The 57,671-nt window shown below is 43.3% G+C and carries 58 protein-coding genes and 2 pseudogenes (1 of these 60 cut by a window edge); 13 read left to right on the top strand and 47 right to left on the bottom strand.

The window, feature by feature from the left end; genetic code table 11:
* Window positions 1-194 precede the first annotated feature (194 nt).
* Together ACED25_RS06100 and ACED25_RS06105 are read right to left on the bottom strand one after the other, a co-directional pair.
* Window positions 195-317, bottom strand: a complete 123-nt coding sequence (locus tag ACED25_RS06100; RefSeq protein WP_258186662.1) for a hypothetical protein — start codon at window positions 315-317, stop codon at window positions 195-197.
* Window positions 271-465 (bottom strand): annotated as a pseudogene (locus tag ACED25_RS06105) (hypothetical protein). Before ACED25_RS06105 ends, ACED25_RS06100 begins: the two are co-directional and overlap by 47 nt.
* Before the next feature lie 501 nt (window positions 466-966).
* Between ACED25_RS06105 and ACED25_RS06110 the strand changes: the two are divergent.
* On the top strand, window positions 967-2,247 hold the full coding sequence (locus ACED25_RS06110) for a GGDEF domain-containing protein (protein WP_032499462.1): 1,281 nt from the start codon (window positions 967-969) through the stop codon (window positions 2,245-2,247).
* Between the two features lie 764 nt (window positions 2,248-3,011).
* Here the strand turns inward: ACED25_RS06110 and ACED25_RS06115 are convergent.
* From ACED25_RS06115 to ACED25_RS06155, 9 genes are all read right to left on the bottom strand, one after another.
* The gene (locus ACED25_RS06115) at window positions 3,012-3,164 is read right to left on the bottom strand and encodes a YoaH family protein (protein ID WP_004731009.1); all 153 of its coding nucleotides are present in this window, start codon (window positions 3,162-3,164) and stop codon (window positions 3,012-3,014) included.
* Window positions 3,165-3,205: 41 nt separating this feature from the next.
* Window positions 3,206-4,363 carry a conjugal transfer protein TraF gene (locus ACED25_RS06120; RefSeq protein ID WP_017101860.1) on the bottom strand — a complete coding sequence of 386 codons (1,158 nt, stop codon included), beginning with the start codon at window positions 4,361-4,363 and terminating at the stop codon, window positions 3,206-3,208.
* Between the two features lie 59 nt (window positions 4,364-4,422).
* Window positions 4,423-5,301, bottom strand: coding sequence for a DUF2861 family protein (locus ACED25_RS06125; protein ID WP_017098137.1), 879 nt, complete (start codon window positions 5,299-5,301; stop codon window positions 4,423-4,425).
* The gene (gene vxrB / locus ACED25_RS06130; RefSeq protein WP_009845363.1) at window positions 5,301-5,960 is read right to left on the bottom strand and encodes a response regulator transcription factor VxrB; all 660 of its coding nucleotides are present in this window, start codon (window positions 5,958-5,960) and stop codon (window positions 5,301-5,303) included. Before vxrB ends, ACED25_RS06125 begins: the two co-directional genes overlap by 1 nt.
* Window positions 5,935-7,407: a sensor histidine kinase VxrA gene (gene vxrA, locus ACED25_RS06135; RefSeq protein ID WP_017101861.1), complete on the bottom strand. Its 1,473-nt coding sequence runs from the start codon at window positions 7,405-7,407 to the stop codon at window positions 5,935-5,937. The genes vxrB and vxrA overlap by 26 nt, the downstream gene beginning before the upstream one ends.
* 346 nt (window positions 7,408-7,753) lie before the next feature.
* Window positions 7,754-9,151, bottom strand: a complete 1,398-nt coding sequence (pntB, locus tag ACED25_RS06140; RefSeq protein ID WP_009845361.1) for a Re/Si-specific NAD(P)(+) transhydrogenase subunit beta — start codon at window positions 9,149-9,151, stop codon at window positions 7,754-7,756.
* Window positions 9,152-9,161: 10 nt separating this feature from the next.
* Window positions 9,162-10,709: a Re/Si-specific NAD(P)(+) transhydrogenase subunit alpha gene (gene pntA, locus ACED25_RS06145; protein WP_009845360.1), complete on the bottom strand. Its 1,548-nt coding sequence runs from the start codon at window positions 10,707-10,709 to the stop codon at window positions 9,162-9,164.
* Between the two features lie 299 nt (window positions 10,710-11,008).
* Window positions 11,009-11,290: an HlyU family transcriptional regulator gene (locus tag ACED25_RS06150; RefSeq protein WP_012600627.1), complete on the bottom strand. Its 282-nt coding sequence runs from the start codon at window positions 11,288-11,290 to the stop codon at window positions 11,009-11,011.
* Between the two features lie 38 nt (window positions 11,291-11,328).
* Window positions 11,329-11,697, bottom strand: a complete 369-nt coding sequence (locus ACED25_RS06155; protein ID WP_009845358.1) for a late competence development ComFB family protein — start codon at window positions 11,695-11,697, stop codon at window positions 11,329-11,331.
* 392 nt (window positions 11,698-12,089) lie between these two features.
* Between ACED25_RS06155 and ACED25_RS06160 the strand changes: the two genes are divergently transcribed.
* Window positions 12,090-13,331, top strand: coding sequence for a GGDEF domain-containing protein (locus tag ACED25_RS06160; protein ID WP_012600626.1), 1,242 nt, complete (start codon window positions 12,090-12,092; stop codon window positions 13,329-13,331).
* 79 nt (window positions 13,332-13,410) lie between these two features.
* On the opposite strand, the gene ACED25_RS06165 is transcribed toward ACED25_RS06160, so the two are convergent.
* Both ACED25_RS06165 and ACED25_RS06170 read right to left on the bottom strand, forming a co-directional pair.
* Window positions 13,411-14,397, bottom strand: a complete 987-nt coding sequence (locus tag ACED25_RS06165; RefSeq protein ID WP_371694879.1) for a Solitary outer membrane autotransporter beta-barrel domain — start codon at window positions 14,395-14,397, stop codon at window positions 13,411-13,413.
* Window positions 14,398-14,498: 101 nt separating this feature from the next.
* Window positions 14,499-15,470 (bottom strand): diguanylate cyclase, encoded by a 972-nt coding sequence (locus tag ACED25_RS06170; protein ID WP_198299351.1) that lies wholly within the window; start codon window positions 15,468-15,470, stop codon window positions 14,499-14,501.
* A gap of 131 nt (window positions 15,471-15,601) precedes the next feature.
* Between ACED25_RS06170 and ACED25_RS06175 the strand changes: the two genes are divergently transcribed.
* Window positions 15,602-16,039 (top strand): DUF3069 domain-containing protein, encoded by a 438-nt coding sequence (locus ACED25_RS06175; RefSeq protein WP_004731036.1) that lies wholly within the window; start codon window positions 15,602-15,604, stop codon window positions 16,037-16,039.
* Window positions 16,040-16,486: 447 nt separating this feature from the next.
* On the opposite strand, the gene modC is transcribed toward ACED25_RS06175, so the two are convergent.
* The 4 genes from modC to ACED25_RS06195 are packed head-to-tail and all read right to left on the bottom strand — an operon-like array spanning window position 16,487 to window position 20,579.
* Entirely contained in the window at window positions 16,487-17,593 is a 1,107-nt protein-coding gene (gene modC, locus ACED25_RS06180) for a molybdenum ABC transporter ATP-binding protein ModC (RefSeq protein ID WP_029225601.1), read from the bottom strand.
* Window positions 17,594-17,598: 5 nt separating this feature from the next.
* Entirely contained in the window at window positions 17,599-18,297 is a 699-nt protein-coding gene (gene modB, locus ACED25_RS06185) for a molybdate ABC transporter permease subunit (RefSeq protein ID WP_017101867.1), read from the bottom strand.
* Window positions 18,298-19,056, bottom strand: coding sequence for a molybdate ABC transporter substrate-binding protein (gene modA / locus ACED25_RS06190; protein WP_017101868.1), 759 nt, complete (start codon window positions 19,054-19,056; stop codon window positions 18,298-18,300). It lies immediately after the preceding gene.
* Window positions 19,057-19,112: 56 nt separating this feature from the next.
* Window positions 19,113-20,579 (bottom strand): cobyric acid synthase, encoded by a 1,467-nt coding sequence (locus tag ACED25_RS06195; RefSeq protein ID WP_017101869.1) that lies wholly within the window; start codon window positions 20,577-20,579, stop codon window positions 19,113-19,115.
* A gap of 262 nt (window positions 20,580-20,841) precedes the next feature.
* On the opposite strand from ACED25_RS06195, the gene ACED25_RS06200 reads away from it, so the two are divergent.
* From ACED25_RS06200 to ACED25_RS06210, 3 genes are all read left to right on the top strand, one after another.
* Window positions 20,842-21,255: a YgiW/YdeI family stress tolerance OB fold protein gene (locus tag ACED25_RS06200; protein WP_012600619.1), complete on the top strand. Its 414-nt coding sequence runs from the start codon at window positions 20,842-20,844 to the stop codon at window positions 21,253-21,255.
* A 112-nt stretch (window positions 21,256-21,367) separates the two neighbouring features.
* Complete coding sequence (locus tag ACED25_RS06205) at window positions 21,368-21,892, top strand: hypothetical protein (protein ID WP_009845348.1); 525 nt, start codon at window positions 21,368-21,370, stop codon at window positions 21,890-21,892.
* Window positions 21,893-22,182: 290 nt separating this feature from the next.
* A complete protein-coding gene (locus ACED25_RS06210; RefSeq protein ID WP_017101870.1) occupies window positions 22,183-24,069 on the top strand; it encodes a methyl-accepting chemotaxis protein in 1,887 nt (628 codons plus the stop codon).
* 240 nt (window positions 24,070-24,309) lie between these two features.
* Here ACED25_RS06210 and ACED25_RS06215 read toward each other — a convergent pair whose 3' ends face one another.
* From ACED25_RS06215 to ACED25_RS06230, 4 genes are all read right to left on the bottom strand, one after another.
* Entirely contained in the window at window positions 24,310-25,917 is a 1,608-nt protein-coding gene (locus ACED25_RS06215; RefSeq protein WP_080518033.1) for an ABC-F family ATPase, read from the bottom strand.
* Between the two features lie 292 nt (window positions 25,918-26,209).
* Window positions 26,210-26,896 (bottom strand): RimK/LysX family protein, encoded by a 687-nt coding sequence (locus tag ACED25_RS06220; protein WP_012600617.1) that lies wholly within the window; start codon window positions 26,894-26,896, stop codon window positions 26,210-26,212.
* An 11-nt stretch (window positions 26,897-26,907) separates the two neighbouring features.
* Entirely contained in the window at window positions 26,908-28,092 is a 1,185-nt protein-coding gene (locus ACED25_RS06225; RefSeq protein WP_029222762.1) for an amino acid aminotransferase, read from the bottom strand.
* 251 nt (window positions 28,093-28,343) lie between these two features.
* Window positions 28,344-29,183: an AraC family transcriptional regulator gene (locus tag ACED25_RS06230; protein ID WP_371694880.1), complete on the bottom strand. Its 840-nt coding sequence runs from the start codon at window positions 29,181-29,183 to the stop codon at window positions 28,344-28,346.
* Between the two features lie 90 nt (window positions 29,184-29,273).
* Between ACED25_RS06230 and ACED25_RS06235 the strand changes: the two genes are divergently transcribed.
* On the top strand, window positions 29,274-30,701 hold the full coding sequence (locus ACED25_RS06235; protein WP_371694881.1) for an MATE family efflux transporter: 1,428 nt from the start codon (window positions 29,274-29,276) through the stop codon (window positions 30,699-30,701).
* Between the two features lie 114 nt (window positions 30,702-30,815).
* On the opposite strand, the gene nrdG is transcribed toward ACED25_RS06235, so the two are convergent.
* A complete protein-coding gene (nrdG, locus tag ACED25_RS06240; RefSeq protein WP_371694882.1) occupies window positions 30,816-31,286 on the bottom strand; it encodes an anaerobic ribonucleoside-triphosphate reductase-activating protein in 471 nt (156 codons plus the stop codon).
* Window positions 31,287-31,441: 155 nt separating this feature from the next.
* A complete protein-coding gene (gene nrdD / locus ACED25_RS06245; protein ID WP_371694883.1) occupies window positions 31,442-33,562 on the bottom strand; it encodes an anaerobic ribonucleoside-triphosphate reductase in 2,121 nt (706 codons plus the stop codon).
* Between the two features lie 303 nt (window positions 33,563-33,865).
* On the opposite strand from nrdD, the gene ACED25_RS06250 reads away from it, so the two are divergent.
* Window positions 33,866-34,744, top strand: coding sequence for an endonuclease/exonuclease/phosphatase family protein (locus ACED25_RS06250; RefSeq protein ID WP_371694884.1), 879 nt, complete (start codon window positions 33,866-33,868; stop codon window positions 34,742-34,744).
* Between the two features lie 157 nt (window positions 34,745-34,901).
* Here the strand turns inward: ACED25_RS06250 and ACED25_RS06255 are convergent, their stop codons facing one another.
* From ACED25_RS06255 to ACED25_RS06270, 4 genes are all read right to left on the bottom strand, one after another.
* A complete protein-coding gene (locus tag ACED25_RS06255; RefSeq protein WP_371694885.1) occupies window positions 34,902-35,333 on the bottom strand; it encodes a DUF6691 family protein in 432 nt (143 codons plus the stop codon).
* Window positions 35,333-35,809, bottom strand: a complete 477-nt coding sequence (locus tag ACED25_RS06260) for a YeeE/YedE family protein (RefSeq protein WP_371694904.1) — start codon at window positions 35,807-35,809, stop codon at window positions 35,333-35,335. The genes ACED25_RS06255 and ACED25_RS06260 overlap by 1 nt, the downstream gene beginning before the upstream one ends.
* Before the next feature lie 250 nt (window positions 35,810-36,059).
* Window positions 36,060-37,292, bottom strand: a complete 1,233-nt coding sequence (locus ACED25_RS06265; RefSeq protein WP_371694886.1) for a glycosyltransferase family 4 protein — start codon at window positions 37,290-37,292, stop codon at window positions 36,060-36,062.
* 120 nt (window positions 37,293-37,412) lie between these two features.
* Window positions 37,413-38,510 (bottom strand): ketoacyl-ACP synthase III, encoded by a 1,098-nt coding sequence (locus ACED25_RS06270; protein WP_102258003.1) that lies wholly within the window; start codon window positions 38,508-38,510, stop codon window positions 37,413-37,415.
* A gap of 122 nt (window positions 38,511-38,632) precedes the next feature.
* Here ACED25_RS06270 and trxC point away from each other — a divergent pair, with 122 nt between their 5' ends.
* Complete coding sequence (gene trxC / locus ACED25_RS06275; RefSeq protein WP_004731082.1) at window positions 38,633-39,067, top strand: thioredoxin TrxC; 435 nt, start codon at window positions 38,633-38,635, stop codon at window positions 39,065-39,067.
* A 129-nt stretch (window positions 39,068-39,196) separates the two neighbouring features.
* On the opposite strand, the gene ACED25_RS06280 is transcribed toward trxC, so the two are convergent.
* Together ACED25_RS06280 and ACED25_RS06285 are read right to left on the bottom strand one after the other, a co-directional pair.
* A complete protein-coding gene (locus ACED25_RS06280) occupies window positions 39,197-40,846 on the bottom strand; it encodes a GMC family oxidoreductase (protein WP_017101880.1) in 1,650 nt (549 codons plus the stop codon).
* Between the two features lie 240 nt (window positions 40,847-41,086).
* A pseudogene (locus ACED25_RS06285) lies at window positions 41,087-41,295 on the bottom strand (hypothetical protein).
* On the opposite strand from ACED25_RS06285, the gene ACED25_RS06290 reads away from it, so the two are divergent.
* Window positions 41,295-42,446 (top strand): MFS transporter, encoded by a 1,152-nt coding sequence (locus ACED25_RS06290; protein WP_012600602.1) that lies wholly within the window; start codon window positions 41,295-41,297, stop codon window positions 42,444-42,446. The pseudogene ACED25_RS06285 and the gene ACED25_RS06290 sit on opposite strands and share 1 nt — an antisense overlap.
* 153 nt (window positions 42,447-42,599) lie before the next feature.
* Here the strand turns inward: ACED25_RS06290 and ACED25_RS06295 are convergent, their stop codons facing one another.
* The 3 genes from ACED25_RS06295 to ACED25_RS06305 form a co-directional block, all read right to left on the bottom strand.
* On the bottom strand, window positions 42,600-42,935 hold the full coding sequence (locus ACED25_RS06295; protein WP_012600601.1) for a winged helix-turn-helix domain-containing protein: 336 nt from the start codon (window positions 42,933-42,935) through the stop codon (window positions 42,600-42,602).
* 171 nt (window positions 42,936-43,106) lie between these two features.
* Entirely contained in the window at window positions 43,107-43,280 is a 174-nt protein-coding gene (locus ACED25_RS06300) for a winged helix-turn-helix domain-containing protein (RefSeq protein WP_240798054.1), read from the bottom strand.
* Window positions 43,281-43,601: 321 nt separating this feature from the next.
* The gene (locus tag ACED25_RS06305) at window positions 43,602-44,495 is read right to left on the bottom strand and encodes a helix-turn-helix domain-containing protein (RefSeq protein ID WP_017097624.1); all 894 of its coding nucleotides are present in this window, start codon (window positions 44,493-44,495) and stop codon (window positions 43,602-43,604) included.
* A gap of 50 nt (window positions 44,496-44,545) precedes the next feature.
* Between ACED25_RS06305 and ACED25_RS06310 the strand changes: the two genes are divergently transcribed.
* Window positions 44,546-45,943 carry an MATE family efflux transporter gene (locus tag ACED25_RS06310; protein ID WP_012600598.1) on the top strand — a complete coding sequence of 466 codons (1,398 nt, stop codon included), beginning with the start codon at window positions 44,546-44,548 and terminating at the stop codon, window positions 45,941-45,943.
* A 119-nt stretch (window positions 45,944-46,062) separates the two neighbouring features.
* On the opposite strand, the gene ACED25_RS06315 is transcribed toward ACED25_RS06310, so the two are convergent.
* Complete coding sequence (locus tag ACED25_RS06315) at window positions 46,063-46,458, bottom strand: nitrous oxide-stimulated promoter family protein (protein ID WP_017101885.1); 396 nt, start codon at window positions 46,456-46,458, stop codon at window positions 46,063-46,065.
* A 93-nt stretch (window positions 46,459-46,551) separates the two neighbouring features.
* Here ACED25_RS06315 and ACED25_RS06320 point away from each other — a divergent pair, with 93 nt between their 5' ends.
* A complete protein-coding gene (locus ACED25_RS06320; RefSeq protein WP_017101886.1) occupies window positions 46,552-46,782 on the top strand; it encodes a DUF2986 domain-containing protein in 231 nt (76 codons plus the stop codon).
* A gap of 129 nt (window positions 46,783-46,911) precedes the next feature.
* Here the strand turns inward: ACED25_RS06320 and ACED25_RS06325 are convergent, their stop codons facing one another.
* From ACED25_RS06325 to ACED25_RS06365, 9 genes are all read right to left on the bottom strand, one after another.
* A complete protein-coding gene (locus tag ACED25_RS06325; protein WP_371694887.1) occupies window positions 46,912-47,835 on the bottom strand; it encodes an ABC transporter substrate-binding protein in 924 nt (307 codons plus the stop codon).
* Between the two features lie 2 nt (window positions 47,836-47,837).
* A complete protein-coding gene (locus ACED25_RS06330; protein WP_012600593.1) occupies window positions 47,838-48,713 on the bottom strand; it encodes a metal ABC transporter permease in 876 nt (291 codons plus the stop codon).
* On the bottom strand, window positions 48,713-49,447 hold the full coding sequence (locus ACED25_RS06335) for a metal ABC transporter ATP-binding protein (protein ID WP_102582291.1): 735 nt from the start codon (window positions 49,445-49,447) through the stop codon (window positions 48,713-48,715). The genes ACED25_RS06330 and ACED25_RS06335 overlap by 1 nt, the downstream gene beginning before the upstream one ends.
* Window positions 49,447-50,382, bottom strand: coding sequence for a metal ABC transporter solute-binding protein, Zn/Mn family (locus tag ACED25_RS06340; protein WP_029222760.1), 936 nt, complete (start codon window positions 50,380-50,382; stop codon window positions 49,447-49,449). Before ACED25_RS06340 ends, ACED25_RS06335 begins: the two co-directional genes overlap by 1 nt.
* Window positions 50,383-50,506: 124 nt before the next feature.
* Window positions 50,507-51,103 carry a DUF6162 family protein gene (locus tag ACED25_RS06345; protein ID WP_371694888.1) on the bottom strand — a complete coding sequence of 199 codons (597 nt, stop codon included), beginning with the start codon at window positions 51,101-51,103 and terminating at the stop codon, window positions 50,507-50,509.
* Window positions 51,100-51,435: a hypothetical protein gene (locus ACED25_RS06350; RefSeq protein WP_017102109.1), complete on the bottom strand. Its 336-nt coding sequence runs from the start codon at window positions 51,433-51,435 to the stop codon at window positions 51,100-51,102. Before ACED25_RS06350 ends, ACED25_RS06345 begins: the two co-directional genes overlap by 4 nt.
* A 115-nt stretch (window positions 51,436-51,550) precedes the next feature.
* Window positions 51,551-52,387, bottom strand: coding sequence for a DUF4198 domain-containing protein (locus ACED25_RS06355; RefSeq protein WP_017102108.1), 837 nt, complete (start codon window positions 52,385-52,387; stop codon window positions 51,551-51,553).
* 85 nt (window positions 52,388-52,472) lie between these two features.
* Window positions 52,473-52,991, bottom strand: a complete 519-nt coding sequence (locus ACED25_RS06360) for a DUF2271 domain-containing protein (RefSeq protein WP_017097634.1) — start codon at window positions 52,989-52,991, stop codon at window positions 52,473-52,475.
* A gap of 71 nt (window positions 52,992-53,062) precedes the next feature.
* The gene (locus ACED25_RS06365) at window positions 53,063-53,692 is read right to left on the bottom strand and encodes a PepSY-associated TM helix domain-containing protein (RefSeq protein WP_371694889.1); all 630 of its coding nucleotides are present in this window, start codon (window positions 53,690-53,692) and stop codon (window positions 53,063-53,065) included.
* A gap of 368 nt (window positions 53,693-54,060) precedes the next feature.
* Between ACED25_RS06365 and ACED25_RS06370 the strand changes: the two genes are divergently transcribed.
* A complete protein-coding gene (locus ACED25_RS06370) occupies window positions 54,061-54,378 on the top strand; it encodes a hypothetical protein (RefSeq protein WP_371694890.1) in 318 nt (105 codons plus the stop codon).
* Window positions 54,379-54,752: 374 nt separating this feature from the next.
* Here the strand turns inward: ACED25_RS06370 and ACED25_RS06375 are convergent, their stop codons facing one another.
* The 5 genes in view from ACED25_RS06375 to ACED25_RS06395 are tightly spaced (at most 19 nt apart) and all read right to left on the bottom strand, a layout consistent with a single transcriptional unit that may run on beyond the window.
* Entirely contained in the window at window positions 54,753-55,931 is a 1,179-nt protein-coding gene (locus tag ACED25_RS06375) for a tetratricopeptide repeat protein (protein WP_371694891.1), read from the bottom strand.
* Window positions 55,928-56,548: an energy transducer TonB gene (locus tag ACED25_RS06380; RefSeq protein ID WP_102249616.1), complete on the bottom strand. Its 621-nt coding sequence runs from the start codon at window positions 56,546-56,548 to the stop codon at window positions 55,928-55,930. The genes ACED25_RS06375 and ACED25_RS06380 overlap by 4 nt, the downstream gene beginning before the upstream one ends.
* Before the next feature lie 19 nt (window positions 56,549-56,567).
* On the bottom strand, window positions 56,568-56,972 hold the full coding sequence (locus tag ACED25_RS06385) for a biopolymer transporter ExbD (RefSeq protein WP_004731145.1): 405 nt from the start codon (window positions 56,970-56,972) through the stop codon (window positions 56,568-56,570).
* A complete protein-coding gene (locus ACED25_RS06390) occupies window positions 56,969-57,529 on the bottom strand; it encodes a MotA/TolQ/ExbB proton channel family protein (protein ID WP_065680030.1) in 561 nt (186 codons plus the stop codon). Before ACED25_RS06390 ends, ACED25_RS06385 begins: the two co-directional genes overlap by 4 nt.
* On the bottom strand, window positions 57,529-57,671 hold the 3' end of the coding sequence (locus ACED25_RS06395) for a MotA/TolQ/ExbB proton channel family protein (protein WP_371694892.1). Its footprint extends 1,234 nt past the window's final position; 143 of the gene's 1,377 nt are visible here — the last part of the coding sequence; the start codon falls outside the window, past its right edge — the gene reads right to left on this strand; it ends in the stop codon at window positions 57,529-57,531. Before ACED25_RS06395 ends, ACED25_RS06390 begins: the two co-directional genes overlap by 1 nt.

Consider the following 57,671-nt stretch of genomic DNA (forward strand, 5'->3'; position numbering starts at 1 on the left):
GAAAATTCTGCATTTAAATACAGAGTTTTTCTGTCTAGTCTGATTTATGGGAAAGGATTATACTCATTAACCCTATTTATAACAGTGATTTAAATCATTAGCTGTAAAACTGGATGCTTAAAGTGTGGATTCTCGTCGTAGAAATGCAGAAAGGGCTACTTTCCTAAAAAAATAGCCCTTTCGATTGCTGTGAATCATCGGCGTTTCTTGTAGCGTTTTCGTGTGGTGTTCGCCCTTACCACACGCCCGTTCTTGAGCGTGTAACCTTTCTTAAGTTGGCCGTTTGGTCGACGACCTTTGCACTTGTGTCCTTTCATTGGGGTTCTCCAGTTTTCGTATCCGTTGCTCTTGGTCTTGTTGCACTCGCTTTATCCAGTTGATGTCTGTTTTCAAAGCCGCAATCGTGCCGAGGCTTGAGACTCAACCTGTAATAAATGCAATGACCAACGCATCAAGAAACGCCATCACTTCGTTTTCCATCGAGATCCGTAATATTCAAGTAGGTATCGCACCATGGCGCGTAATTGGGAATAAAAGACAAAATGAATGAAACGAACGCTCTAATAAACAACAAAGTGTTTTGATAAAATTGAGCTTAAAAAGTGACACTGCAACATAACTACCCTCCACTTTAATTGACGAACAGTAACAGTGGCCTCGTGACTCGTTGTCACAGCAAGCCATAAAACTCGCACACATAACTCTGATTACGACAAACCGAACCACAGTAAATTTAACTGTATAAATATGCAGTTAAATTGATACCCCCGCAAAAACCACACTTATCGAGTGAATAGCATTCAAAACCAACGCCATGCGTACAGAATTTGTTCTAAAAATCAGTTTAATCATTAACTTTTCTGTATAATCTTCAATTCAATTTTAACTATTGGGTTCGAATGTGAATACTCGATAGAATCTCTGTTTGCGGTGACATCACGCATAACCACAAAGTTACATGTATGGATGATTAACATTTTGAGCGACAACGTATTCAGGCAAATCAATATATTCCTTTCGGTTTTTTGCCTCGCTGCCACTCTACTGTCGTTTATCTCTTACCATATGATCATGGATCAAAACTACGTTATCACTCCAGATAGATTCCCTACACTCGTTAACACTGACCAAGAACATAATGGTGGCACCAAAGGGGTGCTGTATAAGTCAGAAGACACCATTGAGTTACAGTGTGACTTTAAGCGTACCTATAGCTCGCCATTCTGTGAGATTGAGTTCGTTATCTCTACGGAAGGTAAAGGTCTGGATCTCTCAGTGTATGACTCAGTGACCATCAATATGGATTACGAAGGCCAAGAACAGCCAAGGTTTCGCTTTTACATTCGAAATTACGACGAGAATTACAGCGTTCAAGGTGACGCTATGTCTAATAAGTTCAATCGTTTAGATTTCTCGTTACCCGATAGAAAACACATCGACTTAGATTATTTCAATGTCCCTTTATGGTGGATCGACTATTACAACCACCCTATTACTAATAGCGCCGTAGACGTTACCAACGCAGTGTCGGTTGAGTTAGGGCTTGGTGCTAGCACACTTGATGGGCACCATAAACTGACAGTACAAAGCATCGTTTTTCACGGCAAGACGATCGACAAGTTTGTACTAGGAAAACTCTTAATTAGTTTATGGGTGCTGTATGCGATTTACTATATATCTTGTGCGTTATATCTAGCCAGAAGAACAAGAACAGATGCCGCACAGCAACAACGTTTGTTGACTCAAGAAATTGAAGAGCTAAAGATAAAGGCTACAACCGATCCGTTAACCGGCTGTAGGAACAGAACTGAAGCTTTAGATGCTTTCTATGATTTTGAATGGTTAGCCCAGCAAGGAAAAACAATTCACATCGCTTTGTTTGATTTAGACCATTTTAAGCAAATCAATGATCAACATGGCCATGAAGTGGGTGACAAAGTACTTATTCAGTTTGTCGCAACGGCGAACGAGAGTCTTGGTGAGCAATATTTACTTTATCGCTGGGGTGGTGAGGAGTTCCTTTTAGTTTGCCTGGAGCAAACTGCGCTACAGTGTAACGAATCTATCAATAATCTATACCTAGCAATCGACCAAAGCGTTTGGCCTAAAGCGCTTAAAGTAACGACTTCGACTGGAGTAACACAGCTTAAGCAACATGAATCGATACGTTCTGCAATTAAACGTGCAGACAAGGCACTCTACCAAGCGAAAGACAACGGACGAAACCAAGTCGCAAAGTTGTACTAAAGCTCGCTTGACTAGACTGCAGTTACACATTCAACTCTCTGCCAATACCCAATCAAGACGCCATTAATACCCTGTCGATATCTACTGTCCATTTAAGCCGCCGTTAGATTTTCAACGCAGACTAAAGAAGCCAAAAGCTTTACTGTCTCATTAGGGTTCTAATCGATATGTACGCCTCTAAGCGCGCTCTCACCATCGGTAATAACACATTCTGTAGTAACGCCATTAATCGCATTCTCAGGTTGAGATGTATCGTTTCTAAGCTTCCTAACTACTTGTTCTAAACCGCACATATCTGGCTAGTAAAAGCTTTCTCTAAGCAGTCGTAAGTCACTCGCGGTATCGGTTTTGAACATTACCGTCGTTACTTATCTCGCGCTGCTCTTCGAGGAAATCCTTATTATTCTGCTCCCGTCACGCTTCTAATCACGCACTCTGACCCACTAAAAATGGAAGTCACAACGTCACTATCCTTAAAAAACGCCATAGATTTAACTACTTAGACATGGTGACATAAATGCTGACACCCAAAATGATAGTTGTATTGTTTTCAGAGCTTGCTGTAATTTAATTGCAAATAGGAGCCAAGAAAAGCCTGATAAGTGGATTACTCCAACGTAACTTACTGAATAAACGGCATTTAATGGTTTTGAATAGTTCGGGGTTTAGGGTAACTAAAGAGTTGGTATGTACGAGATAATATACTAGAGGGTAATATATTTAGTTATAGTGCGCTAAGGTGTTAAAAAAGAAGGGCTAATGCCCTACTCTTCTTTATTACTCATTTCTTCACGAATTTGCTCAGCAACGATTTTGATAGCTTGTGCTGTGCTGATGCCCTGGGTCATCATTTCTTGAATTCGTTCAACAGCTTTCTGTTGTTCTTCGTGAGAAAGGGTTGGTAAGTCGTTTAGCATAGTCTGCTCCTTTATTTAGGAGCAGAACTATATAAGGACTGTTAGTAACTAGCAAGGAAATTGATTGATGCACCCATTGCATTTTCATTTGTGTAGTTAGCACTTAAATCTAACTGGAACAAATTGAGTGGCGACAAACCAATACCTGCAGTGACTGTACCTTCTGAACCAGAGTATGCCAAATTCTTGTAGTACCCTGCCCTTAGCTGAAGCTGACGTAAAACATCAACTTCTGTACCAACGCGAATCATCTGTTCATTATCTTTGAACGAAGTAAACTTTTCGGTTTCATTTAAGTCATAGTCGACACTAAGCGTGAAGTAGTCCGCTACGATACCAGCACCTACGGTATATACTGGCTCTAGTTTGTATGCGTATTGGCCACCGACTTTGTGTGTCACATCGCTGGTCGTCGTACTCGTTAAAGTTTGAGATGTATCTTTGGTATTGATATCTCTAGATATTAAGTTGGTAGCCGAAAAGCCAACTCGAAATGGACCTGTGAACCAAAGCGCGCCAGCATCCATATTAAAAGAAGTTTCACCTTCACCATTGTCTCTTACATCAGACAAATCGTAGCTCTTAACAGAAGCAACGTAGTTGTATGTGTAAATACGTTGAAGTTTAGGCGTGATACCAAATGAAATATGCTGCCCCATAAAGGTTTGATATTTAGCGAGAGTTAATCCAACTTCGGTAACACCAATAGCAACGGCTTCTACCGTCGACAACTCAAGTTTATCGGCATCTGTCGCTGACGCTTCATTGTAAACATTTGGTGTAGCAAACGATTCTGTATAGGCTTTGCCGAATAGGTTAGCCGCTATAAATTGATTTGGGATAGCGAATGCGACAACACCACCAAGTTCAACATTAGCTTGGTTACCATCGAGTTTTTTAAGAGCTGCATCTAAATCTGCAGTGTTTGTCGCAGCCAGAGCGGAATCAATATTTGATTTCATGTCTTGGGGGTCATTATAACTACCACCAAAACTTGGCGTGATCATACCCATATCATCGTTACGACGATAAATAGCAACAAGTGCTGGGTTATAGAATGGAGCTGTTAGGAAGTTTGCTGAAACAACACCAACACCACCCATCGCATCACCACGCGCTTCAATGGCGTAGTTTGCTGCTGAAAGAGGAAGACTGGCGAATGCAATTGATGCTGCGAGTAGTTTAGTTGTATTTTTCATGCCGTTTATCTTTGTTAGATCCCTTACATTATTAACGGCTCAATTCTAAATTACTTTAGCTACTCTTCGCTAGAAATATCATAAGTTTTACTGATAGTTTGTGCTTGCTCTATCGCTATGTCACCTTGCCAGCGCGAATGTACCATTGATACAGCTAAAACATAACGATCATTGGGCAGTTCTTCACCCGTTAAATTGGTCGGATAATCGGATTCATAACTTTTACCCCACACCTGCTTATATCGTTCATCGACATAATCGTACAAACCTACGTCTAGCTTTGGTAATGGGCAGTATGGGTTCAGCAGTGCTTTTTTATCGATCAACCAAGAGTCTTTAGATGCCCAACGAACTTGTTGACGCATAACCACTTCACCAAGAATGACCCAAGTGCTCCAGGAGTTACCGCTATTTCCTTTTACAGTCAGGCGATAAAGTCCGGAATCAAGTTGAGACGCTAAGCTATAACGTTTGCTGTATACACTCACTGAAGTGTTATTGATTACAGGGTTACCTTTGGTGAACTCACTATCAGACGAAACGACCTTGTCGACCCACTTCTCAAAGGTGATGTCTTGGATGTTGCTTTCCGATTCAACGTCAATCGCCACACGGAATGTTTCCCTGCCTGGGCTTTGGATAATGTGTCTTTTCACGACGACCGAGCTTATCCAGTCCGGTAAAGTGTTTTTGGTGAGCGTTTTCCCACAATCTTTGTTCAATGCTTGCTCGAACAGCTGATTGAGATGATCTTCGCGAGATTGCGAAGCGTTGATTTGCCAAACTTCCACTAGTGAATCAAACATCAATGCTAAATCATTATCTAGCAGGTGCTTGTGCACTTGTGTCAGCGCATCACTGTCCTTAAACCAATCGGCTGCGTGTGCAGTATTGATGACGCTTGATAAAATGAGTAGTGGAAGTAAGGCTTTTTTCATTACGCTTTCATCTTGTAGCCAACGCCACGTAAGGTTTCAATTTCTAAACCTGGCAACTTCTGTCTTAGTTGCAGAACGTGCGTGTCTACAGTACGAGTTGTTGGGAAGTGGTTGTAACCCCAAACGTGGTCTAGTAGCTCATCACGAGTAAACACTCGACCAAGATTACTTGCCAAGAATAATAATAGATCAAATTCCGTACGCGTTAACGTGACTTCCAGTTCGTTAAAAAACACTTCACGTGTTGCTTTGTCAATTACAAGGTTTTGAGCCATTACTTTTGATGCATCTTGATCTTCAGCATCAGGTAGGCGTAGTTGTGCACGGATTCGAGCAAACAGTTCAGCTTCTGCAAATGGTTTCGTTAGGTAATCATTCGCACCTGAGTCTAGGCCGGCTACTTTGTCTTTTACTGTTACGAGAGCCGTTAGCAAAATAACTGGGATGTCTTTCTTTTTCTTCCAACCTGGAAGTGAATCTACTGAGTCACCATCAGGAAGTTGACGGTCTAGGATCACAAGATCCGCTTGTTCCCAATAGCCTTCAACTTCAGAGATCAGCTCGGCATGTAAACATTCATATCCAGCTTGCTCAAGGCTAACTAATAAACCGTCAGCTAAATTTTTATCGTCTTCAACGAGAAGCAATGTCTGTTTCACAAGGTATCTCCAAAATAAATGTTGTTGGGGGGCCGATAAGCGTCATGTGACCGCCCATTTTTCCGACCATAGATTCTACTATCGTCAGACCTAAACCGAGTCCACTCTTACTTACGAATGGCTTTCTTAGTTGCCCCCAATCTTTACGAGACAAGTCTCCATTATCTATAACTTTGAATGTCAGCTTCTTGTCAGAAGTATTCAGTTCTAGTATCACTGGGGCAACACCGTATTTCACGGCATTTCTGATCAGGTTATCGATACACGTTCCTAACCAATATACGTTTACTTTTGCAGCAATATCTTTGTTTACGCGGAGTTCAATGCCCGGAGCAAAGTCTTCTTCAACTTTGTATTGAAGCCACTCTTCAACACTTGGCACCCACTCTGTTGCAAGCGGTTGGTTGTCTGATTGCAAATAGTCTTTACTTGCTTCTGCCAACTGCCTTAAACGGCGTGTATCTTCACACAACCTACGAAATTCATCATATACCGATTCTGGCAAGTGTTCGAACTCTCGCCTAAACCCTTCAACCGTCAATGACAAACTCGCAATCGGTGTTCTTAATTCATGCGTTAGAATTTGAAGAACCAGCATGCGGCTCTTCATCTCTTGTTTTTTACTGTTCCAACGGTAAACCGCCCACCCCAACACGAGTAGGATATTGGCAATCACCAAAATAAACATGGCGATCTGCAGAAGCTCTGAATGATCTTCTATTTCCCAACATACATTGCCGCGTTGGACAAAACAGCTGTTGCCTTCTGAGGACAAACTAAAGGCTAAACCCGCGAGCGTAGCGTTTTCGTTCCAAACTGATTCTTTATACAGGTAATATCTATCACCGCGCTTGACCCACATTTCATCAAGCTCAACAAACATACTCGCACCCGCTAGCAAAGCTGTTATGGCTTCATTGTCCATCTTCTGTAGACGAGACAGTAGTTCATCGTGTTCGGTGTTCGGTCGCTCTTGAATGTGCATGTAGCGCTTCAACGAGTCAAATTTCTCTGGGTATAACTCAACGTAGCGTGCGGCATATGAACCGCCACCGGGATGAATCAAACCACTTCGAGTAAACCAACGATCAGAAAGTTTAGTTCCTTTACACATTGCACGAGTAAAGACCAAAGGCTCTGTGATTAGAGGGCTTAAAGGCAACTTTCCGCTGCATGTTTTTGATAACCGGTATAAGCGTTGGATGTCTTTTAGTGGGTATTCAGCAGTTTGCGGCAGCATAGAGGACGGCATGATCAAGCGAGTCGGGTAATCAGCCTGAAGCAGTCGAATATCATAAGATTCAATTGCCATTTCATGATCAAAAAGTTTAGTGAAGTTATCGATACGCTCAGGTAAAGAGTCAGCAAACGCGTTCACTGAAACGGATAATGTAGCGATAAGCAGAGTAAATGTTCTTTTGATGATCACAAACCAACGCAAATTCATATAGATCAATCAAATATATACCATTCGTTATCAAAGATAAATTTATAACCGCATGAAAAACCGTGCTAATGACGAGTTATAGCGACAAATTCGATCATATTAGGGCTATGTTGCACAGCTGTACTCGCTAATCGTTTGAGTCGTTATAACTTCATTCAAATGAGTTTTACGGCCATCTATCGGACTGTGCTTATTGCTTATAGGCCATAGATTGCTGCTTATGGGTCATAGATTGTTGCTTTAGGATACAGCGACTTTCAGATGAACAAAAAAAAGGAGCTCTAATGAGCTCCTTATTTAGTTACGACTTAATGCTTTTGCTTAGAAAATACTTAAAAAGTGTTTCCTATAGATGCTCTAGAATACCGAGACAGCTCTGTTTCGCATCACCAAACAACATCTGCGTATTCTCTTTGAAGAACAGTGGGTTTTGCACACCTGCGTAACCTGTGTTCATCGAACGTTTGAATACGATAACGTTCTGAGCATTCCAAACTTCAAGTACTGGCATGCCAGCGATTGGGCTGTTTGGATCTTCAAGTGCTGCTGGGTTCACAGTGTCGTTTGCACCGATAACCAAAACAGTATCGGTCTCATTGAAGTCATCGTTGAGTTCATCCATTTCAAGAACGATATCGTAAGGTACTTTTGCTTCAGCAAGTAACACATTCATGTGACCCGGTAACCTACCAGCAACTGGGTGGATACCAAATCGAACATTGATGCCCTGCGCTCGTAGCTTCTCAGTGATTTCATGCACTGGATATTGAGCTTGAGCTACTGCCATGCCATATCCAGGAGTGATGATGACTGACTTTGAATTTTTCAGCATGTCAGCCACGTCTTCAGCTGATGTTTCGCGGTGTTCACCTTGCTCTTCATCACCATCAGACACAACCACATCTTGGCCGAATCCACCAGCAATAACGCTGATGAAAGAGCGATTCATCGCCTTACACATGATGTAAGAAAGAATTGCACCTGACGAACCAACCAATGCACCGGTTACGATAAGCAGATCGTTCGCAAGCATGAAACCTGCCGCTGCTGCTGCCCAACCAGAATATGAGTTCAGCATAGAGACAACCACTGGCATATCTGCGCCACCAATCGATGCCACTAGGTGGTAACCGAATGCGAATGCGATAAGAGTCATCACCATTAGCGCGAACATGCTGCCGTCCGCTTTAACGAACATAATCATCAGTAGTGTAGAAACTACGATCGCCGCTAGGTTCCACTTATGCTTATGAGGGATGTTCAATGCAGACGAAGAGATAACGCCGCGAAGCTTACCAAACGCAACAATAGAACCCGTGAACGTCACCGCACCGATAAACACGCCAAGGAACACTTCCACTAGGTGGATCACGTGCTCTGCATGAATATCAGCAGGGTTGATAGAAACGGTAGCAGGTGGGTCAATGTAACTGTTGTAACCTACAAGTACTGCTGCCATACCTACGAAGCTGTGCAGAATTGCCACCAGCTCAGGCATTTCAGTCATTTCTACTTTTCTTGCGTAGTGGATACCAATACCACCACCGATCACCATAGCAATGATGATCCATACAATACCTGCAGAATGTGGGCCAAAGATCGTCGCGATCAACGCGATTGCCATACCCGTGATACCGTAATAGTTACCTGCGCGCGCAGATTCCTGTTTCGACAACCCAGCCAAGCTCATAATAAAGAATACAGCAGCCACAATATAAGCTGCTTGTACTAATCCTTCAGACATCTGTCACTCCTTAGTCTTTACGGAACATTTCAAGCATACGTTTGGTTACGGTAAAGCCACCAAAGATATTGATACTTGCAATTAATACGGCAATAAATGATAAGAACGTGACAACGCCACTTCCTTGTCCTATCTGTAACAGTGCACCGACTACAATGATTCCTGAAATCGCGTTAGTTACGGACATCAAAGGCGTATGCAGAGAATGGCTTACATTCCAAACGACGTAATAACCCACCACACAAGCGAGTACAAAAACGGTAAAGTGAGATAAGAACGCAGCAGGAGCAACCGAAGCTACCCAAGCAAATGCACCTACAGCAACCGCCATGCCTGCCACTTTCTTAATTGGAGAAACCGGCTCTTCAACTTTTGGCTCTGGTTTAACCGCTTTGGGCTTAGCTTGTTGTGGTTGAGCTGAAACTTGAATTGGCGGTGCAGGCCAAGTGACTTCACCCTCTTTAACCACAGTAACACCGCGTAGCACAACATCTTCAAAGTCAATATTGATGTTGCCATCTTTCTCTTTGCAAAGCAGTTTCAGCAAGTTAACGAGGTTCGTTGCATACAGTTGAGATGATTGAGTCGGTAGTCGACCAACCATATCTGTGTAACCTACCACTTTCACGCCGTTAGCCGTTGTAATAACTTGATCCGCAACGGTATATTCACAGTTGCCGCCATTGGCTGCCGCAAGGTCAACAATCACACTACCAGCACTCATGCTGTCTACCATCTCTTTGGTAATCAGCTTAGGTGCCGGACGACCTGGGATCAGTGCCGTTGTAATGATGATATCGACATCTTTAGCTTGAGCTGCATACAGTTCTTCAGCTTTCTTATTGAATGCTTCAGACATCTCTTTTGCGTAGCCGTCGCCCGCGCTGGTATCTTCCTTGAAATCCACTTCCAAGAATTCAGCGCCCATAGACTCAACTTGCTCTTTTACTTCAGGACGAACATCGAACGAACGAACGATCGCACCCAAACTACCCGCAGCGCCAATTGCTGCTAGGCCAGCAACACCCGCTCCAGCAACCAGTACCTTCGCTGGTGGAACTTTGCCTGCCGCCGTAATTTGACCTGTGAAGAATCGACCAAACTCATGCGCCGCCTCAACAACAGCACGGTAACCCGCGATGTTAGCCATAGAACTCAATGCATCTAACGCTTGAGCTCTTGAAATACGAGGTACAGAATCCATCGCCATCACGTTAATATTACGAGTGGACAATTGTTCCATTAATTCTGAGTTCTGAGCTGGCCAAATAAAGCTGACCAATGTTGCGCCATCTTTAAGAAGATCAATTTCATTTGTAGTTTCGTCAACGATCGGAGCGTTAACTTTAAAAATAATATCGGATTTCCAAGCTTCATCTGCGGTGACAATTTTTGCTCCAGCTTGTTCATAAACTGCATCTTCAAAACTTGCTAACGCACCTGCTTGTGATTCAACACAAACTTCAAATCCTAATTTTAGAAGCTGTTCTACCGATTTCGGCGAAGCAGCGACTCGCGTTTCACCTGCGAGTGTTTCTCTTGGTACACCAATTTGCATAGCTATTCCTTGACTATTGGCACAATGACTTATTCGTTTGTATCTAACGACAACTAATACTTCAAGCGTTTTATTCAAAGAACAGGAAAAGTTATTACTTATAACGATTTGGATGGAATTGGAGCACTTCATTTGAAGAAATGACGCCTCTTTTGAGCCAAGAGGTCAAACCACTTGCAAATATTCCTTTAAATAACAACCTACTAGCTGTTCTTTGTTCCTAAAACTAAAAAGAGCTTTCAGCATATACACTGAAAGCTCTCTAAATTATGACCAACATCAATTCTAACCCTATTTGGTTAGCTAAAAATGCTATCGCCCATTTGGTCGATGAACATCTGCGATTTTTTAAGCATCAGTTCATCGGCATCTTGTTTGTTTGAAACAACATCTGAACGAATAAAACGATGGGTTTTGATTTCACCATCAAATTCTTTCTCGATTCGCCCAGCTACACGGTATTGACCAGATTCAGCAATGGCATCTTGATAGATATTGAAGCCTTTGTATTCGACTGGCTCAATTTCTACTTTTTGTTCGGTTTTTTCTTTGCCACTAAATAATCTAGAAAAGAATCCCACGTTTTTACTCCTTAAATGACCGCATTAACCGTAAACTATCATGACTGTTTACCGCTCAACAATGGCTTTTCATACCATTGTAATTCAACGTCGTCATCAAAATTATGTTGACTAAAGATTACGGGTACATTGTCGTCACGCTCTCGCCTTCTGTCGTCAATGATCATACTTTCTGCATTTTTGACCGCGATCTCACTATTTCGTTTATACAGCACCAATTTATCCTCTGGCAATGCCGATAGAAAATCGACATCGAAGCGAATATAGATGGGTTTAAGCTGACCCAAAGCCAAACACGCAAGATCGGCTAACTGCTCGTTGGTATAGCCAGAAACATACTCTTCTGTCGCTAATACATTTCCCACCAAAGTTTCCATATAGTTATGGACATCGACACTGATTTGCATATTACACCTCCATGTTGAGCGGTTGTTTCTAGTTTAATCGTTGTTACAGCTAATCATTGTTGTAACTAATTACCGTTGTTGCTAGCCGCTTCTGCAGTTAGGCGTATAACATCTGTTCATTGCTACTTAGGTAACCACCTAACTCTTAAGCACAAACCATCTTAATTTAGTTAAGTATCAATAACGGCTGTTTCATTTATCATATATACTGTTTAGCTCGTTCTTAGGTTAATAGCAACTGAAACACATATAAATTTAATTGTACAATTAGCGAGCTATGATCATGTTTTTGCTATAATTTAATGAAAAAGCTTGGCAATTGCTTGTTTACCCGTATCCTACGTATAAAATTAAAATATAAGATCATCATTATAGTTAGGCTCACCACATAAATGACATCTTCTTTCGTCACGTCGAGCATATTTCGATTTTGCTTTCCCTTACTTCTATTAGCAATATTACTTGCAGGTATGAACAACGTCATCCTAGTGACGGATTCAAACTTAGGGTTTGCTAGCAACCTCCCATACATTCTATTGAGCGTTGCGGTTTTGCTGTGCCACACATTTAAGCAAGGTCGTATGGCCATGGTGTCCTTAACCATGCTCGTCGCATACCTCATCATTCAAGTTCGTTTACAAACGCCACTCAACACAGGCACCACTCTATTAGAACTGTCTCTGTTAACCGCTTTAGTTCCTGTAACATGCTTACTGGTGTATGCCTTCCCAGATAACGGCGTTAACTCGAAATCCATGTTCCTATATGCTTTGGTTCTCGTTCTGTTTACGGTATGGGCGCAATTAATTGTTTCTCATTTCCAGTCAGGTGGATTTGAGTCATGGAGCGAAGGTATCCTGTTTATCGTTAACGGATTCTCGAGGCTACCTTTCGTTTTAGTGCTGTATAGCCTTTGTTTACTTGGCCTTACGTCGATTTTAGTTCTGGTATACAACCGCGCGATTGATGTTGTCGTATACAGCGCAATTTTACTTTCTACTAGTACATTCATATTTTTTGATGTGCAATACATCTCTAGTACGATGTTCTCGCTGTCTGGTACGCTATTCATTATCTATGTCGTCTCTGCTAGCCACGATATGGCCTTTAATGACCGTTTAACTAACATTCCAGGTAGACACGCACTAGAAGTGGATATGAAGCACTTAGGGCGAAAATACTCAATGGCGATGGTTGATATCGACCACTTCAAGAAATTTAACGATACCTACGGGCATGACATTGGCGACGATGTGTTGAAGTTGGTAGCACGTATATTGAGTGAAACAACCGGTGGTGCAAAAGCTTATCGCTATGGTGGTGAAGAGTTTACGATTATTTTTAAAGGCAAATACTCGGAACAGGTTAAAGAGCACCTTCAAGTTCTCATTTCGGAAGTACAAAACTACGATATGACGATTCGAAATAGCAACGATCGCCCTGACGACCATGAAGTCGGCATTAAAAAACGTGGTCAGAGCAACAAATCAACTGAAGTCGTAAACGTAACGGTGAGCATTGGGCTGTCTGATAGTAGAACCACTAAACAACCCGTAGAAGTCTTGAAACTTGCCGATAACGCACTGTACAAAGCAAAAGAAACTGGCCGAAACAAGCTGTGTGTCGATAGTTAAAGACGTTGAAAGTCTTGGAATGTAAAGCTCTGAACATCGTAATTTAACGGTGTGAACATCGAAAGCGTTGGTGCTTAGACTAATCTTGGTTAAAGAAGATGACTAAGCTCCCTCCTTTCAAACTACTTCCATAATTGATAGTAAACCCTATTCCTACATTATCGACCCAGTCATTAAACAGATTTGGGTTAAGCAACCAACCTACACTACCTTCGTAGTAAGCTGTAGTGCCCATAGACGCGACAGTATCACCACCAATATCTATTCTTCTTATACTGGAATACATGGATGTGATGTTTTTGTCCCAACGAACTAAGTCATAGAAGATCTTAGCTTCATTTGCTATGTACCAACCTTCTGGGTGACCAATGTTACCGTTATTGGCTTCTCCCCAACCTATACCATTAAAGTAATGCCAACTGGTACTGAGTTTATATTTACCCCAGTCATTCTTATCTTCAAACATCAACTTTATCTTAGGCTCTATTATGTATGCCCAAGCATCCGTGTTCAGATAAAGACCATCCAGGCGACCTTGAATTGGTGCAAGCAACGAAGAACGATATTCAAAATCGTTTCGATAATAGGAAATATGGTTACCAATTGCAGAACTAAAACTCCAGTATTCGTTCAACTGGGATACGTTCGCATACTCAACGTAACCAGAAACAACAGACTCTTTTTGAAAGTCGCTTATCGTTGAACTGGCATATTGAACATCCTTCTCTATCCGCAACGCAGATAAACGAAGTGTTACTTCTTGATGGTTGTCTTCAATATAACTTGGCACTTCAAAGGTATAAGGAAGGCTGAGGGACGCGATATTTTGTCGGCGACTTACTGAGTCATTAGAGCCAATATCTTCATTGTCCAAACTAAAGACTTTGTTGGGATCAAAATTATTAATGCCAAAGGTAAACACATCCGTATCATTGAGCAAAACACTCGTTGCGAAGGTTTGTTCAATGTCTTTCCTGACCAGTTCAGAGAGCGAAGCTGCGTTAACAGCAGTTGGAGACACGGAAACAAACAGAGTTAATACAAGACCTTTGTTTGAGTTAGTCATGACGAATGACTTGGAATGCTGCATTTTTTTTATCACTTAAGTCACTTCCTAGCTTATAAGCTACTAGAAGTATAATTCAGGTTACTACCGAAGCTCGTCAACTATTGCTCAAGCTCCATAATATCGCGTTGTATGTAGGTATTTCTTCCACTTTGCTTGGCCTGATACAGTGCTTGGTCAACCTTTTCGTAAATAGAAGCGATAGCTTCACCACCTTCAGGGACGAATGACAACACACCTTGTGACGCTGTCACCCTATCAGACACTGCTGAGTAGTCGTGGACGTAGTTCATTTGATGCAGTGCTTCTTTTACACGATTGGCCTGTAAATTAGCCGCGGAGCTGTCGGTATCACTCAGAATGATGACGAACTCTTCACCGCCGTAACGTCCAACAAACTCTCCAGCTCGAACAAAGAGCTCTTTCAAAGTATTGGCAAGCCCTTGCAGGCACTTATCCCCTTGAATGTGGCCATAGTTATCGTTGTAAGGCTTAAAAAAGTCAACATCGAGTAGTATGACGGTCATGGATATATTACGTCGTCCGTGCCACGCAATGCTCTCTTCAAGCTTAGTATCCATATATCGTCGGTTGTACAATTTGGTTAGGCCGTCTTCGTTGGCTTGTTGTTGCAGTAAAATATTCAGTTCTTCGAGTTTGGCGGTACTCTGTTTTAACTCTCGTCTCATGTGCGCAATACGCTGCATCGCAATCAACTTAGAGTTCAAAACAACTTTGTTTACCGGTTTGATCAAATAGTCATCGCCGCCGGCATCAATCGCTTTTGCGATCATTTCAGGCTCTTCATGACCGCTCAAAAAGATGATCGGAACCCATTCTGGGAATTGCCGACGAACTTCGTTAGCGACCTCAAAACCATCCATGTCTGGCATGCTGATATCCAGTAACACGAGTTCAGGATCAAAATCAGAATAAACATTCAGGGCTTCTTTTCCGCTACCAACAGCTTCTACAACATGACCCAGTTGCTTGAGTCGAATAGCGAGTTGCATCCTATCCAGTTGAACGTCATCAACCAGCAATATGCGCATCGAAGATCCCTTTTCTATCATCACATCACCTTTATCTAGTGTTGAATATTCAAAGTAGCTCAAATTTGGGCTTAAATCATGCCCTAATCTCTATATTATATTGACTTTTTTACAGATCTTTTTAGCATTGTTTCTTTTTAAAGAGAAATACTATGTCAGACGCTACAAACAACGAAGTACAAGAAATCGATTTAACCACTATCTCACCAGAGCTTCGCCAAGTTATCGAATTTGATGAAGTGCCTAAAGAGATGCACAACATGGTTACTTCTATTCACGAAGTGTCTGAAGAAGCAGTGCGTGAAACTTGGAGCAGCCTTCCAGCAAGCGCACAAAATGTTTTAGACAACTTCGAGCAATTCCACGCTCTAATCTCTGTTAGCCAAGCTTTCGCTGGCGTAAACATGATGGAGGAGTTCCCTACTCTTAAACTTCCAGAAGGCATGTCTGATGAAGAAAAAGAAGAGTACCGAGCTCAACTGCTTGACCAAATTTTACATAACTGTGTAAAAGACATGGCTAAGCAAATCAAGAAAGCGCGCCGTGATGCTATCTTGAAGCGTGATTTCAAAGAAGTTTTCATCCGCTAAGCTATTCAGAGCACCTAAATTTAGGTTGAATGCTTAAGGAAAACTTAATGATTAAGCCGTATGTTATTTAAAACATGCGGCTTTTTTGTACCAGCAGCTTTTTCTATACGTTCTTTTTCTGCTCGCTTCTTCTATTATTCGAATGTAACGTCTGGGTTCTTGTTAGTGCAGGGATTCTCGTTGTGGCTCTTAGAATTCTAACTTTTCTCATCGCACGGAAGGTATGCGTTAACACTCATACAGTATGACGCAAAACTGGCAGTTACACCGTATAAAATGACGCATGTAGTCATTTATGGAATCAAGATCGAGTCACAGAATCAAGTTCGAGTTTTACCCGTTCTAAAATGAAACCAGAAACCAAGTACGTCGTTGGGCCTTAATGTATTACCGCTAGATCTGAATATCTTATCGCATGAGCTTGCGGCATGAACTTAGTGCATAAGTTTAGTGCGTTATCGCAATATCTCTTTGCGCAACACTCACGCCTTTAATTTGTGCGTAGACACGTTGTCCAATTTCTAAATTCAGCTCATCCAGCGCCCACAATGTAATAGTCGCCCATAGGTAGCATCCGGCCTCAAGTTCTAACTCGACAGCGACACTCTGCTTATTCGAGCCTTGCTGGTGCGTCTCTACCCTTTTAATAGTGACAGGAAGGATATTACGTATCGAAGTGCCTTGCGGCTGCTGTAGCGTGATAGAGACATCATTTGCCCTCACTTGCAGCCTTACCGTAGTGCCAAGCTCGCTCGACACCTTTTGAACCCAAAGTGACGTTGATTTACCTAACGTTAGACGTGACAACGCATAATCATCATTATGTTCCGCTAATGTCGCTTCAAACAACGAACTTTGCTCTGAAAAAGATTGCCACGGTTGCATGGCTCTCGATGCCCATACCTCTTCCGTCATCCCCGATGAAATAACTTTGCCTTGCTCAATGATCACAAGGTGATTTGCCAAGCGTAATATTTCATTGAGGCTATGAGTGACATAGATAATCGGTATTTGAACGGTTTCAGATAAGTTTTCCAGAAACGGCATTACTTCACGCTTACGAGGTAAGTCCAGAGACGCCAATGGCTCATCCATCAATAGAATGCTGGGCTTAGACAACAGTGCGCGGCCAATCGCAACACGTTGCTTCTCACCGCCAGACAGACGGGCTGGATAGCGATCAAGCAGCGAGCCCAACGATAGCAACGAGACTATTTGCTCAAAGTGCGCTTTGTCAGCACCTTTCATGCCGTACTTAAGATTCGCCGCGACTTTCATGTGTGGGAACAATCGCGATTCTTGGAATACATAGCCGACGTTGCGTTTGTGCGTTGGTAAGTTGATGCCATTTTCACTATCGAACAGAATGGTTCCAGATACGCTGATCAAGCCACTATCTAGTTGTTTGAGACCACTAATGGCATTGATAAGTGAAGTTTTACCTGCACCAGAACGACCGAAAATTGCCGTAATACCAGTACTTGGCAATTCTAAGTCAATATCAAAAAATGTTTCACCAAGCTGTTGCTGATATTGGAGGACTAAAGCGCTCATGCGACTCATGCGTTGCCCCCCAAACGTTTTGCTGACTTTTTGTTGAGCCATTCAGAAAGCATCAGTGAACTCAGTGCGATCACAATAGAAATGACACACAAACGTGCGGCTTCCATTTCTGCTCCTGGGGTTTCAATAAAGGTATACATGGCTAAAGGGATGGTTTGAGTTTCACCGGGAATATTTGAAACGAAGCTGATAGTCGCACCAAATTCACCCAGACTTCTTGCAAATGAAAGCATGGTGCCAGTAATGATCCCTGGGATCATCAGCGGTAATGTAATAGTGAAGAACACACGAAAAGGTGAAGCGCCCAATGTAGCTGCGGCCTCTTCAAGTTTACTGTCTACGGTTTCTAAGCTCAGTCGTATAGAACGTACCATCAGAGGCAACGCTACGACCACACACGCTAGAGCAGCGCCCTTCCAACTAAAGCTGAATATAATACCAAACACGTCATTAAGCCAAGAGCCAATGACGCCTTGTCTGCCCATCATCACTAGCAACAAATAACCAATAACCACGGGTGGAAGCACCAAAGGCAAATGGACAATACTTTCTACAATGCTTTTGCCCACAAATTGTTTCTTAGCAAGCAACCATGCCAAGCCGATGCCGATAGGAATAAGCCACAAGATGGCAAAACCAGCGACTTTCAAGCTCAGCATTAAGGCTTGGTATTCGTATTCCGATAGATACATCATTTAACGCACTTCAAATCCAAAACTGTTCAAGGTGTCCTTCGCTTTTTCGCTCTTTAGGAAAGTATAGAACTGTTCTGCGACGACTTTATCGCTCAATTTAGCTACAGGGTAACGTATTGACGTATGTAAATCTGATGGGAACGTCGACACTAGGTTCACTTCTTTAGAAAGCAACGCATCTGTTTTGTAGACAATGCCAAGCTTAGCTTCACTACGCTCCACCAAAGCCAATGCCATACGTACATTGTTACTTGGTGCCAATCGAGTCTTCACATCATCCCATACACCTAACGTTTCTAGCGCTTCTTTCGCATAGAGACCCGCAGGAACCGACATGGTGTTGCCAACTGCAAGTCTTTCATTCATTAGAAGTTTAGCCCATTGGTCACCGCTTGAGAGGTCCAAAGATATTGGCGTCTCTTTTGGGGAAATTAGCACGAGTTCGTTTTCGCACAAGTTTGTGACATTGTCACTAGAAACCAATTGACGATCGACTAAATGCGTCATCCATTTTTCGTTTGCCGAGATAAAAATGTCTGCTGGCGCACCTCGTTCAATTTGGCGCACCAAAGACGACGTGCTCGCGTACACTGGAATAACATCGACAGAATGATCTTTCTCAAACTCTTCAATCAACAAGTTAACCGCGTTCGTCATAGACGATGCAGCATAAACTCGTAGTTTTTCAGCAGCCAAAAGGTGAGTAGAACTCAGAGCTGAAACTAAGACGATAGTTAAAAGGATGACTCGCTTTTTCATTGTTATCACTTATCTATTGTTCGTTTAAATTCTTGAGCTAACTTCTAAGTTGCGGCCTAAGCTGTCAATTCAGGCCAAAGCAGGTCAAGGTTCAAGTGATCTTCGATCGCATCAGCGATTCGATTGATACCCAACTCTTTCAGCTGCTCATGGTCAATCGCTGTCACATCATTAGCACCTGCCCATTCGCAAATAAGCGACAATGCATCACTGTTATCGAATACACCATGCAGGTAAGTACCAAAAATTGAGTTATCTTGATTCACAGCACCATCAACACTGCCAGATTCTAACTGAACCGGTAATACCGTTTCATTGACATCAGTCCTACCTACGTGGATTTCATACCCTTTTACTTGTGCAGTTTTGCCATCAAGTGTCATGGTTCCACACACATTGGTTAAAGTTTTCTGCTGTGTTAGTGCCGTTTCAGTATCAAGATACCCCAACCCTTCACTGCTTCCAGATTTCCCTTCAACGCCATCTGGGTCGTGGATGATATTCCCTAGCATCTGATAACCGCCACAAATACCCATCACTTTCCCGCCCAAGCGAAGATGACGCTGAATATCTTTATCCCAACCTTGCTGTTTTAGGTATTCCAAATCGGCTCTTACCGATTTTGTTCCCGGCAATACAATCAAATCAGCGTTGTTCAGGCGCTCGCCTTTGCCTACGTAACGTAAATCAATCGACGGGTTAAGTCGCAGAGCGTCAAAGTCTGTATGGTTACTGATTCGAGTTAGTACTGGCACTACAACCTTAAGTTTAGCTTCTCCATCAGACTCTTGGGCTGAGGTTATCGCATCCTCCGCCTCTAAGTTAAAACCATGCAGATAAGGCAAAACCCCTATCACAGGCTTACCTGTTTTCTCTTCTAGCCAATCTAAACCAGATTGAAGTAACGCAATATCGCCTCTAAAACGGTTTATCACAAAGCCTTTTACGCGCGCTTGTTCAGATTCAGATAATAGAGCTAATGTGCCGTAGAGGTGTGCAAAAACGCCGCCACGATCAATATCAGCAACGATGATCACTGGGATGTCTGCCTTTTCAGCAAAGCCCATGTTCGCGATATCGTTTTCTCGAAGATTGATCTCTGCGGGACTGCCCGCACCTTCAATCATCACGCTTTGGTATTCTTCAGAAAGTCGATCAAACGAATCGACAACCGAATTCATCGCAACTTTCTTGTAGTCGTGATATCCGGTCGCTTCCATATTCGTCAGTGCTCTTCCTTGTAGAATCACTTGCGCACCCGTATCTGAATTGGGTTTTAGCAATACAGGATTCATATGGACGGTAGGCTCAATATTACAAGCTTGTGCCTGAACCGCTTGAGCACGACCAATTTCGCCACCATCTTTTGTCACTGCGCTATTTAGCGCCATATTTTGAGGCTTAAAAGGTGCCACTTTGATGCCTTTCCTTGCCAAAACACGGCATAAACCTGCCACCAAAACACTTTTTCCGGCATCTGACGTTGTCCCTTGAACCATAAGGGCGTTTAACGGTGATCGCATCTGTACTTAAATCCTTTATTTCTTAATTTTCAATTTATAGCTGTGGGCAATATTTCTCTGCCTCCATCTTAACGTCATTGTCGTGTAGATGCTCAATAAAATGAATGGAAAATGAATGTGTTACTCACTCTGGATTCAACCCCAGTGTTGTTTAATAGCTCCATCGAAACGAAGCTTACAAACAAAATAAGCGCACTCACGAAAAGAAACGTTTCAAATTAAGAAAAACGTTTCTAATAAAAACAACATTAAGGGATTCACCATGAAAAAAACTGTATTAGCTATCGCATCTACTATTATCCTCGCTCCTACTTTCGCAATGGCTAGTGACCATCACAGCGACAGTAACAGTAATCACAACAATAGCGACAGTAACCACAAGCATCAGAGCGCTATTGCGTACACGGGACCGATTGAAACCGTTTCAGTTGCGACTCTACTAGCAGACACCAGCATGTTCGCAGAGCAAGAAGCAATCGTAGATGGCAAGATTGTTCGTCAACTAAAGAACGATACGTTCGTATTCTCTGATGGTCAGAGTGAAATTCAAATCGAACTGGATGACGATATCCTTCTAGCGCAACCGCTCACCGCAGATACAAAAGTTCGTATATTTGGCGAATACGAAGGTGGTAAAACGCCAGAGATCGAAGTAGATCATATTCAAGTTTTGTAAGATACAAACTCCGTACCGTCGACTTCAAAGACATGATTTATAACAAATGGCCTGCATATTGCAGGCTTTTTTGCATTATAATGCCGAAAAATATAATTAATATGGAGTCACCATGCTAGGTAGCGCAAACAAGACGGTCCTTTTGGGGTTGGTTACACTGTGTTCATTCTCTGCGTATGCAAACAACTTTAACTACAATACATTTGAGCTACGCACAGGTATTAGCCCTAGTACATTTGGTGGCGAAGTCACAACAATGTTCACTCAAAACTCACACTTTGTTGCTCGAATCGATTCTGAATTTGAAGGGGATTGGGATGCGGCTGTAGGTATGGGGTTCAACGGCCCAATTAATCAGTTGGCTGATATTACTGGACAGATGTTACTGCACAACATCGAACGTAATGATGGTAACCACATTAAAACTGAAATCAATATTGGTTTAAGAGCTTGGTTGCTGGCAAACATAGAAGTTAACGCCCGCCTTGGTCAACTCGTCGACAGCGACGACACGAGTTCAATTGTCGGTGTAGGGGCTCGCTTCCACTCAACAGAACAGCTTTCAGTAGGTATTGACCTTCGAAATAACGGTACTTACGGCCACCAATTCTTAATGTCAGCTCGATTTGGCTTTTAAGTCTATTCAACACTTATGATCCATCAGTGAGCAAATGTTAAATTCGATTGTTTAAACGGTAACTTAAAGGCTAATAGTCTCGTGACCTATTGGCCTTAATGTCTGATTTTGCAACTAAAAACTAAACATTTAGTTTAAAATCCTCGAAAATCACCCTTTCTCGTCACTTCCGTTTATAACTCATTTTTATACTATTCATTTATTGATAAAAATCAGTAATAAAATATCTTTACGGTAATACGGCGTACTGCTACTCTCTTCCAAATTTCTAATAGAGTGAAGTACCGTAAATGGGTGTTAGCAATATTTCAATCAAGAACAAATTAACATTGATGTTTGTTGTCATTATTTTCGCAATGACTATGATTCAGACTTATGTAACAGGTAAGCAACTTCTTAACGAAACCTATCGTTCCATTCAGCAATATTCAAATACACTAACTGATACAACGGTATCGGGTATAGAAAAATGGATTGAAGGCCGAATTAACGTTGTAAATGCAGCGAAAAATTCATTTACTTTTACCGATGACCCAACCAGCTATTTAACTCAAAGTACGAGTGCTGGTAAGTTCCAAATTGCCTACGCAGGGCTTTCTGACGGTCGCTTTCTTCTAGGTGGTGATTTGCCAGTACCGCAAGATTACGACCCACGTACTCGAGATTGGTACAAAGCGCCTATGGCGGCAGGTCAAACAGTCGTCACTGAACCCTATGTTGATGTGGCTACGAATGACCTAGTGGTAACAATTGCAAGCCCATTCAATACCAACGGGTTCTCTGGCGTTATTGGTGCAGACCTGAACTTAAACACCCTCATCAATGATATTGTAAGTATTGAGCAACCTGGTGTTTACGCTTTTCTTGTCGATGGTAAAGGTAATATTGTTGCCCATAGAGACCGTGGCCTAACGCTAAAGCCTGTTTCTAATATTTCAAACAACCTTTCTGCTCAGAAAATCAAATCACTTGCGCAAAATCCAGAATTTGAAGAGTTAACCATTAAAGGTACCGACTCCCTTCTTTCTGCTCAGAAAGTTCCTCATACAGACTGGTACTTCACTGTTGTTATAGATAAAGATCACTCTTTTGCTTCTTACTATTCATTAGTTCGTCAGTCGGTAATATTTGGTCTAATACAACTTGCTGTAATCGCATTTGTTGCGATGTTTATCATCAAGAAAGCACTGTCGCCATTAACGACACTAAGCTCGGCAATGGAAGCATTGTCCAAAGGTGACGGCGACTTAACACAGCGTATGACTGTTCATAGTAAAGACGAGATTGGCACCCTAGCGCATCACGTCAACGCGTTCATAGCAAAACTTCAAGAGATAGTGCGTGATATTGCGGGCTCTTCGAACCAGCTTAATCAGCAATCTGAAATTAGTACCAATGTCGCTCGTCAAACAAGTGAAGGTCTATCAGTCCAACTTCACGAAATTTCTCAGATTGCTACAGCCGTACATGAAATGTCGGCAACAGCAGAAGAAGTAGCAAACAACGCGCAAATGACGGCTGATTCAGCGATCAGTTCAACAGAGAATTGTGAACAAGGTAAGCAAGTCATCATTCGTAACCAAGATTCCATCACTAGTCTTGCTCAACAAGTTGAGAACGCTTCAGGAATCATTCAAGAAGTTGAGAAGAATGCGTTAGACATCAACACTATTCTATCAACCATTTCTGATATTGCAGAACAAACTAACCTATTGGCCTTAAACGCAGCGATTGAAGCAGCACGTGCGGGTGAACAAGGTCGCGGCTTTGCGGTTGTGGCAGATGAAGTTCGTGTTCTTTCTCAACGAACTCACAGTTCTACAGACGAGATTCGCGAAATGATCGAGACTCTTCAGAAAAACAGCGTCAGTGCGGTTGAATCAATGCAACGTAGCCAAGACTTGGCGCAATCAAGTGTCGATGATGCAAACAATGCGACTATTGCACTGGAAGAGATCGCGACATCGATTCAACAGATCTCGGAGATGGCTTCACATATCTCGAATGCTGCTTCTGAGCAAAGATCGGTTACCGGTGAAGTCAGTAAGAATATTCAGTTGGTTAATGATGTATCAGAAAACATGTCTACTGAGGCTGATAACTCTCGTCACTTGTCTGAAGAGTTGCGCGGTATTGCTCAACAGTTGAATACTCAAGTTCAATTGTTTAAATACTAGACGTACGGATAATTCGTTCTAGCTCTTGAGCGCGGTTAAACAATGTTGTTTAACCGCGTTTAAAATTAGAACCAACATCAGAACGACAAAAAGCCCCCGACCACTATTGTGTTCGGGGGCTTTCTTATTCTCATTACTTTCTTATTATAGTTAGCAAATAAACAGTTAGCTGCTAGCCGTTTACCTAATTACTAATGCAACTATAGGTCAACAAATACGGTTATAGACCGACTAAGACTGTTATAAGCTAACCATCAGCATCTTTTTCTGATGATCCAAGTACTCTTCATAAGTACCTTGGAAGCTCACTAATTGTTGGTCTTTTACATCAATGATGTGTGTTGCTAGCGAAGAAACGAACTCACGGTCATGGCTTACAAAGATAAGCGTCCCCGTGTAAACCTTCAATGCGTCGTTCAGGGCTTGGATTGCTTCCATGTCCATGTGGTTCGTTGGTTCGTCCATCACAAGCACGTTGATGTCTTGCATCATTAGCTTGCCGAATAACAGACGGTTTTTCTCTCCACCAGAACAGTTACGCGCTTTCTTGTTCGCATCATCAGCAGTAAACAATAGACGACCTAGAATACCACGTACCATAAGGTCATCGTGCTTCACTGTACGCCATTGTGAGATCCAATCGAAGATACTCAGGTCGTTATCAAAGTCAGACGTGCTATCTTGTGGGCAGTAGCCTACTGATGCGTTTTCAGACCATTTAACGATACCTTCGTTTTGTTCTAGCTCTTGAACTAGGCATTTCAATAGTGTTGTTTTACCCACACCGTTCTCACCGATAACGGCAAGACGAGTACCCGCTTCAAGTAGCAAGTTACCACCAGCAAACAGTGTTTCGCCATCGAAGCCGTGACCAAGCTCTTTAAGTTCAAGTGCTTGACGGTGCAGTTTCTTACCTTCACCAAAGTCAATAGATGGGCTCATACGGCTCGATGATTTCACTTCATCAAGCGTGATTTTGTCCATTTTCTTAGCACGTGAACTTGCTTGCTTTGCTTTAGATGCGTTAGCACCAAAACGGTTTACGAAATCTTGAAGCTCGCTGATCTCAGCCGCTTTCTTAGCATTGCTCGCTAGAAGTTGATCTCGAATCAAACCCGACGCTTCTAAGAAGTACTCGTAGTTACCCGGGTAAACACGTAGCTCGCCGTAGTCGATATCTGCCATATGTGTACATACAGAGTTAAGGAAGTGTCTATCGTGCGAAATGATGATCATTGTACATTTACGCTGGTTTAGCTCTTCAGCAAGCCAGTTAATCGTGTGAATGTCCAAGTTGTTGGTTGGTTCATCAAGAAGCAGGATATCTGGGTTTGCAAACAGTGCCTGTGCCAATAGCACACGCAGTTTCCAACCCGGAGCAACTTGTTGCATCAGGCCGAAGTGAAATTCTTCTTCAATACCCGCTTGAATTAGGATATCACCTGCACGGCTTTCTGCTGTGTAGCCATCCATTTCCGCGAATTCACTTTCAAGCTCAGCGACTTTCATACCATCGTCTTCGCTCATTTCTGGCAAAGAGTAAATACGGTCACGTTCTTGTTTTACTTCCCACAATTTTTTGTCACCCATGATCACTACATCGATAACGCTGTACTGTTCAAAAGCGAACTGATCTTGGCTTAGCACACCCAGTTTTTCTCCAGGAGTGATCGAAACGTTGCCCGAGCTTGGCGTCAATGCGCCACTTAGGATTTTCATGAACGTTGATTTTCCGCAACCATTGGCGCCGATCAAACCATAACGGTTTCCGTTACCAAATTTAGCAGAGATGTTTTCAAACAGCGGCTCTGCGCCAAATTGCATTGTGATGTTCGCGGTAGATATCAAAGAACTAATTCCTAAGCGTGTACTGACAGATAATTATTTGGCTATTTCAATTAGCCAAAATAAGAAGTACGAAAGTATGGATTAAACATAAAACGAAGCGCGGATTATATAGAGATCAGGATCACATTGTCGAGGTTAAACAGTGAACGAATGAAGAACAACGCACAATAAAGTGTATTTCGTCGTTTATTACATCATAAAAAGAAAAAATCCCCACTAATTCCATTAGTAGGGATTCCATTTCTCATCAATAAAAGCATCATACTCTAATTCGAATGAATACTGATTGACGCTATTTAGTTACTTTTTTCTGAACGTATTTTTGACCAACATCGACAACGGCAACATCTCTAAAGAAGCTTCTCCCCAACAGAATTGGGAAAGAAAGATGCGTTCGATCTGCTAGCGTAAACTCAGTCTTATCTTTTAGATCGCCGATTTGAATTGAAGCGACAACAACAGCACGTCGTTGTGTACCTTCCGCGCTCGACTGCTTGATCTTAACCCAACGCTCTACCGGCAAGCTGATCTCTTCAGTTGTGATGCCATCATGTTCAATTTTGAACTTAACCCAATCTTTACCGTCACGTTCGAAATCAACAATATCAACGGCACTGATTGATGATGTTGTTGCACCTGTATCAACTCGTGCTTTAAACGCTTCTTTAAGACCAGGAACAAACACCCACTCCTCTTCGCCAAGAATCAGTTTGCCGTCACTTGTCTTGGTTGGTTTTGCAGTCGGTTTTTGTTCAGGCTTTGGTTTCGCTTCTGGTTCCGTTGGTTTTACTTCTTCAGGCTTCTCTGTAGGTTCCGTTACTTTCTCACCTTCCGTTGTGTCAGTCTTAGAAGAGTCATCCACAACAGGTTGTTCTACTTGAGGCTTTTGCTCTGGCTCGACAGGAACTTGAGTCGTCGTCGAACAAGCAAACAGGCCACCACTTAGCATTAAAACTACAATCGCTTTCCAATTATACATTCAGTCACCTTCTATTTTGAAACGTTGGCTATCGCTTTAGCCACATAAGGAATATGGGATTCAGAAAGGCCTGCGATATTGATGCGTCCATCACCAACACCATAGACTCCATATTCTTCACGTAGTTGATTCATTTGAGTTTCTTTAAAGCCTAGTACACTAAACATGCCTTTATGGCTTTCGATGAAGTCAAATTGTGACGTGTTGTAAGTATTTCGCAATTCATCACATAAACTTTGGCGCAGATTTAACAAACGTTGCTGCATTTCACTCAACTCTTGTTTCCAAATCGCCGTTAGTTCTTGATTCTGAAGAATTGTTTTAACCAACGCGGCACCATGGTCTGGCGGCATTGTGTAAGTTGAACGAGCCAGCGTCAGTAGCTTACCTTTAGCATTGCTTACGTGTTCGCTGTTCTTACCGATAACAATCGCTGCCCCCGTTCTTTCACGGTACAAACCGAAGTTTTTCGAACATGACGTCGTAATCAACATCTCTTCTACGTTGTTCGCCATATGTTGAAGACCTTTGGCGTCTTCTTCTAGGCCATCACCAAACCCTTGGTAGGCAATATCAACAAACGGTAAGAAACCATTCTTTTGCGATAACTTAGTAATTTCCTGCCACGCTTCAAAATCAATGTCAGCACCCGTTGGGTTATGACAGCAACCGTGAAGAAGTACCACGTCTGATGGACCTGCTTTTGAAAGGTCATCCAACATTCTTGCAGTATCAACTTGCTTCGTTTCAGGACTGAAGTAATTGTAGTATCGAACTTTTAAGCCTGCCGCTTCCATCACCGGTTTGTGGTTAACGTAGCTTGGGTTTGAAATCCAAACCGTTGTGTCTGGTTGAGAGACTTTCATCAAGTCACCCAACATGCGAAGTGCACCACTTGCACCTGGTGTTTGAATCGCAGCAACGCGACCTATTGCAGCAGTCCCTTTAAGCAACAAATCAACCATGCTTTGGTTAAACTCTTCACAGCCTGCTAGGCCAACATAAGCTTTGGTTTTCTGTGTTTCAACAACGATATCTTGAGCCTTAGAGACGGCTTTCATGATCGGTGTTTCACCTTGGTCGTTTTTGTAAACGCCAATGCCTAAGTCGACTTTATCAGTACGAGTATCGCCGCGGTAAGCGACAGACAGAGATAGAATTGGATCTAAAGTTGGTTTTGGTAGATGTGAAAACATGAAAGTCACAACCCTTTGAAATTCAAGTATGAGTTTCACGTTAACATTATCGTAGACAAATCAGAAACATTTTTTAATAGAAGCGCTTAGTTACCATAAGTAATCAGAAGTAATCAGAGATTGGTCATTTCAAACGGATAAACAGTGCAAATTTCAAACACCTAATAACCAATTGCACCATTCAAAGCGCTGCATTTCTAGATATCTTATGCTTCTATGTGACTTATGTTTCCATGCGCCTATTAAGATCGCTATTGGGCACTTTGTTTGAATTGTCTTGGTGTCATTCCTGACCACGCCTTAAACCGAGTGCTAAAGTTAGCGGCATTTGGATATCCGACTATCTCACCAATGTGTTGAATCGACCAATCACTCGATCTAAGTAGCCGTGCAGCGTATTCCATTCTCATACGCATGATATGAGTCATAGGGCTGTGCGAGTAATAGCGCTGACACAAACGATGGAAGTGTGGTTCTGAGCACGGGAATAAGCTCGCGAGTTCATGAACATTCCACTCTTTGTGCAACTGTTTTTGTACGTTGTCGAATACGCGCCTTAAGCGAATCAAATTTCGTGATTGGTGCTGCGGAACCGGCGCATTAATCATGAATTCAATTTGGGCAACGCTGTGAGTGGCAATAGCTCCACCCAAATCGATGGGCAAGGCAATACTTCTCAACAGAGTATGAATGCACGACGAAACAACTTCTGCTGCTGGTGATAGCGTATAACTCACCTCATCATTGACGACATTTTCCCATAGCTTGTTGGGCGAGAGAAAGATCCATGCGATCTGCCATGTTTCTTCTTCAATACCAAAACCGTTCTCAACGCCTGCAGGAACAGTAATGCAAGAGCCTGGTTCTAGAATGTAGCGACACCCTTCGCTTTCGAGCCATCCCTTACCTCTCACGGTATACAGCAACATGTGTTTTTGTTGGTTTTTCCGATATACCGAAAAAAAATCGCGGCACGACGCCGTACCACACTGAACGATACCGAGCTCTTCAAATGCCAATACGTGGCTTTGATCGACAAACTCTTGATGCGTCTTTTCAGAGATCTCATACCTTTCTTGTTTATCACTCATATCACTGCTAACTCATTCAATTGGCCAACTTATCAAAGTGGATAGTTTGGCAAAAGTTTGTGATGAGTATGAAGAATACAGCGAAAACAAATGCCGATAAACTTCTCGCATAATCACTACCGGGGAAATGCGATGCTCTCGACATATCGTCATTTAGACAAAGAATTTTGGCAAAAATTATTGCACATCGGTTTACCAGTCTCGTTGCAAACCATGTTGTTTTCACTGCTTGGCGTGGTCGATATTTTTATGGTCAATCAGCTTGGTGATTCTGCAACCGCCGCGGTTGGCGTTGGCAACCGTATCTTCTTCTTCAACTTGATCATGGTATCGGGGATTAGTGGAGCTGTGAGCGTGCTAGCTTCGCAATATTTTGGTGCCGGTGATTTCAACGGAATTCGACGTACACTAGCGCAATCATGGGCACTTTCGATCTTTGCCATCATGCCCTTTGTGTTCATTTATACATTGGCTCCTGAATCAGTCGTGTCTGTGGTGGCCTCAGACCCTGATTACGTCCGCTTGGCAACGGATTACCTTTGGATAACAGGAGCCAGCCTTATTGGTACCGCTGTAGTTGTGCCGCTAGAGAGTGCACTTCGTTCTGTGGGCGAAGCCAAGCTGCCCACCAAAATCAGTATCTGGGCAATTATCGTCAATGCAATTCTCAACGCCCTATTGATCTTCGGCTTGTTTGGGTTTCCAGAACTGGGTGTGGTTGGTGCGGCTATTGGCACCACGGTATCTCGATTCTTTCAAACCATTGCATTGCTTGTTATGGCAAAGAGACACTACGCCCACCTATTTCCTACATTAAGCAATTGGCGAGATGCGATATTAGCGAAGCATAGAAAGAAGTACTTCACGATAGCCATACCTCTGTTGGTTCATGACACAGCATGGGCGGGCGGGATTCTTATTTACAACGTTATTGTTGGCCAAATGGGGGTTGGAGAACTTGCGATCATTTCCTTGCTATCGCCTGTCGAAAGCATTTTGATCTCTGCTTTTTTGGGTTTTGCGGTTGCGGCTTCCATCATTCTAGGTAACGTGATCGGTGCGAAGAACTATCAACGTGTCGAGAATACAGCTTGGGGCTATGTGTTAGTGAGTTGTGGGCTTGCTGCTTTACTGGCGTTAATGTGCTTTATCGCCAAACCCGCGATCGTATACATGATCGGTCTTACTCACTTAGAGCTCAAAGATACGGCCGTTAACGTTACCTTAGTAATGGCACTCGGTATGGTACTAAGAGTCTTCAACATGGTTGGGATCGGAGGCGTGTTAAAAAGCGGTGGTGACATCAACTACAGCATCTTCATCGACATATTCGGCCAGTGGGCCATTGGTATTCCCCTCGCCTATTTCACCGCTTTGGTACTGGGTTGGTCTCTAGAATGGGTTTTGATGATTGTGCTGCTGGAAGAGCTAGCGAAGATAGCTTTAACTAGCCAGCGGATTCACTCTAAGAAATGGATCAACAACTTAATAGAAGAGCCAGATCAGGTCGTTGCTTGAATGGTAGTTTAAGCGAATAAACGAAAAGAACTCACACCCAAGGGCCGATTGGTTGCATTGCGCTAACCATGACGCCCTTTTTCGTTTTACGAGTGTGCTAAGCCACGACAACTGTTATATGTCAGTAAATCGATGAATGATTTGGTTTGAGCTACCACGCCAATCCAACATTGGATCCGCTTTATCTTGTTCAAAGCGACCATCAATCAAAGTATCGACGTATTCAAGCACTTGCTTCTGATTTTCATCTAGCTCGTCTAGCTCGTAACCCGTCCACACCCAGATGTCTTTACCTTCACACTCTGCTTTTACACGCTGAACAAGCTGAAGCACTTCAGATACGTTTGCAGGATGCAGAGGATCACCACCAGAAAGCGACAAGCCACGACGCTTGATTCGCGGATCGTTCAGATCAGCGATAATGTGGTCTTGCAGTTCTCGAGTGAACAAGTGCCCTGAGTCCAAACTTTGCGTCGATTGGTTGTAACACCCGCGACACTGGTGCACACAACCCGACACAAACAAAGTGCAGCGTGTTCCCGGGCCGTTTACAACGTCGATTGGGTGATATTGATGGTAGTTCATAAGGCAGTTTTGAAAACTCGTTATTGCTTAATAGTTTGAAGCGAAATGCTGTAAGAGCTGAAATAAAAGAATTGGTATCGACATAGCGCCGATACCAATCTTGTTTCTTGAAACGTAGCTCTTCTTAGTAAGCTAGCTAATGATTTTAGAGCTTACTAAAGGTGCTTCACGCGACGTTTAACTTCTTCTTGCTTACCGAAGTTAAATGGTCGTGCATCTGGGCTACCAAGGTAACCACAAACACGGCGTGTTACCGATACTTTTGTTGAGTCATGGTTGCCACACTTAGGACACGTAAAGCCCTTACTTGTACAATCAAACTCTCCGTTGTAGCCACATTCGTAACACTCATCAATAGGCGTGTTGGTGCCGTAGTAAGGAACACGTGTGTAGCTGTAATCCCATACGTTTTCTAGTGCTTCGATGTTCTTCTGCATGTTCGGGAATTCGCCGTAACAGATAAAACCACCGCTAGAAATTTCTGGATAAGGCATCTCGAAATCGATCTTGTCGTATGGGTTCACTTTCTTCTGTACGTCTAAGTGGAAGCTGTTGGTGTAGTAACCACGGTCTGTTACGCCATCAATCACACCAAACTCTTTGGTATCAATGCTGCAGAAACGGCTACATAGGTTTTCACTTGGTGTGCCGTATAGGCTGAATGCGTAACCTGTCTCTTTCGTCCAAGATTCCACTTCACGCTTCATGTATTCCACTAACTCAAGCGCTTTAGCACGCATTTCGCCGTCGTCATACAAGTGAACGTCTGTGCCGTAAAGCGCAGTCATTGCTTCGTGGATACCAATGTAGCCAAGAGAAACAGAAGCACGGCCGTTCTTGAATATATCGGCAATAGAGTCGTCTGCTTTCAATCGAACGCCACAAGCACCTTCCATGTAAAGGATTGGAGCAACACGTGCTTTCACGTTTTCTAGACGAGAAATACGAGTTTCTAAAGCGCGACGAGCCAGCTTCAGTTTTTCATCAAGTAGTTCGTAGAACTTAACCATATCTTGCTTCGCGTTAATCGCGATACGTGGCAAGTTCAAGCTAACAACACCTAAGTTGTTACGGCCTTCGTGAATCAACTCACCGTTTTCTTCGTAAGTATTCAAGAAGCTACGGCAACCCATAGGCGTTTTAAATGACCCTGTCACTTCTACTACTTTGTCGTAGTTAAGAATGTCTGGGTACATACGCTTAGACGCACACTCAAGCGCCAATTGCTTGATGTCGTAGTTTGGATCTTGCTTCTGGTGGTTCAAACCATCTTTGATTGCAAACACCAGTTTAGGGAATACCGCTGTTTTGCGGTTCTTACCCAAACCTGCGATGCGGTTTTTCAAGATAGATTGCTGGATAAGTTTCGAACCCCAGCTTTTGCCTAGACCAAAACCAAACGTCACGAATGGTGTTTGCCCGTTAGCTGTGTGCAGCGTGTTTACTTCATATTCCAAAGATTGGAACGCGTCGTAACACTCTTTCTCTGTACGAGAGATAGCAAAAGCTTCTGGGCTATGAATGTCCCACTCTTTCGCTAGTGATAAATGCTTCTCGTAGCTCGTCATTACGTAAGGTTCTAGAACCTCATCGATACGGTTAATCGTAGTACCGCCATAGATATGGCTCGCGACTTGCGCGATGATCTGTGCGGTTACTGCTGTTGCCGTAGAAATAGACTTAGGTGTGTCGATTTCCGCGTTACCCATCTTGAAGCCATGCGTTAACATGCCTTTCAAGTCGATAAGCATACAGTTAAACATTGGGAAGAACGGTGCGTAGTCTAGATCGTGGTAATGAATGTCACCACACTCGTGAGCTTGTACGATGTCACGCGGCAAAATGTGAGTTTTTGCATAGTGTTTAGCCACGATACCCGCCAGTAAGTCACGCTGAGTTGGGATAACTTTACCGTCTTTGTTGGCATTCTCATTGATCAGATCAACATTGCTTTCTTCGATCAAGCCTTCGATCTCACGAGTTAAAGCGCTTTGCTTTTCACGTGCGATGTCTCGGTCATGACGATATTCAATGTAGGCACGAGCCAGAGACTTATAAGGTCCCTGCATTAGCTCGTTCTCGACCAAAGTCTGAATTTCAGAAATATGAACTTCATCGTAGTCTTCGAGCTTCAACTCAACTGCTAATGCCACATTCAGAGCATAAATAGCAATTTCCTTATCGGCTTTGTCTGATGCTGCTTCCACTGCAGCTTGGATACGATCTCTACTGAATGGAGCTCTTGAGCCATCACGCTTGATTACGATTGATTTCACCACTTCTCCTTACTCTTGAGGTATTCACAGACTTATCCACAAACACACTATATAGAGCGATTTATCGTTTAACTAACACTAGATATTGTGGCGTATTTAACGAGAACCACCAACTTTGAGTATTGATTTGGATCAATAAAACACGCTCGCTGAACAAGATAAATCCAATATTATTACGTGAGTTCTCAAGTCGAAAAGAAACAATGTAACAATAAAAAAACTGCTAAAAAGAGTTGAATTTTTGGTAAGTGTTGTAGGATAACGGCTCAACTATATTGGACACCAAAATTAGGGATATTTGGGATGAAACGACTTCAAAAGTGGATAATGTTAGCTTGCTTACTCAGTAGCCAGACATTTGCTGAACCTTTGACCATATCCAGTTGGAATATCGAATGGTTATCAACCAACGAGGCTGTGAATAAGTTTTCTGCCCAACGTGATCAAGCTGATTTCGATAAACTCGAACAGTATTTCCAATCCTTAAATGCGGATGTGGTCGCTTTTCAGGAAGTCGATGACGTCAATGCCATTCAGCGCATCGCCGGCGATCAATACAAAATATTGATGTCTGATCGTTCATTGCCCAAAAACAGTAACCGACAATTCAAAGAAGTGAACCAATATACAGGCTTCGCGGTTCGTAAAGGAATCGCTCTCACTGACTACGCTGACTTTCCTCTGGAAACGAGTGCTAACGGCAAGCTCAGATTTGCCAGTTATATGGTTGTGGAAACGGATTCAAATCCAATTCACATGTTGTCAGTGCACTTAAAGGCCGGATGCAGCGGCGCTTACAAGTCGAACCGTGACTGTTCAAGACTTAAAGACCAAGCTAAGCAATTGAATAAGTGGATACAGCAAAGAGAACGTAAAGGCGAAGACTATGCGATTCTGGGCGACTTTAACCATAACCTCTCCTATTCACGAGATTGGATGTGGAAAGATATGACGCAAAATACTGATGCTCAGTTGGTAACAAAAAAAACTCGAGCAGATTGTAAGGTGCGCTCAAACCGCAATAACCATCGCACGCATCAATTTCGTTCGGTGATTGACCATATTGTTGTGAGCAAGTCCTTGGATGCCTCTCCTGCGAAACAAAAGGTATTTGAAACGCAAGATGTTCTGGACTACAAACTCAGTGATCACTGCCCAGTTTCAACAACGATCAAACAGTAAGTTATAGATAACTGCAGATTGTAGATAAGTGCAAATAATAAAAAACAGTAGATATAGAACGAGGCTGACTGGCTTTTTACTTAAAGCGGGTCAGCCTCTCTATTTGGTCAGATAAGAGCGAATCCTATCAGCCATGCAAGAAATGGTAGGCGCACTGCTAGCAGCTTTTATTGGTTCGACCCGCCAGCCACATCCCCACCAGCATACTTAAGACGAATAGCCATACCGTAGGGTTACCGCCACTAAGGCTGGTTACTGCAGGCCCCGGGCAAAAGCCTGCAATCCCCCAACCTAAGCCAAACGCTGTAGAGCCAAGAATCAGCTTTCTGTCGATTAGTGGATTGTTACTGCTATCTAAATGTTCGCCATTGACGGCTTGAGAGCGCTTCTTAATGACCAGATGATAAAACGGAGCGAAGATCAATAGCGCGCCACCCATAACGAATGCCAAGCTAATGTCCCAGTTACCGGTAATGTCTAAGAAGCCGAGTACCTTGTTAGGATCAACCATGCCTGAAATGATCATTCCAGACCCAAACAGAAGACCTGCGAACAAGCCGATAACGATAGTAAATGAAGAGTTTTTCATTATGCCCCCAAGCCAATCAGGTTTTTAACCAGCACTGTTGCCATCGCGACACCCATAAATACACAGGTTGCGACAATTGAACGTTTAGACAAACGAGCCATTCCGACAATGCCATGACCGCTAGTACAACCGTTCGCCATCTTGGTACCGAAGCCCACCAATAGCCCGGCGATGATAACCACTGCGAAGTTGATCTCTTCTAATTGCGGAAGTTGGTAGCCCGTTGGAATCAATAACCAACCGCTCGCGACCATTCCGACAACAAAAGCAAGTCGCCAATGTTTTTCGGTTTTCTCAATGCTGGAGTCCGAGTTCGATTCGGATCCTGATTCTAATCTTTTGTTCTTTCTCGACGGTAACAAGCGGCCAACAATACCGCTAATTCCTGCTACTCGCCCTATTCCTAACATAAGAATAATTGCCGACGCGCCTAACAACATGCCACCGAAAAATGCATCCCAAGGTATTAAACTCATCACTGACCTCTCCCATCCACAAACTTAAATTTAACTCGTCGCACTTTAAATTAGGTCTTACTAATAAATATAAATTAGGTCTTACTAATAAATATAAATTAGAGTTTACTAATAAATATAAATTAGTCAATGCTAATGTAATGGCGTTATGTTTCGATTTGTAAGTTTGGAATTTAGAAGCGTCCCCCATGAAAAAAGCCCCTAGGCGTTAACCTAAGGGCTTATGATTTGATTCGGTTTATTGTGCCAGTTACTTAGTCTTGTTCTTTTCAGCTATCCACTGCGACATGTACTTGGTACTCGCCATGCTGTGGTGCTTGAGCATCGAACCAAAGAAGTTATCCAGTCGATGAGATTCAAGTTCAGACTCTAACGCAGTTAATCGCTCAATCAATTTGTCACCCAGTTGATTTTGCTCGTAGTGCGCTTCAAGGATTGAATGACATTGGCTTTGTGCCTTCAGCCACTTCTCTTCATCTTTATAGAGAGCTACAGCTTGTTCAACAAACTCGTCGATATCGTCTGCAACTGCGCCAGGCCATTGCAACTCACCTTGCGGTAACATGCCTTCACTACCAATTTCGCTCGTCACATTCGGAGTTTGTAGCTTCATCGCATCAAGCAATTTACCTTTAATGCCCGCGCCAAATCGCAGTGGTGCAACACACACACGAGCTTGCCCCATCACTTCTTGAGCGTCTTTTGCCCAACCTTTGATATGGAAACCGGTTTTAGGGTTGTGCAAAGCCGTTGCTTTCGGCGGCGGGTAAGATCCGTAAATATGAAGTTCGGATTCAGGTAACTGCTTGCGAATCTTCGGCCAAATCTTCTGTAACTGAAGCACAGCATCCCAGTTCGGTGCGTGTCTAAAGTTACCTATCGTCATGAAATGCTTACGTTCTTCAAAGCTTTTTGTGCTTTCAGGAAGTGTATTAAGATCAACCATGAACGGCAAGTGATGAAGCAGTTTAGGATCGATATTGAACTCAGATTGAAGCAACTCCATCTCGTAACTTGAAATGATCAATGAAAGATCACAGCGTAAGATTGCGGCAATTTCACGTTTAGCCAAGTCACTGTACAAATGCGCTTTGGTCAGTTCAGTCTCTTTCTTAACCGCTTCATGGCGCGCGTTACGTAGGAACTGCAAGTCTTCCGTATCCAGTAACTTAAATGCATTCGGGCATACTTTCTCAACACGCCAACCAAACTGCTCTTCCATCATAAAACGGTCAAACATCACGACATCGGGTTGCAGCTCTTCGATGTACTGGTCAAAGCTATCGCAATTTAACTGTATAGATTGGCTCGTGATGCCCTCTTCAGATAGATCAATCATGTGCTCGGTTTCTTGAGCTGGCGTTGCAAATTCAACTGACCAACCTTGTCTCTTGAACAGGCGTAAAAGTGACATCATATGGCTGCCCGCCGCCGATGAATTCGGTTCTGGCCAAACGTAGCCAATTGCTAAAACTTTCTTCAAAACACTTCCTAAGAAATAACAAAAGGGACTGTAGAAGTCCCTAATTAAACGAGCACTATCGTGGTCGATTTATATCATGGGGCGAATCCGACTTAAAAGGCGAACTCGTACCATACTCCGCTACTCACTTTCTGAGTTAGGACGCGTTTTACAGTGTAAAATGGCTCTTTCTAGAAGCTCCAAAGCAGATTTATCCGCTTCTGGAAGCTTCGCATCCGATTGACCTAACGGTTCAACACGACTGCCCCACTTAATATGGCCAGCACCCCAAGTTAAACCTGCACCAAATGCCGCAAGCAAGATGTTAGAGTTAGGTTTAACGAAGCCTTGCTCTAATGATTCACACAGTGCAATTGGCACAGTAGCTGCCGACGTGTTGCCGTAGTTTTGGATGTTAACAAACGCTTTCTCGCGCTCAATACCCGCCATATCACACAAAGTTTGGATGATTCGGATGTTAGCTTGGTGCGGAATCACAACATCGATATTGTCGGTTGAGATGCCAGTACGGCTTAATACTGTGTGTGCAGCAGCGCCCATGCCTTTCACTGCACGCTTGAAGATCTCTTTACCTACGAAATCAAAGTCCCAGTAACCGTTATCTGCAGCAAAGCGGTCCATAGAAGTACCGAATTTGGGTACCGCTAGAATGTCACGGCCTTCTGCGTCACAACCGATTTGCGCTTCTTGTAAGCCAACCTGCTCTTCAGTGCGAGATAGAACCACAGCACCTGCGCCGTCACCAAATAGAACCGCAGTATCACGCTTGGTCCAGTCGATGAAGAATGACAAGCGTTCTGCACCCACTACGATAGCATTACGGTAGTTGCCTGCTTGAATCAGTCGAGTCGCCGTTTCAACGCCGTAGATGAACCCTGTACACGCTGCGTTAAGGTCGAAAGCCGCTGCGCTCTTGATGCCTAGGTTCTGTTGAACTTTAGACGCAGTATTTGGAATAAGGGAGTCTGGGCTGCACGTCGCGATGATCACGAGGTCGATATCTTCGGCAGTAAGACCAGCACACGCCATTGCGTGTTGAGCAGCAACAGTCGCTAACTCAGAGGTATTTACATGACTGATACGACGGTTTTCGATACCAGTTCGAGTTCTAATCCACTCGTCAGACGTATCAATGAAAGTGCTTAGATCATCATTGGACAACACGGCTGGTGGCAGACACTTTCCCCAGCCCGTAATCTCGGCGTAAAATTTTGTCATCATTTACCTATTTATTGTTTGTTTTTATTTAAGTATCGTATTCTAGTTTTAAACAGTATAAGCGCTCCGTGCGTGATTCGTAAATCGCGTTAGACACGGAGTTACAATAAAAAGAGAAAGTTATGTCTACATTCAACACACGTTGCCCTTCTTGTAATGGCGTAAACCGAGTTCCTTCAGAAAGAATTTCAGAAAGCCCAACCTGCGGTAAATGCAAAACAGCATTGCTCGATGGCGCTCCTATCGAGGGAACGTCACTTAATTTCCAATCTATTTTGAATAGTTCACAGCCAGTGGTTGTCGATTTCTGGGCAACATGGTGTAACCCATGTGTTGGCTTTGCGCCAGTGTTCAGTGACGTTGCTAAAGAGCGTTCGGGAGATGTTCGATTCGTTAAGATTGATACTGAAGCTCAACAACAGCTTGCCGCGATGTACCAAATCAGAAGTATTCCCACGGTGATGGTGTTTAAAGATGGCAAACGTGTCGATACGATTAACGGTGCGTTACCAAAAGGCCAATTTGATCAATGGCTTAATCAAGCTCTGACCAAATAGATCCGTATTTTATATCGCTTTTGATTTAGCTTGTGCTTGAAGAAGCGTACAAAAAATAGGTTAGAGAGCCTTAACAAAATAGACTCCCTAACCTAATGTAAATCAATCAGTTATCTCTGTTTCTTTTAATTATACAACCATCTCGTCTTCTGCCTGTTCATTGGCTTGTTGCTTGCTAAAGCCATATTGTTCTTTGATTTGATCTGCGACTTTTTCAGCAATCATAATGGTTGGCGCGTTGGTGTTTGCCCCAATCAATGTCGGCATCACAGAAGCATCAATGACTCTTAAATTATTCAACCCATAAACTTTAAGATAGTTATCCACCACGGCTAATGAATCGCTACTAGGTCCCATTTTACAGGTACCCACCGGATGATACTGAGTATCTGCTCGATTTCGAATATCTTGCTCAATCGCCTTATCATCACAGGCGTCCACTGGGTAGAAAGCATTACCACGGATGTCGTCAAACGCCGAACTCTCTAACATTTGATACTGCTTCTTCCAGCCCTTAATCATTATCTCCATATCTTCAGGATGACTGAAAAACGCAGGATCGATCTTAGGCGGATCATAAGGATCATTACTATTGAGCGTTACGCTGCCGTTGCTTTTCGGACGCAACAAGGTGACATGAGACGTAAAACCATGACTGGTATGGATTTTTCTTGCATGGTCATCGACAACAGCGACCACAAATACAAACTCTAAATCCGGCACCGCGATATGATCTTCGGAACAAAGAAAACCTATCCCCTCTGCAAAATTACTGCTCATCTTGCCACGGCGTTCTTTGTGCCATAGCGGCAGAGCTTTGGTCATTTCAGAGGCCATTTGTAGCGAGATACCAAAAGTTTCACGCTTTTCACTGCACTTGTACGAATGCACCAAGTCGATATGGTCTTGGAGGTTCTTGCCCACTCCAGGCAACTCATGAACCTGCTCGATGTCATGCGCCTCCAAATCGTCTTTAGCACCGACACCAGACAGTAATAACAACTGGGGAGAACCAAATGCACCAGCAGATAGAATCACCTCTTTGTTACATTGGATCTGATAACGCTTGCCATTCGAGCCGTATTCAACACCTACCGCTTTCTTCTCCTCAAACAAGACCTTATGCGTGGTTGCCTTGGTCACGACCGTAAGATTTGGTCTCGAAAGGTTTGGCGTTAAGTAAGCCTTGGCAGCACTGCACCGTTCGCCATTCAACTGGGTTACCTGCGTCGGCATCGCCCCAAACTGAGCAGCACCGTTGATGTCTTCATTACGGGGAACCCCTATCGACTCACACGCCGTTAAGTAACGTTCCAACATCGGACTTGGCGATCGAAGGTTAGTGACGTTCAGAGGGCCACCTTGGCCGTGATACTCATCTTGGTGAACTTCGTTATTTTCGGCTTTCTTAAAGTAAGGCAGACACGATTCATAACTCCAACCTGCATTACCCAAACTTTCCCAAGTGTCGTAGTCGTAACGGTGCCCACGAGCGTACATCATCGCATTGATAGAACTGGACCCACCAAGTGTCTTACCTCTTGGTTGATAACCTTTACGACCATTCAAACCCGGCTGTTCAACGGTCTCAAAGGCCCAGTTGTTTAGCTTAGTTGGCATCATCGCGGCTATACCTACGGGTGTATGAATTAATGGGCTTGTGTCTTTACCACCTGCTTCCAATAGGCAAACCGTGACATTGGGATCTTCAGACAGCCTTGCAGCCATTACACATCCTGCCGAGCCCCCGCCAACAACAATAAAATCATAACTATCCATTTGCCTATCTCCATTGGGTGTAACTCTCGTTTACGCTATTGCCGTCATTGATAACACCATACGAATGAACATTTTACGCGGGTATTTGTAACATCAAGTTGAACACAACACCATTCCTCTCTGGCCTGTTCAATGACGTTGTGTATGTTCATAAAGCACCAATGAGCTTAACTTTCTTCGCTTGAATTATCGTGATGTTCAACAACCATCACGGATGACCTACGCGGATGATTGTATCGCTTACAAAACCATAATGAACATAATCCTAGTGGCTTTTTGACCGCATAAAATCTCGCAAAATCGTAAATTCCGCTATGGTATTTTAGCTCAAGATCTCGATAAATTTCTTTTATCTTAACGACTATTTTTATTCGTTTTACCCAATTCAGTTTCTCCCCCATAGTCGCGGAAAATTCATCGTTTCTTCCACTATTTAGAGGCTCCTGCATTGGACAACATCCAACCAACAACTCGCATAACTGTTCCGGTTATTGCATTGTCTTTTTACGCGATCGCTTCAGGCTATTTAATGAGTTCATTACCATTAATGTTGTCTGAGTATGGCTTAGACAAAAATCTATCGAGTTGGTTGGCGAGTGCATTCTATGCAGGGCTTTTAGCCGGTACGTTATTGATTGAACGTGCGATTGCACGTGTTGGTCACAGAGATGCGTTTGTTATCGCTCTGGCTATTTTTATCGCAACGATTCTTGTGTTACCACTCATCCCACATCAAGCGGTATGGTTATTAGCCCGCTTTGTCGCTGGTGTAGCGGTTGCAGGTATCTTCGTGATTGTAGAGTCTTGGTTAATGAGCGGTGACGAATCTCAGCGCGCGAAACGCTTAGGCGTTTACATGTGTTCGCTATACGGCGGCTCTGCCGTTGGCCAACTCGGCATCGGTTACCTTGGTATTACAGGTGGCGTACCTTTCATCGCAATGTTCACCTTGTTGTTTGGTGCAATCATTGTGTTGATGTACGGACAAGCGACAGCACCACAAATTCACGATGCGCAGTCTTTATCATTAAAGCAAATCAGCAAACTGAGCCACAGCGCTTTGATTGGCTGTATTGTATCTGGATTAACACTTGGATCTATTTACGGACTGATGCCTGTTGAGCTCGCTCAACGCAACATCGCACATCAAGATATTGGCGGTTTGATGGCGTTAGTGATTATGGGTGGTATGGCTGTTCAGCCGATGGTGACATGGTTATCTCACCACATAGGACAAGTGTTATTAATGGCTCTGTTCTGCCTACTAGGGGTTGCAAGCATTGGCGTACTAACGATTAACCATGATTTTTATGTTCTTGGTATGAGCTTGTTTGTGTTAGGTATGGCGACTTTTGCACTTTACCCAATCGCGATTAACTTGGGTTGTCGTAACTTAGACCCAAGCTATCTAGTGTCAGTGACTCAGGTTATGCTGTTGTGTTACAGCATCGGTTCAGTCGCTGGCCCATTGGTCGCGGATAGCTTTATGGATTCACAAGCGGGATTATTCACTTACCTGTTCGCGTCTTTACTCGCTACAACGATCTACATGTTGATTGCTAGCTTAAAACGCTCTCCTCTACAGATTGCAGGCGAGTAAGCTCGAATGGCAACTATCCTCCTCAGGTAGGATAGTTGCCTCTAGAGCTCTTAGTTATGACTTTCCGTCTAACGAAGAGCTCTTTTTGTTTGATGACTTCTGAGCAAAAGTCGACCAAAAGCATCAATACTAGAAATAGAGGTGTTCTTCAGGTTAAGGCTGAAATATGTAGCCTTCACCAGTAATGGTAATGATTAGGCCATCCCCGAATAGTGATCTGATCTCAGATATCGCAACAATCACTGACGAGTTAGTGACTGACCCATTCTCCCAGCCAATCTTCTTCAATTGCCCGACACTGAACAATTTCCCTCGGTTTTGATTCATAAACAGAATGATCTTACGATACGCTAAAGGCATGGTAGCCAGAACATAGCCGTTTTCAACATTGCGTATGAGTTTGGTGTCGAGTTCAACTATTTTTCCGTTGAGTTCAAGTATTACGTTGTGTTCAGAGTGGTGAGTATCTATTACAGGATAGGCGTCCATTTTTATACAATTCCCTTACGATATAGCCAGCAACAAAGTTAAATTCCGTCATTTTTGTATAACGTCGCTTATAAGTGGACGTTTAAAATCGAAGATAATGAAAGCAGCGTATACGGTAAAGAGATTAAATTTTTATTATTAATATATGAACAGGATATCAATAAAGGGTAATTAATCCTCCAGTACATAACCTTCGTTGGAAACCGTTTTTATACAACGACAGTCTAAGATCCTTCTTATCTCGTAGATAGCAACCAATACTGAAGCTGATGTCACGGCTTTACCCGCCCAACCTACACGCTTCAAAACTCGCTTACTGATCACATGTCCTTTATTTTGATACAAGTAAAAAAGAACCTTACGATGAGGCTCTGAAAGCGTCCCTATTATCGAGCCACACTCCTGCTTTCGGACGATCCTCGTATCAGATTGAAACTCTTTTTTATTTAGAACCCACTTAGACGGAAGTTTAAAATCGTCTACGTGATTCGCTATTTTTGGTATGGATTCCTCACGCTTCATAAGCAGTCGTCTTTTAAGATATTTCCAATATTATCGAATGGTACAAAAATACTAAATTGATAGATCACTTAATACCGTACATTTACTGCAAAATTGATCTTGTGGAATTGTTCTAAGAAACGAATTTTTAGTGGACAACCAGTACTACCCGGTAAGTCGATGGCTTTTACGGTATTGGCTTGGAGATAAACCAAAATGCTTTTTAAAGCGATGTGAGAAGTTATAAGGATCTTTGTAACCCAAGCGGTTGGCAATCATCGACACCGACCAATCTTGGTATTTTAACAAACTGGTCGCTTTATCCATTCTTAGTTGAATCAACTTGCTGCGTGGTGATAGGTCGAAGAGCGTCTTGGTAACTCGATTAAGCTGCTCTTCGCTGATAAACACCCTTTGAGCCATACCAGCTACTGTCCATGGTTGATGCAGACTACTTTCAATTTCATTATAGAGCGCTTGAACACGAGCGGTGGTGCTTGTTGATTTAGGTTCAAAACCCGTCAACGTTCGGACTATTTCACTCAAGAGTAACTTACGGTAACTGGCTCGGCCCCCTATCTCAAAGTAAACCAAGTTCATTAATGACCAGATCTGCTCACACTCTCCAAAAGGCACAATCCCCTGACCTAAACTTGCTATGTGTTGCCACTGCTTAGTATCGGGGGTCAACATCCACGCCATTTTCCAATAGTTATATTGCGGATCGAGTTCAAAACGAAATGGGGTTCCGGCAGGAAGAACCACCAGCGTATACGGTGTAATCGCTTGTACTGATGTCGTGGTTGTTAGAATGCCGCCACCTTCCATAGTGAAAATCAACGTATGAACATTAACGGATTCTCGCTCAACCCAATAACCATCGTATAGTTTTGCCATACCGCCCATATAGACACCAAAGCTTTTCATCTCTGGGATATCTTCAACGGTCAAAAAACGTTCTTTGCAATGTTCCGCGAGAAAAACATCATCTTGCCACGTTGATTTAGGCTCCATGGTATCAATGACGGATTCGCACAGGTTTTGTTGTTTTTTAAACATGTTGTTACTTCGCTCAAATCACTATAGTTCTGCCATAAATCGGAGAGCTTATGACAACTAATATCAACCCTAACTCATCTATGAATAACAAGCCAGAGAGCATATTACCTCGTATCGTTAAACTTGGTTTACCTGTAGCTTTGCAAAGTGCGCTGGTTGCTATTCTTGCCCTTGCTGACGTCTTGATGGTCAGCGATTTTGGTATGGAAGCAGCAGCCGCTGTGGGAATTGCATCAAAATGGCACTTCGTTGCGATTATGATTATGGCAGGGTTGGCCTCAGCAAACGGTACATTAGTTGCTCAATACTGGGGAAAGAATGACCGAAAAAGTGCACGTACCGTGTCATCTATCGCGATGGTGTTTGGTTTAAAAGTTCTGCTGCCTGTTACAGCAATCATCACTCTTGGTTCTCAGTTTTTAATGATGTTGCAAACTAGCGATCAAACCGTGATTGAGCTTGGAGCGACTTACCTATGGTATGGGTTCCCTGTTCTACTTCTAACTCACATTGTTGTAGTGGTAGAAGCAAGCATGCGCTCATCAGGTGACACCGTAACTCCACTATTGTTAGGTGGTATTACTATTGCACTCAACATTGCGCTTAACTTCGTTCTAATTAAAGGGGCTTTTGGCATTCCAGCAATGGGCGTTGCAGGTGCTGCATTGGCGACAACCTTAGCGCGATTGATTCAAGTGGGCTTAATGTATAGCTACATGCGTGTGCGTAAACACTGGCTGCTAACCACCCCAAGCTCACCGCACCGTCCATCACTGTGGCTTTCTTACCGTCGTATTGCGTTGCCGCTAACGATGAATGCCGTGTTGTGGGCAATGGGCACAATGGCATATCAAATGATCTTTGGTCACATGGGCACGACAGAGCTTGCGGTGTTCTCGATGCTCGCGCCGTTCGAATCGCTGTGTTACTCGATCTTCTTTGGTATCTCCGTAGCGTGTTCAGTATTGCTTGGCCATTCGCTGGGCCGTGATGAATTTGATGATGCTATGAGCATGGGTCTAACATTCATTAAAGCCGTCGTTGGCTTTGGCGCTGTCGTTGGCTTGCTACTGTTTATGGGTAAAGAGCATGTACTATCATGGTTAAACCTTTCTACAGATGCATTGTACCCGCTTGCTTCGCCAGCGATGATGATCATGTGTTTTGCAGTGGTGATTCGTATGCTCAACATGGTGATCATTAACGGTATTATTCGTGCTGGTGGTGATAACGCTTTTTGCTTGCGAATGGATTTCATCGCGATGTGGATGGTGGGCATTCCAGTGTGTGTTTACGGCGCGTTTGTCGCTGGATGGGATTTCAAATACATCTATGGTCTGATGTTGGTAGAAGAAGTGGTGAAACTGGCAATATGCTCGCACCGCTACTTGAGCCGACGCTGGATCAACAATCTCACAGTGACCTACGACGAGCCTCAAGCGGTATAGCTTTATACATAAAGTATTCTTTCTACAAGACTGCCTTCTGATAAGGCAGTTAGCAGAAACACAAAAGGTCTGAGCAATCAGACCTTTTCGTTTCTTCTGCGACCACTTTAAAGCACCAGTTACTTCTTGTTCATTCGGATATGGCGATTAGACACATTCGGCAGTGGCTTCTCTGGCACTTTACGTTTCTCATGAATCAAATGTCGTATTGCTAAAATCGGATGCTTAAGTAGCATTCTTGGCCCTGCATAGCGCATCACTAAACGCATCTGCTCTTTAGGATCAGGCTTATAACAATGAATCGGACACTTGTTACAGGTCGGCTTTGCTTCGCCATAAGGGCACCTATCGAGTCGAGTCTCTGCATAACGCAACAGTTGCTCACACTCTTCACATAACAGGTTATTCTGACGAACCGCACCATGGTGATCTTTGCAGTAGATGTGCACCATCGCAATAACAGTTTTGTACTCCGTTGCGAGCTCGCCTTGTAGAATGTTGTTATGTTGGAACATGATTAATTACCTAATGAGAGACCGTACAGGTTGAGTTCTAGATCTAAAATGATTATCCTCCACCGCATAAACTAAATACAAGGCTATGCAGCAATGAACCGTAAGAAAAAAATCAATCAAATTCTAAAGAAAAGACAGAAACAGGCGAATTCTAAACTGCATGGTAGCAACAAGCCTCGCTATATTTCTAAAGCTGACCGCGCAAAAATGGAAGCTGAAGAACAAGCGAAAGCCGCTCTAGAGCAAGCTGAGGGTTCAGTAGAGACAGCGGTTGAAGCAGAAGAAGCTGGTATTGAAACTAAAGAAAAAAAAGCTGCAGAGTAAACTTTTGACTCACGAGATACTCTTGCTCAGCGCTCAGATCAGAGCCTGTAGACAAGAACAAAAAAAGCAGCCTCTATTTGGGCTGCTTTTTTGATCCTACCGTATTAACCTAGCGACTTAGCTATTCAATTAACCTTTGAATGGTTTAACTTCCCAACGTGCGAACGGCACTTTTGCATTAATCCCTGCTCTTCCCCAGCGGTCTACCGAGTCAACTACAAGAATTCGCTCATTAGGCACCAGCGACTTAATCAAAGTCGTAGGCTTTTTCGCTGTCACTAACCATAGCGCGTCATCTTCAGAAAACATCGCTTTGAGTTTGGCCTTGTCTTGTTCTGTCCATTCCAGTTCAGCTTTGAACATACGTGCTTCAACAAACAGTTGGCTACCAGAAGCAAAATCTTCCAAGCTTTCTGAAAGTAACAATACTGAATCTACGTCGTTATCCAATAATACCGCTTGTTGCTTGTCAATCAGTTCACGCACATCCAACATCACACGTTGTAGGTTGCTATCAATCGTCTCTGCGTGCGCTGGCCACAACAACTTAAAGTCGTCAGCCACGATGGCGGCCATGCGCGTTAGGTTGGTTGGATTTAACCAAGCATACTTAGACACTTCACCACTTGATAGCGTCAACGCGGCAACACCTTGTGCGCGCGGTGTAATCGCTTGAGCGGCATCCACCTCAACCAAGCGGATATTGCCTTGCCTTGCGTATACAAATGTAGGATCCGCTTGCCAAATAGATGACAGCGTTAACGCAACGGTCGCCTTCTCTCCTGACTTAAGCACCTTGCTTTGACCCTTAGTGCCAAACCAGTTAGGTAAGCGATCAATACCGTAACGTTTTGGTGGTAGGTATTCAGTGGTAATGTCAGTGCCTTTGGTTAACTCTGTTGCCAATGCATAAGTCACAGGTGTGCTCGTTAAGATATCTTCTGCGTTCACGTTTAGCGACACCACAGATCCAGCCATTAACACACTACCAAGTACACCCACTTGAGCCGCTGTTTTTACTGAGCTTGAAATACGATTCATTAAAGGAGTCATGGTTATGCCTTTCTTATAATTCGGTATAGCGTTGCCGCTAGGAAAAACGTCGCAGAAACGATGATGATTGAAGCGCCTGACGGCACTGGCAGTTTAAGTTCCATCGGTAATACCGTTCCGACCAAACACGCGATGGTTGCCAGCAACGCAGAAAGCAAAACAAAGCTGCCCATGCGTTTAGTCAACAATCGCGCCGTCGCGCCCGGAATCAGTAATAACGCGCCAACTAAAACGGCACCCACGATCTTCACCGCAGCAATCGTCACCAAAGTAATCATCATCACAAACAGGTAGTCATAAAAGCTGGTGTTATAGCCGCGCACCTTGGCAATATCCGGGCTGATACAAGTGAGAAGAATACGGTTGAACGTCGGTATCAAGAGCAAAATGATGAGTGCGCAGCTGCCTGCAAGAATCGCTAAGTCTTGATCTGTTACCGTCAGAATCGAACCAAACAGCACATTCTCAAGCATGTGGATGTTGATCTTACGTGCCACGTACATCAACAATGCCGCACCTACTGCCAATGCTAGCGCAAGAAAAACGCCGACTAAGGTGTCGTATGGCACGTTGGTTCTGTTTCTTACAAAGTGAAGAAGCAAAGCAAAGATCATACAGAAGCTAAACAGACCAATAATTGGGTTTTCCGGTGGCTCGCCAAGCAAAACACCAATGGCAATACCAGTCAATGCTGCGTGACCTACCGCTTCAGAGAAGAATGCCAGACGCTTTGCAATGACCAAAGTACCAAGGCCACCTAATAACGGGCCCAATAACAACGCAGCAACCAGTGCATTCACCATAAACGCATACATGAAGCTGTCTGATAACCAACCCGCTTCAACGCCACTAATGGCAAGTTGTCGTAACCACTCCATTACGCAACCTCCTTCGATTTGGTGATGACAGATCCACTGCTATAATGCTGAAACAGACTCTCGATTTTAGTCGGGTGTAGTACTTGTTCATGTGGACCACTATCCACCAAGAATCGATTCACAACATGTACATTCGCTTCAAGACGACGTACTGCGGTTACATCATGGTGAACAGCAAGAATGGTACGCCCTTCATTAACGCATTCACGAACTAGCGATTCTAAATAACGAACGCCCTGCTCATCCATGCCGGTAGTGGGTTCGTCCAACACCAATAAACTTGGGTTATCCAGTAATGCTTGTGCAAACAACACGCGTTGCTGCTCACCACCCGATAGCTGCCCCATACGGCGGTCGCTACGAGTCGCCATACCCACACGGTCGAGTTGCGCTAATGCAAGATCCAATTGCTTAGACTTACGACGCCAAAATAGCGGAATTCGAGTTTGGTTGAGTAGTACAAAGTCCATTACCGTCAGAGGTAAACTCGATTCGAAGGTCGCTTTCTGAGGAACGTAACCAATGCTTGGCTTTTCTGGCCAATGAATGTTGATTTGACCAGAGAAAGGCGTCAAACCAAGAACTGAACGTAGCAAAGAGGTTTTGCCACCGCCGTTTGGCCCCATGATCACATGGCACTCACCCGCTTTAAGATCTAGCGTGATATCATCAAGAATCACGTTGTTGTCGTATTGCAGACCGAGTTGGTTGATTGAAATCGATGGACCTTGCATTACGCCTTCCCACTTTTAGCCTGGTTAGCCGCAGCAAATTTCATGGCTTCGATTAACGTTTCTAAGTTCTTCTTCATCTCAACTTCTACCTTATCGTCTTGATACTCACCGTGCGTCATGTGAGAGAAACGGTAAAGCTGAACGCCTGTTTCTGCTTCAATCGTGTCAACAAAGCGGTTTGGCATGTTTAGCTCGTAGAACAGAACATCAATGCCTGATGCGCGGATTTTCTCGATCGTATCTTGCAGTTGGCTCGCACTTGGTTCAACACCGTGTGCCGGCTCGATCACCGCCGCGACATCAACACCAAACTCTTGCAGAATGTACCCATAAGCATTGTGCGTGGTCGCCACTTTCATGCCTGAAGTATCGAGTTCACCTAATGACAACATCGCATCACGCTTCATAAAACGAAATTGCTTGGCGTACTTACGCGCGTTCTTGCGATAAAACGCCGCGTTGTCTGGGTCGAGCTTAGAAACTTCACTCGCGATGGTGTACACCTTTTGGATTGTTGTAGAAAGTCCAACAAACGTATGTGGGTTCACTGCGCCTTGGCCAACAGACTGGCCTAATGCAGGAAGTAGAGGTACTTCTTTGTTCGCTTCGATGACCATTAAATCATCACGTTGCGCAGCTGAAATGACTTTTAGTGCGAAGTCATCGTGGCCAATACCGTTTACCACGATTGCATCCATCTGGCTCAATCGCTTCAAGTCATTTGGTTGTGGTAAGTAGTTATGCGGGTTAAAGCCAGCATCAACCAAAGGAAGGATGTTCACTTTGTCACCTACCACTGCTTTTACGTAGCTATAGTAAGGCTGTAGGGTAATACCTATCGTCAACTTATCGCTGTCGACTGTGTATTCTTTTGCCAATGCATTGGGTGTCGATAACACCGCCATTAACGACATCAATAGAGTCATGAATCGCATAGTAAATCTCTTATTATTTGTGAACTTATGGTCAATGAGCTGATTAGTCCGTAAGCTTTTTGATTTTGTGAACATCTTCTTTTTGAACATATTGCTGATGAGAACCTAAAGTTTGAAACATTGCTTAATGAGAAGCAGCGTCATGTTGTTCAGATACTTCTGACTCGTTCACCACCAGTTTCCAGCCTGCGGATTCCAATGTGTTTTCATCAAATTGAGTAGGTTGGCTTGCGACACCACCAAAGAAAATCCAGATTTCCGGAGAAACACTGTTCGCGTTTAAAATAAACGAGTCCGCGAAGCCATGAGTGTTTGGCGTAGCTTGTTCGCTTGGTGTAGCGTATTCACTTGGCGTAGAGAAGTAATAACCACGCTCGTCCAATAACCAAGTATGAGAACCTTTGCGCTTCCAACTCTGGTCTTCAACAAAAGGCGCGACCCATTCGTCTTTCAGCGACACAACGCTTGGCCATTCGCCGTCTAAGTCCATGCGAAGATCTCGAATCTCTTCATGAGCCAAACGGAGTTCTGACAGCATCGCCAAGTTTTCTTGCTCAACATCAGTCACTAAGACTTGGTGATCAAGGGTCACTTCGATATGCGATTCTGCTTGATTAAACGGAATAGCAACCGTCGCAAAAAAAAGGATGAATATAATGATTAGGCCAACCCACTTGCCCTCTCTTCCGCCTGTGTCAGCGCGTACACTTTGAATCATCATTTTTCTTTGATCTCTACAACGTCGACTTCAACAGGAAACTCGTGACCTGAATCAAACACGAGGTAAAACTCAGAATTTGGGTTTGGAAATTCGACAATAGAGCGTTTATCCGTCATCTCTTTCGCTATCAAGTTGTCTTCATAGTCGTACATCGCGACTGCGTAATCTATCGCTTTACTACCATCAGAGTAACCTGCCTCACAGGCAACCGTTTTGCCTTCAAACCAACAGCTCATCAATGGAAAGTGTGCTTGCGCAGGTAATGCCGCTAAACCAAGCCCCAGAGCTAAGCACGGAGCAATTATGGTGTTTGCTCTTATTGTTATTTTCATCGTTCGTACCCTCGCCACGTTACAAATTTTCAGTGGTATACTGACCGTTAAAGGGCTCTAATGAGCCCTTGTCTTTTTTATCTAATAATCAGGAGCTTTCTCCCGATAAAACCGACTATTGAAGCAATGCTTCGAATGTCAGGTGCACATTCGTACTTGCTTTGTCTGCCAGTGGGTTGTCAACCAACTCACCTTTGTAGTTCGCTTTCATTACGTAACGACCCGCTACGTCTGGAGTAAACGTGATTTCACCGTTTTCATCGCTCACTACATCAATCTGCTCTTGGTGATTGCGGTAAAGCGTACCTTCACGAGTAATTTCCGCTTTCACGTCTTTCTGGATTTCACCGTTGTAGAAGAATTGGAATGTCACCGGTTCGCCTTCAACGATGTCTGAAGGGTGTGTAACAGGCTTCATTTCAAGAAGCTTGCCTTCAATTTTGAAAACTGAATCCGTTGGCTTGCCTACTGTGATGTAACTTTCTGCGCGAGTGAAACCAACTTGAGTTACCACGTCACGTGATTTTTCAGGTAATAAGGCATCACGCTCAGCTTTAGTCGCTTTAATCCATTTTACTGTGTCACGACGACCCGCTTTGTACTGTGTCCAGTACGTTGGTTCGTTGTTGATTGCTACTTTGTGTGTACCTTCTTCCTCAAAATAGAAATCAAACATTGAGCGACGCTTGCCTTTTACAACGAAGTTAGGACGCTCGTTACGGCCATCAGGCATGATAACGAATGCTTTATCACTTCCTGCTGGCTTATCAAAAACAAACGTACCGTGGGATGCCGTCACATCAAATGTTAACCAGTCACCACCTTCTTTAGAAACGGTGAAATGAGAAGGCAAAACCCAACGAGGGTGAGCTTGTGCTGTCGTCGTTGCTGCTAGACCGAACGCCATTACACCTGCAAGAGCAAGCGCCTTTATTTTTGTCTGTTTCATCATGTTCAATTCCATTATTTGTAATTTTTAATCGTGTCACTCAATGAGCGTCTACGATGGCTACCATTATTTATCGCTTCTTTATCTACTACTTAACGATATAGTTGAGCGTAATCTGACCGGTCTCTTCCGTTGGTTCTAATTGGTAAGAAGCATTTTTGTCAGTGAGTGCTACTTTTTGGCGAAGATAGTTTCGGCCACCATGTTCACGTACAACTTCAATATGAACCGTGTATTCACCTTGCTCTAACGATTGACCGGCATCATTTTTGCCATCCCAAGCAAAACGATATTGACCAACAGGACGTGTTGCGGAAGTCACGGCATCAACGAGTTCGCGGTCGTAACGTCCGACTTTTCGCCACCAACTTCGTAAATCTTTAAGCCATTCATCTTGGCCGACCCAAAGCTCGATCGTTTTCACTGACTTTCTTTCACTGTTCTCTACCCATATCGCTACGTAAGGGCGCTTGTATGGAGAAGCCTCAATTCTTGGTAACTCGAAATGCACATCGAGCTTTGCTGTGTCAGGAAGCACCTCAGCCATGCCTAAGCTTGGTAAAAGAGACAAAGCAAGGAGCGATTTGCTCCAATTCATTTTTTTCATGTTTAACAACCTTTCAAATCCGTTTAACCTTTAGTTCGTTCTTCAAGCTGATTCATCAACCTAATGGAGGGTTAAGGCACGGCAACAAAATAGATAGCAAGTGAGATTGCAGACCCAAACACCGTCCATTTGATGGAAGTATTGAGTGTCTTTTTCTTAGGTAACAGTAAGCACACGCCAGTCAGTACAAAGAAGATCATCAATAGCGCTGTGATATCGATAAACCATTTCCATACATCACCGCTGTTACGCCCTTTATGCAGGTCGTTCAACAGAGCAATAACGCCGTAATCAGTGGTTTCGACTTCGACGGTTTCAGACGTTACATCAACAAACACAGAAGCGTTGTAGCCAGGTCCTTTGAAGTCCATAGACACTTCACCGATGAGCAACTCACCGTCTTCTATTTCTGAATAGATATCCAAACCTGAAGGAACACCAGACAGGTTTGCTTCTTCAAATAGAAACGCCTCAAAAGCAGACTCATCGGCTTTTAGTCGACCGTCTTGGACCGTGAACAAACTGGTTGGAAGCGTTAGCGTAGAGCGTTGGATATTGGGTTGGCTTAATTCGAACAGCTCAGGGCGATTAAGGGTAATACCTGTCACTGAAAAGAAGAGAACAACAAACAACAGTGCCATTGAAATATAAACATGAAGTCGACGAGCCCATGATTGAACTGCCCTACTTTTTAACGACATACAAACCAGTACCTATAGATTTTATGGCGATAATTTAGTTGATAATAATTCGTATTGGCATTCAATTTACATTGTTTACGTTTCTCGCACGTCGCAAGGAAATTCACATAACATCTACAGAAGAACAATCGAACTGTATACGTATAAGAATCGCGGCAATATAAGTGGGAAACGTAGATATCCTGAGCTCTAGAGCTTATAAAATGGCCCTATTTAGTAGGAGTTCCGTGCATTTAAGAAAGGAATGTTGAAGCTATTTAGAACAGAGATCACTATCAAGGGAATCAGCATGACGATTAGCTCAAGAGTGGTTTAAGCTTATTGACTATAAAACAGACATAACCATGCAAGTTTAAAAGGATTTAGAAATGCGTACTATTGTAGCTTTGGCTCTATTGGTAACGGCTTGTACTAGCCAAATTGTTAGTACTGACGAACATGTCGAGAGTTACATCGGTTCCAATATTGCAGAGGCTCAAACGTTGTATTTAACGCCCCACTCTCAAGCCGTTACATTTTGGGAGTCACGCACATTTGCTTGGGTGGAAACTCAAACCTCACTCGAGAATGGTGAAATACAACATTCTTTCAAAAACCCCTATCGTGACTGCACCATTAACTGGATTGTAGACCAAAGTGGAGTGATCATTGCGGGATCACACAGTGGCGAGATGTGCAGCCTTTAACTTGAATTCTCTTTATCTTTATCTTTATCTTTATCTTTATCTTTATCTTTATCTTTATACCAATCGTAGTAAATAACTGTTCATCCTAGCTAGTTAAAACACTCGATAACATCGTTAGAAATTTTCATTTTAGAATAACTACTTATCGAAAATTTCCGCCTTGTTCTCAAGCATTTTTCCTGCGCTATTTATGATCACTGACTTACTGTGATTGGTATTATTCTTACCTCAGTCAAACAACAGCACCGCTCAGGCACCTAGGTTTAAGGTTTAAGTCTATTGAATACAAAAAAAGGGTGTCATTTGAACATTCAAATGACACCCTTTCACTGTCTTATTTAGTACTCTGTTTTCTAGCTTCTAACTATATGTGATTAGGCGTTTCCACTTTCGCTTACCGTTCTCAGCTGGGTCAAATATTTGATCCACCCTTTAGCCTCAGGAGACGGTTCAATGTTGTTCGCCCGCTTAGCTTGAGCGAGAGCATTATCTAAGTTCTTCAACTTATACCATGAACGTACTTTCGCTAATGCAACGTCAGCTTGCTTGTTCTTGTCTTTCACTTTGTCTAAAACAACCAGAGCTCGCTCGTAGTAACCTTGCTGAACCAATAATTGAGCAACATTCCAATGGTATCGAGTATTCATGTTCGACGCTAACGTCCACACTTCAATAGCATTGTCCCACTCTTTCGCTAGCTGCCAGTAGGTTGCTTGCTCAGCCAGAAGTTGGACATCGCTGTTTGCGTCATCTAACTTGCTAATTTCTTGCGCAGCGCGCTCAGGGATGCCTCGTTTCGCGTACAGTTGAGCAAGTAGCCTACGGTCTGAATTATTCAGTTCAACACCTTGTAGCTCAGCAAGCGCTAAGGTATTCAACGCATCTCGGCTACGCTCTAGCCTTAACTGAATCCCGACCAGTTGACGCCACCAATTGTCTTTTTCGGGTTGAAGTTCAACTAAACTTTCTAACGTAGGAATTGATTGCTTCCATTGTTTTAACTGTAGTTGAGCACCCAGCTTTAACGAGAGAGGCGACAACTGTGGTTTTGAATTAAACTTGTTATGACTACCTATAGCCGCCAGTACTTTCGTCCAGTTTTCAATTTGGTATTCAGCTTGAGCAATTCGCATCCATAGTGTGTCTTTCTTTTCAGTTTCCGGTGCTGTTTTAACGAGCTCATAATAGTGTGGTAATGCCGCTTTAAAATCCTGCTCGCTAAGCAGTAAATCAGCTAACATACGTTTCGTTACCCAAGCTTGTTCATCGACCAATAAGCGACTATCCACTGCATAAGTAAGCTGCTTGATTGCCGTCTTTGTTTTACCATCTTGCCAGTAAAACACACCAAGCATGCGAGCGACATAGGCTTTGTCATAGCCTTTAGATAACTCCAAACTAGCCAAAACCTCAATCGCCTGTTTAACCTGCTCCTCTTGAGCAAGTTTATTCGCCTTTTGAACACGAATAACGGTGTATTGGGTAAGCTCTTTTGCCGGTACTGTAAGGGGCATTATCAACAAGCCCACTAATATCCATATCTGTTTCATCATTTTGCCAACTTAAACTCTAGTTTCACGGTTTGACCAACCTGCGCTACCGCTTTTCCATCGACGACTTTAGGTTGATACTTCCATTTTTTAAGTGCTCTTATCGCTTCACGTTCAAACATACGACGTGGATTTGCATCCGTAACTTGAATATCAACAGAACGTCCTGTTTCATCGATTGTAAAAGACAAAATGACATACCCTTCTGCGCCACGCTTTAGCGCTTTTGCTGGATAACGAGGTTCAACTCGATAAAGCGGCATTACCTGTTGATTTGACCCAAAATCAGAAAATGTTGGAGCGTTAATCGCTAGGCCTTCAATTGAAGTATTCAAATCCAGTGAAGACAGTGAAGACATTGAATTCAGAGGCGTTACTTCAGCTTGCGACTGAGACGTTTGCGCTTGCGGTGGCGGCTCTGGCATTTCGGGTTGTTCCGGGACTGCACGTTGTCTTCTCTGTACTTCTTGTTCTTGTTCAACCATCACCATGTTGAAACTTAACGTCTCACCATTTTCTGGCGAACGTTGGTGTCCATTATCGACCATCCAAGCCATGAAAGAAAATAGTGCTAAACCCAACGCTCCCGCTAAAGGTAATGCAAGAAATAGGCGAATCATTGATTAAGATCCTCCAAGATCATCGCTTTTCAGCTGCAAGCGCAATATTTTTAACACCCGCACCTTTGGCAGCGTCCATCACTTTAACAACCGTACCGTTATAAGCATGCTCGTCCGCCTGAATAACCAAAGAAGCATCAGGTTGTTCTAGCAACAAGTGTTCTAACGTCGCTTGAACACGTTCAACATCCACAACACGTTTATCTATGAAAATGTCATTCGCAGAAGTAATCGCGACAAAGATACCTGCATCTTTTTGGCTCACTACATTTGAAGCTTGCGGGCGATTGACTTCAACACCAGATTCACGAACAAATGAACTCGTCACAATGAAGAAAATAAGCATGATGAATACGATATCAAGCATCGAAGTAAGGTCTATTTGAGCCTCTTCGTTTTTAGAATGACGTCGACCGAGTCTCATCGTTGACTCCTTAAAGATTTTTCTAATTTCAATTCTAAGCGGTTACAGACTTTCGCTAAACGAGCATGAACAAACATGCCCGCTAATGCAGCAACCATACCCGCCATCGTTGGTAAAGTTGCCAACGAGATACCTGAAGCCATCAATTTAGGGTCACTGCTTCCTTGAGTCGCCATGACATCAAAAACGGAGATCATACCGGTTACGGTACCGAGCAAACCCAGCATTGGACAAATAGCAACTAACAGCTTAATAAAGTTCAAGTTTTGGTTAAGTAAAATACTCGCTTGCCCCAACCAACCTTCACGAATGGCTTTAGCATGCCAAGAAGAGTGATCTTCTCTTTCATGCCACTGATTAATCCAAGCTTGACGCTGCTTTGGAAAGTAGAACGCGAGATAAAGCACACGTTCTACCACAAGTACCCAAAAAACGAGGACGACAGCCGCTAGCCACCACAGAACGAAACCGCCCTGCTCCATAAAGTTTGATAAAGACAGCAGCCAGTTACTCGTTAACCAACTCGCTGGTAATAGAGAACCCGACAAAATATCCATTACGCGGCAGTCCCAACTTGTGAAATAACAGCGCTTGGTTCAATAGACTTCTCTGCCTGCTCAGCAACAAGGCCAATGCCCTGCTTCTCCAGAATATTGCGAATGTTCTCTGACTGAGTACTCAGAATGTTGTGTGCCAATA

The sequence above is a fragment of the Vibrio sp. 1F263 genome, assembly GCF_041439035.1.
GTDB classification, from domain to species: domain Bacteria; phylum Pseudomonadota; class Gammaproteobacteria; order Enterobacterales; family Vibrionaceae; genus Vibrio; species Vibrio tasmaniensis_A.

Excerpts from the sequence above, each read along its gene's own strand:
- ACED25_RS06155 (WP_009845358.1), bottom strand. The coding sequence starts at position 11,697 with ATGCAAATCAGTGTCGATGTCCATAACTATATGGAAACTTTGGTGGGA.
- ACED25_RS06205 (WP_009845348.1), top strand. The coding sequence starts at position 21,368 with ATGCTAGGTAGCGCAAACAAGACGGTCCTTTTGGGGTTGGTTACACTG.
- ACED25_RS06360 (WP_017097634.1), bottom strand. The coding sequence starts at position 52,991 with ATGAAAAAAATGAATTGGAGCAAATCGCTCCTTGCTTTGTCTCTTTTA.
- modB (WP_017101867.1), bottom strand. The coding sequence starts at position 18,297 with ATGATGTATCTATCGGAATACGAATACCAAGCCTTAATGCTGAGCTTG.
- ACED25_RS06210 (WP_017101870.1), top strand. The coding sequence starts at position 22,183 with ATGGGTGTTAGCAATATTTCAATCAAGAACAAATTAACATTGATGTTT.
- ACED25_RS06200 (WP_012600619.1), top strand. The coding sequence starts at position 20,842 with ATGAAAAAAACTGTATTAGCTATCGCATCTACTATTATCCTCGCTCCT.
- ACED25_RS06345 (WP_371694888.1), bottom strand. The coding sequence starts at position 51,103 with ATGATGATTCAAAGTGTACGCGCTGACACAGGCGGAAGAGAGGGCAAG.
- ACED25_RS06235 (WP_371694881.1), top strand. The coding sequence starts at position 29,274 with ATGCCGATAAACTTCTCGCATAATCACTACCGGGGAAATGCGATGCTC.
- ACED25_RS06230 (WP_371694880.1), bottom strand. The coding sequence starts at position 29,183 with ATGAGTGATAAACAAGAAAGGTATGAGATCTCTGAAAAGACGCATCAA.
- ACED25_RS06295 (WP_012600601.1), bottom strand. The coding sequence starts at position 42,935 with ATGGACGCCTATCCTGTAATAGATACTCACCACTCTGAACACAACGTA.
- ACED25_RS06320 (WP_017101886.1), top strand. The coding sequence starts at position 46,552 with ATGAACCGTAAGAAAAAAATCAATCAAATTCTAAAGAAAAGACAGAAA.
- ACED25_RS06355 (WP_017102108.1), bottom strand. The coding sequence starts at position 52,387 with ATGATGAAACAGACAAAAATAAAGGCGCTTGCTCTTGCAGGTGTAATG.
- pntB (WP_009845361.1), bottom strand. The coding sequence starts at position 9,151 with ATGTCTGAAGGATTAGTACAAGCAGCTTATATTGTGGCTGCTGTATTC.
- ACED25_RS06260 (WP_371694904.1), bottom strand. The coding sequence starts at position 35,809 with ATGAGTTTAATACCTTGGGATGCATTTTTCGGTGGCATGTTGTTAGGC.
- ACED25_RS06385 (WP_004731145.1), bottom strand. The coding sequence starts at position 56,972 with ATGAGACTCGGTCGACGTCATTCTAAAAACGAAGAGGCTCAAATAGAC.
- ACED25_RS06280 (WP_017101880.1), bottom strand. The coding sequence starts at position 40,846 with ATGGATAGTTATGATTTTATTGTTGTTGGCGGGGGCTCGGCAGGATGT.
- ACED25_RS06170 (WP_198299351.1), bottom strand. The coding sequence starts at position 15,470 with ATGATAGAAAAGGGATCTTCGATGCGCATATTGCTGGTTGATGACGTT.
- modC (WP_029225601.1), bottom strand. The coding sequence starts at position 17,593 with ATGAGCGCTTTAGTCCTCCAATATCAGCAACAGCTTGGTGAAACATTT.
- ACED25_RS06365 (WP_371694889.1), bottom strand. The coding sequence starts at position 53,692 with ATGTCGTTAAAAAGTAGGGCAGTTCAATCATGGGCTCGTCGACTTCAT.
- ACED25_RS06125 (WP_017098137.1), bottom strand. The coding sequence starts at position 5,301 with ATGAAAAAAGCCTTACTTCCACTACTCATTTTATCAAGCGTCATCAAT.
- modA (WP_017101868.1), bottom strand. The coding sequence starts at position 19,056 with ATGAAAAAGCGAGTCATCCTTTTAACTATCGTCTTAGTTTCAGCTCTG.
- ACED25_RS06110 (WP_032499462.1), top strand. The coding sequence starts at position 967 with ATGATTAACATTTTGAGCGACAACGTATTCAGGCAAATCAATATATTC.
- ACED25_RS06340 (WP_029222760.1), bottom strand. The coding sequence starts at position 50,382 with ATGCGATTCATGACTCTATTGATGTCGTTAATGGCGGTGTTATCGACA.
- ACED25_RS06250 (WP_371694884.1), top strand. The coding sequence starts at position 33,866 with ATGAAACGACTTCAAAAGTGGATAATGTTAGCTTGCTTACTCAGTAGC.
- trxC (WP_004731082.1), top strand. The coding sequence starts at position 38,633 with ATGTCTACATTCAACACACGTTGCCCTTCTTGTAATGGCGTAAACCGA.
- ACED25_RS06255 (WP_371694885.1), bottom strand. The coding sequence starts at position 35,333 with ATGAAAAACTCTTCATTTACTATCGTTATCGGCTTGTTCGCAGGTCTT.
- ACED25_RS06100 (WP_258186662.1), bottom strand. The coding sequence starts at position 317 with ATGAAAGGACACAAGTGCAAAGGTCGTCGACCAAACGGCCAACTTAAG.
- ACED25_RS06160 (WP_012600626.1), top strand. The coding sequence starts at position 12,090 with ATGACATCTTCTTTCGTCACGTCGAGCATATTTCGATTTTGCTTTCCC.
- ACED25_RS06270 (WP_102258003.1), bottom strand. The coding sequence starts at position 38,510 with ATGACAAAATTTTACGCCGAGATTACGGGCTGGGGAAAGTGTCTGCCA.
- ACED25_RS06390 (WP_065680030.1), bottom strand. The coding sequence starts at position 57,529 with ATGGATATTTTGTCGGGTTCTCTATTACCAGCGAGTTGGTTAACGAGT.
- ACED25_RS06380 (WP_102249616.1), bottom strand. The coding sequence starts at position 56,548 with ATGATTCGCCTATTTCTTGCATTACCTTTAGCGGGAGCGTTGGGTTTA.
- ACED25_RS06195 (WP_017101869.1), bottom strand. The coding sequence starts at position 20,579 with ATGCGATCACCGTTAAACGCCCTTATGGTTCAAGGGACAACGTCAGAT.
- ACED25_RS06115 (WP_004731009.1), bottom strand. The coding sequence starts at position 3,164 with ATGCTAAACGACTTACCAACCCTTTCTCACGAAGAACAACAGAAAGCT.
- ACED25_RS06225 (WP_029222762.1), bottom strand. The coding sequence starts at position 28,092 with ATGTTTTCACATCTACCAAAACCAACTTTAGATCCAATTCTATCTCTG.
- ACED25_RS06335 (WP_102582291.1), bottom strand. The coding sequence starts at position 49,447 with ATGCAAGGTCCATCGATTTCAATCAACCAACTCGGTCTGCAATACGAC.
- ACED25_RS06375 (WP_371694891.1), bottom strand. The coding sequence starts at position 55,931 with ATGATGAAACAGATATGGATATTAGTGGGCTTGTTGATAATGCCCCTT.
- ACED25_RS06330 (WP_012600593.1), bottom strand. The coding sequence starts at position 48,713 with ATGGAGTGGTTACGACAACTTGCCATTAGTGGCGTTGAAGCGGGTTGG.
- pntA (WP_009845360.1), bottom strand. The coding sequence starts at position 10,709 with ATGCAAATTGGTGTACCAAGAGAAACACTCGCAGGTGAAACGCGAGTC.
- ACED25_RS06175 (WP_004731036.1), top strand. The coding sequence starts at position 15,602 with ATGTCAGACGCTACAAACAACGAAGTACAAGAAATCGATTTAACCACT.
- ACED25_RS06305 (WP_017097624.1), bottom strand. The coding sequence starts at position 44,495 with ATGTTTAAAAAACAACAAAACCTGTGCGAATCCGTCATTGATACCATG.
- ACED25_RS06370 (WP_371694890.1), top strand. The coding sequence starts at position 54,061 with ATGCGTACTATTGTAGCTTTGGCTCTATTGGTAACGGCTTGTACTAGC.
- ACED25_RS06165 (WP_371694879.1), bottom strand. The coding sequence starts at position 14,397 with ATGACTAACTCAAACAAAGGTCTTGTATTAACTCTGTTTGTTTCCGTG.
- ACED25_RS06220 (WP_012600617.1), bottom strand. The coding sequence starts at position 26,896 with ATGTATAATTGGAAAGCGATTGTAGTTTTAATGCTAAGTGGTGGCCTG.
- nrdG (WP_371694882.1), bottom strand. The coding sequence starts at position 31,286 with ATGAACTACCATCAATATCACCCAATCGACGTTGTAAACGGCCCGGGA.
- vxrA (WP_017101861.1), bottom strand. The coding sequence starts at position 7,407 with ATGAATTTGCGTTGGTTTGTGATCATCAAAAGAACATTTACTCTGCTT.
- ACED25_RS06350 (WP_017102109.1), bottom strand. The coding sequence starts at position 51,435 with ATGAAAATAACAATAAGAGCAAACACCATAATTGCTCCGTGCTTAGCT.
- ACED25_RS06325 (WP_371694887.1), bottom strand. The coding sequence starts at position 47,835 with ATGACTCCTTTAATGAATCGTATTTCAAGCTCAGTAAAAACAGCGGCT.
- ACED25_RS06315 (WP_017101885.1), bottom strand. The coding sequence starts at position 46,458 with ATGTTCCAACATAACAACATTCTACAAGGCGAGCTCGCAACGGAGTAC.
- ACED25_RS06310 (WP_012600598.1), top strand. The coding sequence starts at position 44,546 with ATGACAACTAATATCAACCCTAACTCATCTATGAATAACAAGCCAGAG.
- ACED25_RS06120 (WP_017101860.1), bottom strand. The coding sequence starts at position 4,363 with ATGAAAAATACAACTAAACTACTCGCAGCATCAATTGCATTCGCCAGT.